Source organism: Streptomyces sp. TBY4, assembly GCF_024213195.1.
GTDB lineage: Bacteria > Actinomycetota > Actinomycetes > Streptomycetales > Streptomycetaceae > Streptomyces.
The window spans coordinates 284,624-340,751 of record NZ_JANAVF010000002.1; the positions used below are offsets into that span (position 1 = coordinate 284,624).

A 56,128-nucleotide genomic window follows, 5' to 3' on the forward strand; every position below is an offset into this window, starting at 1 on the left:
GAGTGGCAGATGCTGGGGATCGCCCGCGCCCTGTACAGGCGCCCCGGCATCCTCGTGGTCGACGAGCCCACGAGCGCCCTCGACGCGGTGGCCGAGCAGCGGGTCTTCGACCAGATCCGCGCACTGGCCGCGGCGGGTCAGACGGTCGTGCTGATCACCCATCGCCTCCACTCGGTGCGGCACGCCGACGTCATCCACGTCATGAAGGACGGCCAGGTCGCCGAGTCCGGGACGTTCACCGAGCTGATGGACGAGAGCATCGGCACGGGGGAGTTCCGCGACGCCTATCTGGTCCAGGCCGCCGCCTTCGCGGACAGCGTGCCCGCCCAGCGGTCCCCGGCGGCGGGTCCCGCGGCAGGTCCAGCGGCGGAGGATCCGGCAGAGGGCGCGCGGCGGACGTGACGTGAACCGCGTGGTCCGGACCCGGCCGCGTGCAAGAGAGCCGGTGCCCCACCACCATGCCGGTGCCCACCTCCACGGCGCCCCGCCGGCACCACCCGTTCCCGATCTCGAGGAGCTCCACATGACCGTCCTGTCCACCGAGCCGCGCGGCACCGCAGCGCTCCTGGTCAACTCCGCCGGCCAGTACCTGCTGCACCTCAGGGACGCCAACAAGCCGCACATCTGCGACCCGGGCACCTGGTCCATCCCCGGCGGTGGCAGGGAGGACGCGGAAACCTGCCGCCAGGCCGTCGAGCGCGAACTGTTCGAGGAGACGGGCCTGAGGGTGCCGCTGGAGCCCCTCACCGTCGTCAGCTCGCACGGCCCCACCGGCGAGAAGGGCCGGATCCAGGTCTACGTCGGCACCTGGGACGGCGAGGACAGCACGCTGCCGTGCCCCGAAGGCATCATGTACCGGTGGTTCGCCGCCGAGACCACGGCCTGGCTGACGATGTGCCCGTGGACGGCCGAGGTCATCGCCCTGCACCAGAAGACCGCCCCCGTCCCGGCACCCCGTACGAGCGGGCCCGCGCGGGCCGGGGGAACCCGGGCCCGGCTGAACGCGGTCGGAGTCCACCTCTACCTCGAACGCGGAGACGGGCGGATCCTCCTGGGCCGGCGCCACCCCGGGGTCGCGTTCGCCGGCAACCGGTTCCACACCCTCGCGGGGCAGTTGGAGACCGAGGGCGCCGTGGCCGGGCTGATCCGGGAGGCCGAGGAGGAAGCCGGCCTCGTCATCGCGCCGGAAGACCTCGAGCTGGTCCATACCGTGCACATGCTCGACGCGGGCGACGACTCCGACGGGCAGCCGAGGATCGGGCTCTTCTTCCGCGCCCGCACCTGGTCGGGCACACCCGAGGTGCGTGAGCCGGACAAGTGCCTGGAATGGATCTGGGCCGCCCCGGCCAGGCTTCCCCAACCCATGGTCAGGTACACGCAGATCGCGATCGAGGCGATCGGCCGCGGCGAGACCTACACCGAACTCGGGTGGAGCTGACACCTGCATCGACCCGTGAGTCGGCTCCGGCGCTGTCCTCGCGGGCGCGGGCACCTGTCAGTGCCGACAGCTAACTTGGTTCGGAGCTGGGAATCAGGCAGTGCGCAGGAGCCAACAGAGATCACGAGGCGCGTGGACGACAAGACCGAGGCCCTGACCCGAGACGGCTGGAAGGCCCATCATGAGATGCGAGTTGGCGACGAAGTCCTGACCCTTGACCCCTGCACGAAGGACATCTCCTGGCAACCGACTCTTTCCGTCTACACAGTTCAGGTCGCTACCGAGGTCGTGCAGTGGAGCAACACCCACGGATTCAACGTGCTGACTGCACCCGAGCACGAGTGGGTCGCGGCCCACCGAGACAGGGATGGCAACAGCGGGCTTGCCGCCCCGGCACACTTCAGGCCGACGGGTGAACTCTCGGCCTCCAACAAGCAGCTCATCACCGGCGGAGGCATCCCGCGAGCCTTCGCGGCAAGATCACGCTTCGACGACGCCCTCGTCGAACTCGTCGGCTGGGTCATCACCGAAGGCCACTACCAGAAGCAGAGCGCCAAGACCGGAGTCCTCGTCGCCCAGTCCTCGACTGCGAACCCCGCGAAGGTGGAGAGGATCCGCCGCATCAAGAAGCACTTCGCGGACCGTGGTGCCACTGCGACCGAGAACCCGAACGCCGGCAACGGGATGATCAACTTCTATTTCGGAGCCGGCATCGGCAACGTCATACGAGAGATCGCTCCGGACAAGCAGATGCCCCCCTCGTTCCTGACGGCGCTGACACACTCCCAAGCCGAGCTCCTCTACCAGACGATCCTGGACGGCGACGGACACCGGACAACTCCCCGCTCACACGACGGTTTCAACCGCACAGTGCGCACGGAGAACTTCATCCAGAAGGACCAGGGAAGGATCGATGGCTACCAGATGCTTGCCGCCATGCTCGGCAAGCGCACCTGCGCCAAGCCGCACTCAGTCCATTCCGGGATCTTCAACACCGTCACCTACGTCAGCGCGCTGACCACTGCCCGGCATCTGAAAGACGACCGAGTGCCCTACCGCGGCCTTCTCTGGTGCCCCCGCACCGAGACACGTACCTGGCTGGCCCGCCGGAGCGGGGGGACCTTCTGGACCGGCGAACTCCCCCATCGCGATGACGTCAAGGGGAAGAGCGCCAGCAGATTGCAGGTCTCCGGTCAACCCGTCGCGGTTGCCCCACGACCCCGTTCCGACAATCCGGGTCCCTGCGCATCCGAGACCACCTCCGCCGAGCTGGCAGGCGTGGATGCCGAGACCGAGGCCCTCACCCCCGCCGGATGGCGGACCCACAGCCAGTTGGCGCCCGGCGACTACATACTGACGTTGGATCCCCAGCACAAACGCATCCGGTGGAGCAAGCTCCGGACGGTTTGGCGGCACGACTGGGATTCCAGCCTCCAGGGCCCGTTGACCCGGTGGAACCATCGCGCAGTCGATGCCCTGACGACGCCGGGTCACTGGTGGCTCGAGCTCAACGACCACGGCCGCAAAACAGGTGAGGACCGGCCGCACGCATTGCGGACGACCCGTGACCTCCAAGGGCGGAGCTGGGCCAGGATCGTCTTCGGCAGTGGGACCCCGGCCTGCTTTGCCGATGCCCCCCTCGATCTGGACCTGGCCACGACGGCCATCCAGGGCGACTGGGTGTCCCCGAAGCGGATCTGCGGTCTGACCATCACGCAGGCGCGTGATCTGTACGAAGCACTCATCTCAAGCGACGGTAAGCCGCACCCTGGCGGAGGCGACTACTGGCAGCAGAGGGATCAAGAACGAATCGACAGCTTCCAGATGCTCTGCGCCATGCTCGGTTGGCGAACCGCCGCGAAGACCTTCCAGAGCTTGGCCGGCAGACCCCGCGTGACCGTCTACACCCGCGACAACGGAACCTCGGGCTCCACACACCCGGCGCCCGATCACTACGACGGGCTCGTCTGGCGTCCTGATCTGGAGGCCGCCGAAGCTTGGTGCGCTCGCCGCAGGGGGACGACCTACTGGACCGGCAGTCCACCCAATTCCAGTACCGCCTAGCCGAACGCCGCCGCACCAGCTGCAGTCCGGGTGCCGCTGGAGGGCGCTCGTGGGGTGATCTTCTGGGTTCAAGCGGGCACCGCAGGTCACCAGTTCGGGGCCGGGTCCTCGGGGAGCAGGGGGCGCAGGGCTCCGACTGCCGCGCCGATGCAGGTGTCGCGCAGCTCGGTGCGGGTGCAGGTCTCGTGCGTGAGCCAGTCCACGCACAGGACCTGGACGAAGACGAGCCAGGCCTTCAGCGCGGCGGAGACCGCGGAGTGCGTGCGTTCGTCGGCGAGCGGGAGCACGCCGAGCAGGCGTGAGCGCAGGGCGTCGAGTTCGTTGGTCATGATCGTCTGGATGACGGGGTCGCCCGCCAGGACCCGGTTCGCGGCCAGGACGGCGTGGCGGTTCGGGATGAAGTAGTCGAGGTGGGCGTCCAGGCCCTGGGTGAGCTGCTCGACGAGCGTCGCGCCGGGGTCGAACGTCGTCGCCTCCAGCAGCCGGTCGCTGGCCTGCTGGTAGACCGCCGCGAAGAGGGCGTGCTTGCTCGGGAAGTGCTGGTAGAGCAGGGCGCGGGACACGCCGGCCTCCTGGGCGACCTCCTCCATCAGTACGTCGTCGTAGGGGGCGGCGGAGAAGAGGCGGGTGCCGACGGCGAGCAGCTGGGCGCGGCGGTCGGCAGGGGTCAGGCGTCGGCGGGGCGGCATGCACCCCAGACTACTACTTGACATGTGTCTACTTAAGGGGGCTACCCTGAGGCTAAGTAGACACATGTCAACTAAGTGGGGGTGGAGTCATGGTCAAGGCACTCCGGGTGTCCGCATGGGTGATGGGCCTCGCCTGCACGGCGATCGGGCTGTTCCACGTGGTGGGCGGCAACGCCGCGATTCCGGGCGAGGCCGATGCCGGCCCCACCTTGGACAGCCTGGGCCGGTTCTTCGGCGCGATCTTCGCCGGGTACGGGCTGGCCTGGCTGTGGGCCGCCCGCCAGGACCCCGTCCCGGCGAAGGTGGTGCGGTGGCTCGCGGCGGTGTTCCTGCTGGGCGGCGTGGGGAGGCTGCTGTCCCTCGCGGTGCACGGGTGGCCGCACCCGTTCCAGGTGGCGCTGACCGTGATCGAACTGGCCCTGCCGCCGGTCTGGTTCTGGCTGGCCGATGCCGACGAGCGGGCGTCCCGGGAGCGGCGGCCCGAGGCTCGGCAGGGGACCGGGCCGTCCCTTCCGAACCCTGCCTGACCTGCACCGTACGGCCAGCCGGCCCGGATGCTCGCGGTGGGCCTGCCCTCCCCGGCGCACTCGCGGGACTGCGACCGACCCGGCACGCAGCCCGGTCCGGTTCGCTGCGCTGCGGCCCATCACCCGGGAATCGGCCGAGTCCCCACCCTCCCTGCCCCTTGGCCCGATCCAACCTTTGGAGGTTGTTCGAGATGTCTGTTCAGTCCCCGCCCGCCAACCGTGCCGACGAGCGCGTGGTGAGGGCAGCGGCCCGGGAGTTAGGCGGCGTGGTGAGCATCGCCGTGTTCTTCCTCTTCTTCATCCTGGGCCTGATGTTCCACAGCGCCTTCGCCACGACGACCTATCCCGCACCGGACGAGGCGGCCGACCTGATCCTCGAGTGGCGGCGGGACAACGGTGACGTGTCGCGCCTGTCGGGTGCGGCGCTGAGCGTCTCCGCGCTCGTCTTCACCTGGTTCTGCTCCTGGTTCGCCTCGGTGATCCACCGGACCGGCCGGACGCAGGCGGCGTTCGTCGTCCTGGCGGGCGGGCTCTTCTCCGCGCTCGGGCTCTTCCTGTCCGGGGTGCTGCAATGGATCGCACAGCGGCCGGAGACCCTGGCCGAGATGCCGGTCCTGCGCGTGGTGCACCAGATCACCTTCGTTCTCGGCGGGCCCCTGGTGGTGACCAGCCTCGCCCCGATCGTCGCGGTCGGCGGCATCGCCCTCGTGCGCGCCGGGCTGCTGCCGAAGTGGCTCGGCTACGTGGGTGTCGCGCTGGGCGTGATCTGCCTGGGGTCGGTCGTCATGCTGATCCCCGAGGACGGCAGCCTCACCTTCCTCGTGCCCATCGGCCGGTTCCTTTCCTTGCTGTGGCTGACGGTGGTCGCCGTGGTACTGACCGGTCGCGTCGGCCGGGCGCGCTCCTGAGGGTCGGCCGCTAGCGGTGCTGGCGGGGGGCCTGGAAGCGGGCGATGAGGGCTGTGGCCTGCTTCGGGTGTTGCTCCAGCCATGCTGCGAGGTGTTCTTGGACGGCTTGTTGTACGCAGGTGCGTACGAGTGGGTTGCCCAGCGTGCCGCGGGTGGGGCCCTGGAGTTCGGGATGGTCCAGCTTCACCGATACGACGGCTGTCAGGCCCTCGGCGATGCGATTGGCGGAGAGGGCGGGGGCGGTTTCTGTCGGCAGCGGCAGCGGCAGCGGCACCGGTAGCCGTTTGCGCGTGTACGCGTTGATCGTGGCCGCCACTCCGTCGCGGAAGCCCAGCTCGTGCGTGCCACCGGACGTGGGGTGGCTGTTGGCGAAGGTGTGGAGCCGTTCGGCAGGGGAGTCGGACCAGCGGAAGGCGACCTCCAGGGTTCCCGCCATCCGGGGGGCCTCGAGCTCGAAGGAGAGGGTCTCCGTGAGGGCGGGCGCCGCTGTGCCGGTGTCGAGGAAGGTGACGAAGTCCCGGGCCCCGCCGGGGAAGTGGAACCGGGCCGACCGGGGCTCGCCCGGGTGGCGCCGGTCGGTGAGTGAGAGGTCCAACGCCCGGTTCAGGAAGGCCAGTTCCCTGAAGCGTTCCGCCAGGGTGTCGAAGGAGAACCGTGTGGTTCCGAAGATGTCGGGGTCGGGCCAGAAGGTGATGGTCGTCCCGCTGTCCGGCGCTGTGCCCGCCGTGGTCGGCGGGGTGACGGCCACGCCGCGCGCGTACTCCTGGATCCAGCGGATTCTCTCGTGCCGCACCTCGGCCGTCATCCGGCGCGACAGCGCGTTGACGACGAAGGGGCCTGTGCCGCAGAGGTCGAGCATCACGTCGTTGCGGCCGGCGGGTCGTGCTCCTGCTCGCAGGGTGGTCAGCAGGGCTTCGAGCCGGGGAGCGCCGGTGCCGCCCGTCCCGTCGAGGGGGCGGCCCGGCCCGTCGTCGGTGACGCGTACGCCGCCGTCGGACGTGAGGGTGACCTCGACGGTGCCGGCGCGGCCGGCCAGTACCTCGTTCACCGCCAGTTCGGCGACCGCGAGCACCATGGTGCGCAGCCCGCGTTCGTCCGTCGAGCCGATGTACATCCCGGGCCGCTTCCGGACGGCCTCCCACCCCTCCAGTACCTGGATCTGGCTGGCGTCGTATCCGGTGGATTCCTCACGCACGGTGTCCCCTCCCAGTGGTGCCCAGCAGAAGCTCCAAGCCTAGGAGAATTCGACGAAAACACCAGGTCAGAGCTGTTTTGGTGAAGGGCTGAGCGGGTGGGTGGGGGCCTGTCCGGAGGTCGTCGGCGCCGAGGGGTGCGGATGGGGTTCGGAGCCCCGCCCGCGGGTCGCCGGGGGCGCGTACGCCCCCTTCCCCGCCGGCCGCCGAGCCACCGATTTCGCTCCACCGTGCCCGGACTCGTCCGAACGCCTCCTCCGTCCGGGGGAGGTTCGGGGCGGAGGGCCGCCGCCGTGGGCGCCGGGGGGCAGGCTTGCCGACATGCGACAGCAGTACGACACGTCAACGCCACCGCCGGCCTTCTCGGTCGCCGATGCCTTCACCCTGAGCACGGCCCTCGACGCCCTCGGCGGTGTGCGCGGCCTGGACACCCTTGACATGGCCTGCGGACACGGCACCACCACCCGGCTGCTGGCCGGTGGCGGGGCGCGCAGAACGGTGGGCGTCGACAGTTGCCCCGAGCGCATCCGCCGGGCCCGGGAAACCGGCGCGGACCTCGCGCACGCCGTCGAGTACGTCGTCGCGGACGCGGCGGCCGGCCTGCCGGCGCTCGGGCCGTTCGACCTGGCCACCGCCGTGTACCTCTTCAACCAGGCCCACGACCGGACGGCCCTGCACGCCATGTTCCGCACCGTACGGGCCAACCTGCGCCCCGGCGGGCGGCTGCTCGCCATCGTGCCGAACCCGGGCGCCTTCCCCTACGCGGACTGGGAGCCGTACGGGATCAGCGTCGTCGGGCGCGAACCCGGCGGGGAGGCCCCGCTGCTGCGGGCCCGGCTGGAGACCGATCCGCCGGTGCCGTTCGAATGCCGCGAGTGGGCCCACGCCGACTTCGCGGAGGCCGCCGCCGACGCCGGCTTCGCCACCGTGACCTGGCAGCCGACCCGGACCCCGCCCGCGTGCGAGACCCGGGACGAGAGCTACTGGGCCCGCTACCGCTCGGCACCCGTCGGCTCCCTGATGAACTGTGTGGCCTGAGCCACCGCGATCCCGGCCGGTGGCGCGGCGCCGCCGCCCGGAGCGCAGCGGCGGCTCAGGGCTCCGCTCAGGACGCGGCTCAGGACTCCGACCGGGACGCGGCTCAGGACTCCGGCCGGGACGCGGCTCAGGACTCCGCCGCCGCCTCGCGGACCAGCTCCAGGATCCGGTCGCGGGCCGCCCTGCCCTCCGGGACCGGCAGCAGCGGGTAGACGTGCGGCAGCCCCGGCTCCTCGATGAACTCCACCTCGGCGCCGGCCGCCCGCGCCCGGTTCACCAGTTCGCGGCTGTCCGTCGTCAGGACGTCCCGGGTACCGGTGAACACCGTCAGCGGGGCCAGCCCCGCGAACGACCCGTGCAGCGGGCTGACCAGCGGATCGTCGGCGGCCAGATTGCCCGCGTACAGCCGCCCGGCCTCCCGCAGGCCCGGGCGGGCCAGCATCGGGTCGCCCGCCTCGATGGCCGCCTGGTCGGGGTGGCTCATGGAGATGTCCAGCCAGGGCGAGATCAGCACGATCCGGGACGGCTGCGCCCCGGTCCGGTCGCGCAGCCGCTGCGCCGCGGCCAGCGCCAGCCCGGCGCCCGCCGAATCCCCGAGGAGCACGGTGCCGCCCGCGCCCCCGCTCGCGATCAGGCCGCTGAGCAGGTCCGCGGCGACCGGGACCGTCCGGTCGGCGGTTCCGCGCGGGGCCAGTATGTACGCCGGTACGACCACCCGGGCCTGCGCCTGCGTGACCAGGGTCCGGATCAGCGACCAGTGCGGCCGGACCAGTTCGTTGATGTACCCGCCGCCGTGCACGTACAGCACCCGGGCGGCCGGTTCCGTGCCGAGCGGCGAGACCTCGTACACCGGCCAGGCCCCGACGAAGGTCCGCGATACCTCGGCCACCCGGCCCAGCGAACGCGGGGGAAGGTGTGACGCCGGGCGCCGCATCGATTCCGCCACCCGGGTACGGACCGCCTCGGCGCTCTCGAACCGTCTTCGCCGCCCCGCCGCGATCAGCGCGACCGAAAGCGCCCTGCTGCGCAGACTCGGCACGCCCCTCACCTCCCCAAACCCGGCCCGGAACGCTCCCCGGCCCCTGCCCGTCACCTGAGGAGCATAGGCGTGAAGCTGGGCTGTTGACCCGGTTAAGAAATCCTCGATGGACTGATCACCCGCAGGTCGGCAGATTGGTGCCGTCCGAACGCTGCCCGGCCCGCACGCCCCGTAGCGCTTCCTTCCGCATGCCTGGAGCCACCCCATGAAGGCACTCGTCAAGCACAAGGCCGAGCCCGGGCTGTGGCTCATGGACGTTCCCGAGCCCGAGTACGGCCCCGGCGACGTGCTGATCAAGGTGCTGCGGACCGGCATCTGCGGGACGGACCTGCACATCCGCTCCTGGGACGGCTGGGCGCAGGGCGCCGTCAAGACCCCCCTCGTGCTCGGTCACGAGTTCGTCGGCGAGGTGGCCGCGATCGGTGCGGACGTCCACGAGGACATCGAGGTCGGTGCTCTGGTCAGCGGCGAGGGCCACCTGGTCTGCGGGAAGTGCCGCAACTGCCTGGCCGGGCGCCGCCACCTGTGCCGCAGCACGATCGGGCTCGGGGTCGGCCGCGACGGCGCCTTCGCCGAGTACGTGGTCCTGCCCGCGCAGAACGTGTGGGTCCACCGGGCCAAGGTCGACCTCGACGTCGCGGCGATCTTCGACCCCTTCGGCAACGCCGTGCACACGGCGCTCTCCTTCCCGCTGGTCGGCGAGGACGTGCTGATCACCGGCGCGGGCCCGATCGGGATCATGGCGGCCGCCGTGGCCCGGCACGCGGGAGCGCGCAACGTGGTCATCACCGACGTCAGCCCCGACCGTCTGGAGATCGCCCGCAAGGCCGGCGCCACCCTCGCGCTCGACGTCTCGAAGGCGACCATCGCCGACGCGCAGGCCCAGCTCGGCCTGCGCGAGGGCTTCGACATCGGCCTGGAGATGTCCGGCCGCGGCGAGGCCATGCGCGACATGATCGACAACATGACGCACGGCGGCCGGATCGCCATGCTGGGCCTGCCGGCGCAGGAGTTCGCCGTCGACTGGGCCAAGGTCGTCACCTCGATGATCACGATCAAGGGCATCTACGGCCGCGAGATGTTCGAGACCTGGTACGCGATGACCGTGCTGCTGGAGGGCGGGCTCGACCTCAGCCCCGTCATCACCGGCCGGTACGCCTACGGGGACTTCGAGGCGGCCTTCGACGAGGCCGCGACCGCCCGCAGCGGCAAGATCATCCTGGACTGGACCCAGGCGTAGCGCCCCGGGGCGCAGCCGCCCGAGCGCAGGCACACCCGCCCGCTCAGGTGCAGCCGCCCCGACGTCCAGCTCCACCCCACAGACCATTTTCCTCCGGCCGGGCCCCGCACCACCCCCCTCCGCGGGGCCCGGCCCCCTCCTTACGCCGCACCAGGAGAAAGAGAGCACCGCACATGTTCGAGACCGTCCGCGCGGACCTCCGTACGACCCTCGACGAGATCCGCGCCGCGGGTCTGCACAAGCCCGAGCGCGTCATCGGCACCCCGCAGAACGCCGCCGTCGCCGTGACCTCGGGCGGGGCCGCAGGTGAGGTGCTCAACTTCTGCGCCAACAACTACCTCGGGCTCGCCGACCACCCCGAGGTGGTCACCGCGGCCAAGGAGGCCCTGGACCGCTGGGGCTACGGAATGGCCTCCGTGCGCTTCATCTGCGGTACGCAGGAGGTACACAAGGAGCTGGAGGCGCGGCTCTCCGCCTTCCTCGGCCAGGAGGACACGATCCTCTACTCCTCCTGCTTCGACGCCAACGGCGGAGTCTTCGAGACCCTCCTCGGCCCCGAGGACGCGGTGATCTCCGACGCCCTCAACCACGCCTCGATCATCGACGGCATCCGGCTGAGCAAGGCCAAGCGCTTCCGCTACGCCAACCGCGACATGGCCGAGCTCGAAGCCCGGCTGAAGGAGGCCACCGAGGGCGGTGCCCGCCGCAAGCTCATCGTCACCGACGGCGTGTTCTCCATGGACGGCTACGTCGCCCCGCTCGCCGAGATCTGCGACCTCGCGGAGCGCTACGACGCCATGGTCATGGTCGACGACTCGCACGCCGTCGGCTTCGTCGGCCCCGGCGGCCGCGGCACCCCCGAACTGCACGGGGTCATGGACCGCGTGGACATCATCACCGGCACCCTCGGCAAGGCGCTGGGCGGGGCCTCCGGCGGCTACGTCGCCGCGCGCACCGAGATCGTCGAGCTGCTGCGCCAGCGCTCGCGCCCGTACCTCTTCTCCAACTCCCTCGCCCCGGTCATCGCGGCTGCCTCCCTCAAGGTCCTCGACCTGCTGGAGTCGGCCGGTGACCTGCGCGAGCGGCTCGCCGCCAACACCGCGCTGTTCCGTACCAAGATGACCGAGGCGGGCTTCGAGATCCTGCCCGGCGACCACGCGATCGCCCCCGTGATGATCGGCGACGCGGCGGAGGCGGCCAGGATGGCGGAACTCCTGCTGGAGCGCGGGGTCTACGTGATCGGCTTCTCCTACCCGGTGGTTCCGATGGGCGCGGCGCGGATCCGCGTCCAGCTGTCGGCGGCGCACTCGACGGCCGACGTGGAGCGGGCGATCGCCGCCTTCATCGACGCGCGGGCGGCGCTGGCGGGCGTCTGACCCCCGCAGGCCGGGTGCGGCGCCGTTGCCGGGGGCCCGCCCCCGGCCCCCCGCTCCTCAAACGCCGGAGGGGCTGGACTCGGCTGACGCCGGGGTGCGGCCCGCACAGGGGCCGCGGCCTGCGAGAATGGCAGCGTGATCGACCCCCGGAGGCTGCGCATCCTGCGGGCCGTCGCGGACCACCGTACGGTGACCGCCGCGGCCGCGGCCCTGTACCTCACCCCTTCCGCCGTCTCCCAGCAACTCGCGGCGCTGGAACAGGAGACCGGGCACGCCCTGCTGACCCGCAGCGGCCGGGGCGTCCGGCTCACCGCGGCCGGGCAGATCCTGCTCGGGCACGCCCACGAGGTGCTCGCGCAGCTGGAGCGGGCGGAGGCCGAACTCGCCGCCTACGCGGGCGGTTCCGCGGGCGAGGTCACCGTGGCCGCCTTCGCCACCGGCATCGCCGAGGTGCTGGCCCCCGCCATCACCCGGCTCGCCGCGGACCACCCCGGGATCCGGCTGCGCGTACGCGACGCGGAGGGCGATCAGAGCCTGCTGCTCCTGCTCGACGGGGAGGCAGACCTGGCCCTGGCCGTCGAGTACCGGGGCGCACCCGGCGCCGACGACGGCCGGCTGTCCGTGCTCCCGCTCTACGCCGAGCCCTTCGACGCGGTCCTCCCGGCCGGGCATCCGCTCGGGGACCTGCCCGAGGTGTCCCTGGCCGACCTCTCGGGTGCGGACTGGGTGGGCCAGTACCCCGGCAACCCCTGCCACGACGTGATGCTCCTCGCCTGCGAACTGGCCGGGTTCCAGCCCCGGTTGGTGCACTCCTCCGACGACTTCCGGGCCGTGGTGGCCCTGGTCGGCGCCGGCGCCGGAGTGGCCCTCGTGCCGCGCTCGGCGCTGCGCGGCATGGACCTCAAGGAGGTCCAGGTCCGCCCGGTGTCCGGCCCGGCACCCACCCGGCGGGTCTTCGCCGCCACCCGGCGCGGCGCCGAGGCGCACCCGCTGATCGCCCCGGTCCTGGCCGCCCTGGCTCGTGAGGCGGACCGGCTCCCGGAGCACTGACCGGCGCGGCAGCCCTCCGAGGCCGAATGGCGTGACCCCGGACACAGGGCCCTTGGTCACTTACGAGGCCGCCTAGCGGAGGGGCGGGCCCCCCGGCAGGAAGGCGGGCCGGGAATTTCCGGCTCTGCCACCCGGCCCTGATCCACTAAGCGGAATCGTAGGTCGCGCCTTTGTCATGCGTCCTCGCCGCCCCTAAGAATCGTTACTCACCGCACGGCGCCGTGGATCCCGGATTTCCGATTCAGGATCCGGCCGGCGTCGCTTTCCCGTGAGTACCGCTATTCGAAGAGGTTGCCCCGCATGTCCCGCACGTCCGAGACCAGCACCCCCGGCCATAGTCGTCGTCTGCCGAAGGCGCACAGGCTCGCCCTCGCAGGAGCGGCCACCCTGGGGGCCGCCGCCCTCGCCTTCTCCCTCGCCCCGGCCGGGTTCGGTGACGGCGCGGCGCTCGCGGCCGCCGCCCCCGCCGCCTGGACGCAGGTCGTCGACGGTGCGCAGGCGACGGGCCTGCGGCAGCACCTCGGCGTGCAGGAGGCCGCGGCGGCGAAGCGGGCCGAGGCGCCCAAGCGGGCTGCCAAGCATCACCGTTCGTCCGGTCGTGCCCCGGTCTACGCCAACGACCTCAGCGGCTGGATCAAGGAGTCCCTCGCGATCATGAAGGAGCACGGCATCCCGGGGACCTACGGCGGGCTCTACAGGAACATCATGCGCGAGTCCAGCGGAAACCCGTCGGCGACCAACGGCTGGGACGTCAACGCCAGGAACGGCGATCCGTCGATCGGCCTGCTCCAGGTCATCCGCCCGACCTTCCTCGCCTACCACGTCCCCGGCACGGCGGATTCCCCGTACGACCCGGTGGCCAACATCGTGGCCGCCGCCCATTACGCCGCCGCCCGCTACGGCTCGATCAACAACGTCGACAGCGCTTACTGAAATCCCGAAACGGGCCCGGCGGGACGCGTTCGCTTTCGTTGACATCGGGCCGGGAAAAGAGAGGGCGGAAGCCTCGGGGGCTGACTCGGACAACGGTCCACAATGGAATCCGAAAGCCGTGCAGGCATGAATTCCGAGGGAAGGGGGCCGTCGAATGCCACCGGGTCAGGGCTGGATCCAGATCGGCGAATTCCGTGTCCGGACTCGGTTTCATCGGCGGGGGCACGGTCGCCGCGCGGGCGAGGCGGCAGCGCCCGGTCCGCTCAGGCGCGGATGACCTCCACGCCCGCCGCTTCGAAGGCCTCGGAGACGGCGGGGGACAGGCCGGTGTCCGTCACCAGTACGTCCACGGCGTCGGTCGGGACGATCCGGGCGAAGGCGCGGACGCCCAGCTTGCTGGAGTCGGCCGCGATCACCACCCGGCGGGCGCGCTCGCAGAGCAGCCGGTTCATGGCCGCCTCGTCCTCGTGCCGGGTGGCGGCGCCGTCGACCGGATCGAAGGCGTCCACGCCGACGACGGCGGTGTCCACGGAGAGCTGCCCGAGCACCTCCATGGCCAGCGGGCCGGTGAGCTCGTAGGACTGGGGCCGGGCCACGCCGCCGGTGAGCACGATCTTGAACTGCGGTCGGATGACCAGTTCTCCCGCGATGTTCAGCGCGTTGGTGACCACGGTGAGGGCGGGGGAGCCGGTGGCGAGGTCGGGGCGGGCGGCCAGTGCGCGCGCGACCTCGGTGGTCGTGGTGCCGCCGGTCAGGCCGATCACCTCGCCCGGGACGATCAGCGCCGCGACGGTCTCGCTGATGCGGCTCTTCTCGGCGGCGCGGCGCGAGGTGCGGTAGCGCAGCGGGAGTTCGTAGCTGACCCCGTGCAGGACCGCTCCGCCCCGCGTGCGGACCAGCAGCTGCTGCTCGGCGAGCTGGTCGAGGTCGCGCCGGATGGTGGCGGCGGACACGCCGAGGGCCTCGGCGGCGGGTTCCACTTCCAGTTCGCCCCGCTCCACCAGCAGGTCCAGCAGTGTCTGCCAGCGTTCCTTGCGGGTCATCGGCCGCCCTTCCGGTCTTGTTCTCGACAGTCTCCTCGACCGTCTCTTCGCCGTCCGCTTCGGTGTTCGCTCCGGCGCTCCCTCTTGGCCTACGCATCGAGATTAACGCAGGCGATCACCCCGGTGATGCTTGAAGTTGCGCGAAAGAGCCCAGTATCTTGCAGGAACACGCACTCAGGGGTGCACGCACTGCGCTAGGGAGCCGCCATGAGCCATGTCGCGTACGAGTTGGGCACACAGCCCGCATGCTGGGAACGGGCCGCAGAACTGGCCCCGGAACACCGGGCGGTGCTGCCGCGGCCGGGGGAGCGTACCGCGATCGTCGGATGCGGGACCTCGTACTACATGGCCCAGGCCGCCGCCGTGCTGCGCGAGGAGGCCGGGCAGGGCGAGACGGACGCCTTCCCGGCCTCGGAGTTCCCCCGCCACCGGCGCTACGACCGGGTCGTCGCGCTGACCAGGTCCGGAACCACCACCGAGGTGCTCGACCTGCTGGCCGGGCTGCGGGACGCGGGCATCCCCACCACCGCCGTCATCGGCGACCCCGCCACCCCCGTCATCACCCTCGCCGACGAGCTCGTCGTCCTGGACTTCGCCGACGAGCAGTCCGTCGTCCAGACCCGCTTCGCCACCACCGCCCTCACCCTGCTGCGCGCCCACGTCGGACTGCACAGCCCGTCCGTGGTCGCCGACGCGCGCGCCGCACTCACCGACCCGCTCCCCGCCGAGCTGGAGACCCGGGGCCAGTTCACCTTCCTCGGGCGGGGCTGGAGCGTCGGACTCGCCCATGAGGCCGCCCTGAAGATGCGCGAAGCCGCCCTGGCCTGGTCCGAGGCCTACCCGGCCATGGAGTACCGGCACGGCCCCATCAGCGTCTCGGCGCCCGGCACCGCCACCTGGTCGCTCGGCGACGCGCCCGAAGGGCTCGCCGAGCAGGTCCGGGGCACCGGCGCCCAGTGGGTGGCCGGCCACCTCGACCCGCTCGCCGAGCTGGTCCGCGTCCACCGCCTGGCCGTCGCGGTCGCCGCCCACCAGGGGCTCGACCCGGACGCGCCGCGCCACCTGACCCGGTCCGTCATCCTCACCGCGGGCGAGGAGGCCGTCCGATGAGCCTCGCCCCCGCCGGCGGGCTCGTCCTGGACGCCGCCGCCCAGGGCCGCGCCGTCGCCGCCTTCAACATCATCACCCTGGAGCACGCCGAAGCGGTCGTCGCCGGAGCCGAAGCCGCCGGACTGCCGGTGATCCTCCAACTCAGCGAGAACGCCGTCAAGTTCCGGGGCGGGGCTCTGCTCCCGATCAGCCGCGCGGCCGTGGCCGTGGCCGAGGCCGCCGGGGTTCCGGTCGGACTCCACCTGGACCACGTCAAGAGCTCCGAACTGCTGCGGCAGGCCGTGGACGCCGGATTCAGCTCGGTCATGTACGACGCCGCGCACCTCCCCTACGCCGAGAACCTGGAGGCCACCCGCTCCGCCGCCGACTGGGCGCACGTCAACGGGCTCTGGATCGAAGCCGAACTGGGCGAGGTCGGCGGCAAGAACGGGGCCGCGCCGCTGGATCCGCACGCACCCGGAGCCCGTACCGACCCCGACGAGGCGCGGCGGTTCGTCGCCGACTCGGGAGTGGACGCGCTGGCCGTGGCCATCGGCAGCAGCCACGCCATGACCAGCCGGACCGCAGCCCTGGACCACGTGCTGCTCGGCCGCCTCGCCAAGACGGTCGAGGTGCCGCTGGTGCTGCACGGTTCCTCCGGCCTGCCGGACGCGGAACTCGCCGCGGCCGTAGCCGGTGGCATCCGCAAGGTCAACATCGGCACCGCGCTCAACGTGGCGATGACCGAGGCGATTCGCACCCATTTGACCCCTGCGGATCCCCGCCCGTATTTGACCGCTGCACGGGAGGCGATGACGGCGACGGCCGCCGCTATGATCAGCGCCCTGAACTGACGGGAACGTTGACCGGGGGGACTGAATGGACGCACAGCGGGGCCTCAGCAGCAGACGGAGGCTTCTTCTGGGACTGGGGGCCCCGCTGCTGCTCGGCGCGGCGGGGCTCGGCTACGCGGTGTGGCCCGAAGACGGGGGCGGGGAGAAGGTCCGCACCGACCTGGGCCCCCTCAACCGGCGCTTCTGGACCGCGCTGGGCGACGTCTCCGACGCGCACTGGCTGGGCTACGACATCGATGAGACCGGCAATGACCGGTCGGTCCCGAAGCCGGACTCCCGGGTACGCCTCGTCGGGGTCGCCCGCCTCAAGCAGGGCACGGCGAACCGCATCATGCGCGATCCCGCCCACCGCTTCGAGGTCGGCTCCCTGTCCGGGCTGCCCGCCCCGCTGAAGCCGTACGTCCCCTCCAGTGCGGCCTGGAAGCAGAGCGCGACCTACGACAAGGTCGCCCTGGAGGAAGGCCTGGACGTGATCCCGTCGGGCACCTTCCGCTTCGACGGCATCCGCGACCTCGTCTACTTCGACTACGTCTTCCTCTACAGCTGAGCACACCCGGGCGGCGGCGCGCGGGAATCCTCCCACTCAGCGGGAGGACGGCCGCGGCGGCATTGAAGCCGCGCCCCGGGCGGTGTTTCGTCGGATGCCGGAGCAGAGCAGGCGCCGCCGAGGGAAGGCCACCGCACATGCCGCAGCCGTATCTTCCGCACCGCTTCGGGGTGTTCCTCGCCCCCTACCACCACCCCGACGGCGACCCGGCGCTCCAGCTGCGCCGGGACCTCGACCTCGCCGCCGACCTCGACCGGCTCGGCTACGAGGAGCTGTGGGCCGGGGAACACCACTCCGCCGGGTACGAGATCATCGCCTCGCCCGAGGTGTTCCTCGCCGCGGCCGCCGAACGCACCAGCCGGATCATGCTCGGAACCGGGGTCAACTCGCTGCCCTACCACCAGCCGCTGATCCTCGCCGACCGGATCTGCCAGCTCGACCAGCAGTCCCGGGGGCGCGCCATGCTCGGGGTCGGTCCGGGCCAACTGCTCTCCGACGCCTTCATGATGGGCGTCGACCCGCTCGACTCCCGCGCGATGACGGCCGACTCGCTCGACGCCATCGTGCGGCTGCTGCGCGGGGAGATGGTCACGGCCGCCACCGACTGGTTCGCCCTGGAGGAGGCCCGGCTCCAGCTCGGGCCCTACCGCGGCCGGGAACTGGAGGTCGCGGTCGCCTCCGCCGTATCGCCGACCGGGGCGGTGCTCGCCGGGCGCCACGGAGTGGGGATGCTCTCGCTCGCCGCCGCCGACCCCGCCGGATACGCGGTGCTCGACGCCAACTGGGCCGCCCACGAGCGGGCCTGCGCCGAGGCGGGCCGCCCCGCCGACCGCTCCTCCTGGCGGCTGGTCACCCCCGTGCACCTGGCCGAGACCCGCGAACAGGCCCTGCGCGAAGCCGAGTACGGCACGCCCGGCATCGTGGAGTACATCGAGACCCTCGGCGGCAGCCGCCTCGACGGCTGCGCCACCCCGGCCGGCGCCGTCGAACGCTGGACCACCGAAGGGCTGCCCACCTTCGGCCGGGCCGTCATCGGCACCCCCGAGGACGCCGTCCGGCGGATCGGGCAACTCGCCGACAAGACCGGCGGGTTCGGTACCTTCCTCATCCTCCGGCTCGACCTCGCCGAGCCCGCCGCCGCCCTGCGCAGCCTGGAGCTCTTCGCCGAACGGGTCGTACCCCGGCTCACCGGCCACACCGAGGCGCGCCGCGCCAGCCTGGACTGGGCCGGGCGCAACAGCGAACGGTTCGTCGGGGCCCTGCGCCGCTCCACGATGGAAGCCATCGCCCGCAAGGGGGAGGTCCGTTGAGGGCCGCGGTGCTCGAGGACGGCCGCTTCCGCGTACGGGAGCACCCGGATCCGGTGCCCGGCCCCGGGCAGGCGCTCGTGGAGACCGCCGCCTGCGGGATCTGCGGCTCCGACCTCAGCGCGGTCGCGCACACCGCGGACTTCCTCCGGGCCTCCCGGGACAGCGGAACCACCAGCTTCCTCTTCGACCCGGACCGGCCGCTGGTGATGGGCCACGAGTTCTCCGGCCGGGTCCTGTCCTACGGGCCCGGCGCGACCGGCCCCGAACCGGGCACCGGGGTCGTCGGCCTGCCCTGGGCGGTCGACCCGGGCGGGGTCGTGCGTACCGTCGGCTACAGCAACGCCTTCCCCGGCGGATTCGGCGAACGGATCGTCGTACAGGCGCAGGCGCTGCTGCCCGTCCCGCCGTCCCTGGACCTCGGGCTCGCCGCCCTCACCGAGCCGCTGGCCGTGGGGTTCGGCAACATCGCCCGCAGCACGGCCGGCCGGGACACCCCGGCCGTGGTCGTCGGCTGCGGCCCGGTGGGCCTCGGGGCCGTGGCCGCGCTGCTGGAGCGCGGCGCCGCACCCGTGGTGGCCTCCGACCCGTCGGCGCTGCGCAGGGCCGCCGCCCTGCGGCTGGGCGCGCACGCGGTGGTGGACCCGGCCGAGCGGGACCCCGTGGCGCTCTGCGCCGAACTCGCGGGGACCCGGCCGCGCCCCACCGTGGTCGTCAACTGCGTGGGCGTGCCCGGGATGCTGAACCGGCTCCTGCACACCGTCCCGCGCGGCACCGAGATCCTGCAGATCGGCGGGGTGATGACCGAGGACGTGATCCGGCCGGTGGTCGGCATCTACAAGGACGTCACGATCCGCATGTGCCTGACCTACCCGCCCGAGGAGTTCGGTGCCACCCTCGCCCGACTCGCCGACGGCCGCATCGACCCCGCCGCCCTGGTCACCGGAGAAGCGGGCTTCGGCGGGCTGGACGCGGCCTTCGCCTCCCTGCGGCGGCCGGAGGAGCACATCAAGGTCCTGATCCGTCCGGGCCGGAGCGGAAACGCCGTGGTGGCCCCCTGACCCTTCCGGATTCTTGGAACAGGTTCTAGTCTGCCCCCGCGGCGGCGGCGGACGGCCGCGCGACCTTGAGCCACGAGAGACCCGGAGGGGCCGTGCACCTCGAATACACGCCTGAGCAGCAGCAGTTGCGCACCGAGCTGCGCGCCTACTTCGCCGAGCTGGTCCCCGCGGACGTCTACGCCCGGTACGAGGACCCGGCCGCGCAGAAGCGCTTCTACCGGGAGACCATCCGCCGGCTCGGGGCCGACGGCTGGCTCGGCGTCGGCTGGCCCAAGGAGTACGGCGGGCGCGGGATGTCGCCGATGGACCAGTTCATCTTCTTCGACGAGGCCGCGCAGGCCGTCGTACCGCTGCCGCTGATGGCGCTCAACACGGTCGGGCCGACCATCATGCAGTTCGGCACCGACGAGCAGAAGGCGTACTTCCTGCCCAAGATCCTCGCCGGCGAGATCGACTTCGCCATCGGCTACAGCGAGCCCGACGCCGGCACCGACCTGGCCGCCCTCAAGTGCAAGGCCGTCCGCGAGGGCGACGAGGAGACCGGCACCTACGTGGTCGACGGGCAGAAGATCTGGACCACCAACGGCGACACCGCCGACTGGGTCTGGCTCGCCGTCCGCACCGACCCGGACGCCCCCGCCCACAAGGGCATCACCATGCTCCTGGTGCCGACCTCCGACCCCGGCTACTCCTGCACCCTCATCAACACCCTGGCCTCGCACGACACCACCGCCAGCTACTACGAGAACATCCGGGTGCCGGCGAGCCGCCGCGTCGGCCAGGAGAACAAGGGCTGGCGGCTGATCACCAACCAGCTCAACCACGAGCGCGTCACCCTCGCCGCCCACGGCACCATGGCCATCCGCGCCCTGCACGACGTCCAGCGCTGGGCCGCCGAGACCAAGCTCGCCGACGGCCGCCGGGTCATCGACCTCGCCTGGGTCCGCGGCCGACTCGCCCGCACCCACGCCCGGCTCGACGCCATGAAGCTGCTGAACTGGCAGATGGTGGGCGCCGTCCAGGACGGCAACCTCACCCCGCAGGACGCCTCCGCCGTCAAGGTCTACGGCTCCGAGGCGCGCAGGGACGCGTACGCCTGGCTGATGGAGGTGGTCGGCGCGGCCGGCTCCCTCAAGGACGGCTCCGCGGGCGCGGTCCTGCACGGGGAGCTGGAGCGCGGCTACCGCAGCGCGGTCATCTTCACCTTCGGCGGCGGCAACAACGAGATCCAGCGGGAGATCATCTCCTGGATCGGCCTCGGCATGCCGAGGGTGCGCCGCTGACTGCGGGAAGCAGGGGTTCGGCGCCCGGCCGGGTGCGTCACGGCCGGGCGCCCTCCGATGCGCGTCACCGGTGGTCGGGGTGGACCCAGCCGGGTTTGCGGAACTTGAGGAAGCAGACGGGCGCCACGATCCCCAGGAGCAGCAGGCCGCCGCCGACGATCAGCAGATAGCGCCACAGGGGCTGCCCGCCGAACTGGTCCGGCGGTACGAAGCCGATGAACAGGGCGGCCACCGAGGCCGCGGCACCGGTGCCCGCCACCCAGGTCACGGCGGGCACCCGGAAGCCGCGTTCTACCTCGGGCCGGGTCCTGCGGAGCCTGATCACCGCCGCGAACATCAGCAGGTAGGCGATCAGATAGATCTGCACGGTGATCACCGAGAACATCCAGTACGCACTGGAGACGTCGTCGCTGAACGCGTACAGCACACCGATCAGCGTGGTGATCACCCCCTGCGCGACCATGATGTTCTGCGGGGTGCCGTACTTGTTGAACCGCTGGAAGGCCGGGGGCAGGTAGCCCTCCTGCCGGGAGAGCAGGACCAGGCCCCTGGCCGGGCCGGACAGCCAGGTCAGCATGCCGCCGAGTGCGGCCGCCACCAGCATCACCCCGACCACCCGCGTCATCCATCCGATGTGGAAGTGGTCGAAGAAGGCCTGGAAGGCCTGCATCAGCCCGGCGGTGAGGCTCAGTTCCGAGGACGGCATCACCCAGGAGATGGCCAGGGCCGGAAGGATGAAGATCAGCAGGACCAGGCCGGTCGCCAGGAACATCGACTTCGGGTACTCGCGCTTCGGGTGCCGCAGCGAGGAGACGTGGACGCCGTTCATCTCCATGCCCGCGTAGGACAGGAAGTTGTTGACGATCAGGACCAGGCTGGCGAGCCCCGTCCACGGCGGCAGCCAGTGGGAGGCGCCCATGGGCTGGGCGGAGGGGTTGCCCTGGCCGAGGAAGACGAGGCCGAGGGCCACCAGCAGCACGCCGGGGACCAGGGTGCCGATGACGAGCCCGGCGGAGGAGAGTCCCGCGACCGTCTTCGTGCCCCGGGAGGAGATCCAGACCCCGGTCCAGTAGACGACGACGATGACGATCGCGACGTAGAGCCCGTTCTCCGCGAGCCCGGGGTCGATGACGTACGCGAAGGTGCTCGCCACGTACGCCAGCAGGCTCGGGTAGTACGCGATGGTCATGGCGAACTGGCACCACACCGCGACGAACCCGAGCGGTTTGCCGAGCGCCTCGCTGACCCACCGGTAGATGCCCCCGGACCACCCCGAGGCCAGCTCGGCCCCGACCAGGGCGGTCGGCAGGAGGAACACGACGGCGGGCAGCAGGTAGAGGAAGACCGCGGCGAGACCGTAGATCGCCATGGAGGGCGAGGGGCGGAGGCTGGCGACCGAGGCGGTCGTCATCAGGGCGAGCGTCACCCAGGAGATGAACTGCCTCTTCGTCCCGCGACCGGCCCCGGCCCCGGCCCCGGCCCCGTCCCCCGCCTCGGCCTCGTCAGGTGTCTCTTCCGTGGTGACCATGGCCCCATGCTCGGCGCCCGCCCCGCCGCCCGCACATCGAAGGCGCGCACCCCGGCGCCGGATCCGCGGCCCCGACCCCGCTTCAGACCTGGCCCGCTCCGCCGTCCACGGAGAGTTCGATTCCGGTGATGAAGCTGCTCTCCCGCGAGGCGAGGAACAGGGCCGCCGCGGCCACCTCCTCCGGGCGTCCGGCCCGGCCGAGGGGGACTCCGGCCGTCGCCCGTTCGCGCACCTGCGCCGGGGCGCCGGCCAGCGCCGGGGTGTCGATCGGGCCCGGGCTGAGGGTGTTGACCCGGATGGCGCGCCCCGCGAGCTCCAGTGCGAGGCTGCGCGCGAGGGACCGTACGGCCGCCTTCGTGGCGGCGTAGACCCCGTACCGCGTGGACGCCGAGGAGCCGGCGGCCGAACCCAGGAGGATGACCGAGGCGCCGTCGCGCAGCAGCGGCAGGGCCCGTTGGACGGTGAAGAAGGCGCCCCGGAAGTTGAGGTCCGAGGTGACGTCGAACTGCTCCTCGGTGAACTCGGCGAAACCGCCGGGCGGCCCGCCGCCCGCGTTCACCACCAGCACGTCGATCGCCTCGCACCCCGCGGCGGCGACCGCCGCGTAGAGCCGGTCCAGGTCCGCGACGCGGGAGGCGTCGCCGGGGACGGCCACGGCGCCGGGCCCCAGGGTGCGGACCGCCGCGTCGAGTTCCTCCGGCCGCCTGCCGGTGACGAAGACCCGGGCGCCCTCCTCCACGAAGCGCCGTGCCGTCGCCAGGCCGATGCCGGACGAGCCGCCCGTGACCACGGCGACCTGCCCCGCCAGCTGTTCCGTACGCATGACCGTGCCTCCGCTTCCCGAGGGGAGGCGGGTGCGGTCCGCCGGCGGGAAAGCCTAGCGGCGCGCGCGGGCGTGCGTGCGGCCGTTCGGTGGAATGCTGGAAGGGCCGGAGGCAGCGAAGGCAGCGAAGGAATCGAAGGCACGGACGGCGCCGACGGCACCGACGGGGGAGGAGCCGGACATGGACGAGAGCACGGGACCCGATCCGGGGCTGTACGGCCCCGGCTCCGTGACCTGGCAGTGCCACGGCGACCCGGTCATGTGGATCGCCGGGGTCCGCGCGCTCTACCTCCAGGCCCTGCACCCGCGCGCGGTCCGCGGGGTCATGGAGAACAGCTCCGCCTTCAGCGGGGAGAACGGCGGGGGCGACGCCTGGGGACGCCTGCTGCGCACCGCCGACTTCGTCGGCACCATCACCTACGGCACCACCGGGGCCGCCGAGCGGGCCGGCGCCCGCGTCCGCAAGATCCACACCATGCTGTCGGCGACCGATCCGGCCACCGGCGCACGGTTCCGCGTGGACGAGCCCGAGCTGCTGCTCTGGATCCACTGCGCCCAGATCGACAGCTTCCTGCACGTCCTGCGCCGCTCCGGGATCCCGCTCACCCCCGAGCAGGCCGATCGCTACGTGGCGGAGAACCGCGTCAACGCACGCCTCGTGGGCCTTGACCCGTCCGAGGTACCGGGGGACACTGCGGCCCTCGCCGCCTACTTCGAGCGGATCCGCCCCGAACTCGCCGCCGGGCCCGACGCGCACGCCGTCGACGCCTTCCTGAGCGCCCCGCCCATCCACCCCCTCCTCGTCCCTGGCCGAAACCTGGTGTGGCGCCCGTTCGCCGGCCTCGCCTACGCGACCCTCCCGGGCTGGGCGCACCAGCTGTACGGCCGCCCCGCACCCGCCCCGCGCACCGTTACCCGGCGCCTGCGTCTCACCGGTACCCTGCTGCGCAGCATTCCCGCAGGTCTGCGCTGGAAGCTCCCTCCAGGTCACATCTTGAAAGCGATGCGCCGCATGGGCCCCGGGAGCCGCCCCGCGCCGTACACACTGCGTACATCAGCGGCCATACTGGACCGGCCGGGGAGGGCGTAGCACGACACACGGGGGCGACTTCAAGACATGGCGGAGTCCAGACTGATCCACGGCCGGTACCGGTCGCTCGACCTGATCGGCCGCGGCGGCATGGGCGAGGTGTGGCGGGCCCGCGACGAATCGCTGGGCCGGCAGGTCGCCGTCAAATGCCTCAAGCCCCTCGGGCCCGAGCAGGACACCCACTTCACCCAGGTGCTGCGCGAGCGCTTCCGCCGCGAGGCACGCGTCGCCGCCTCCCTCCAGCACCGCGGCGTCACCGTCGTCCACGACTTCGGCGACGACAGCGCGGCCGGCGGTCCCCTCTACCTCGTCATGGAGCTCCTCGAAGGCCGCAATCTCAGCCAGCTCCTGGAGGACAACGACGCGCGCCCGCTCCCCGTGGACGTGGTCGTCGACATCGCCGAGCAGATGGCGGCGGCCCTCGGCTACACCCACGAGCAGGGCGTCGTCCACCGCGACCTGAAGCCCGCCAACATCATGCGGCTCACCGACGGCACGGTGAAGATCTGCGACTTCGGCATCGCCCGGCTGGCCGCCGACATCGGCTTCACCGCGAAGCTCACCGGCGGCGGCATGGCCATGGGCACCCCGCACTACATGTCGCCCGAGCAGATCGCGGGCGGCGAGGTGGACCACCGCAGCGACCTCTACTCCCTCGGCTGCGTCCTGTACGAGATCGCCACCGGAGCCCCGCCCTTCGACCTCGGCGACTCCTGGTCCGTGCTGGTCGGCCACCGGGACACCGCGCCCGTGCCGCCGCGCGAGCACCGCCCCGAACTGCCGGCCTCCTTCGAGCGGCTGGTGCTCGACCTGCTGGCCAAATGCCCCGAGGACCGGCCGGGCGACGCCCGCCACCTGCACCGGCAGCTCGTCGAGGCCCGGCTCGGCCCGGGAGCTGCGACCGGAGCGCACCCGCCGCTGCCCGCCTGGGCCGGCGGGATGACCGCCGGACGCCGGGCGGGGATCGAGGCCCGCCCCGCGAGCGGGGAGTGGGCCGTCCTCACCGGCTCCTGGACCGCCCCGCGCCGCACGGGCGGGGAGCACCGGACCTCCGCGGAGGCCGCCGCTGCGGCCGCGCCGGCTTCCCCGGTCCCGATTCCGGCCCAGGGCCCGGCCCCGGCCGCGCGGACCGTCGTACGCCCGCGGCTGGCCGAGGACCCCCGGCTCACCGCCGCCTACGGGCTCCCGCACGGGCCCGGCCCGGCCCCCTCCGGTGCGGCCGCGCTCGACGCCGGCCACACCCGGGCCTTCGCCCTCAGCCGGGCCGGCCGCACCGAGGAGGCCCTCGCGGGGTACGCGGCCGTCGCCGAAGGACGCGCCCAGGTGCTCGGCGCCGACCACCCGGACACCCTGGCCGCGCGGCAGGAGGCGGCGTACGAGACGGGCCTGCTCGGCCGCCACCAGGAGGCGTACGAGGGCTACCGCGCGGTGCTCGCGGCCCGGGAGCGGACCGTGGGTCGCATCCACCCCGACACCCTGCGCTGCCGGCACAACCTGGCCTGCGCGCTGGGCGCGCTGGGCCGCTTCTCCGAGGCGCACGCCGCCGCCGCCGAGGTGGCCGCCGACCGGGCGGCCGTCCTGGGGGCGGAGCACGCGGACACGCTCCTGACCCGGTATGAGGTGGCGTACGCGCTGGGCCGCCTGGACCGCTGGGAGGAGGCTCTGGAGGCCTTCCGGCACATCGCGGCCGTACGGGAACGGGTGCTCGGCCGCGACCACCCCGACACGCTGGCCGCCCGCTACGAGGCCGGGATCGCGCTGGGCCGGACCGGCCGCTCCGCCGAGGCCCTGGAGCTGTTCCGGGACCTGGTCCGCGACCGCACCCGCGCCTACGGCGCCGCCGACCCGGAGACGCTGCGGGCCCGGCACGTCCTCGGGGTGAACCTCGGGCGCCTGGAGCGCTGGGAGGAGGCGGTGGCGGAATCCCGGGAGGTGGGCGAGGCGCGGGCCCGCACGCTCGGCCCCGAACACCCCGACACCCTGGTCAGCCGCCGCGAACTCGCCGTGGGGCTGGGCCGGCTGGGCCGCTGGGACCAGGCGCTGCCGGTCTACCGGGAACTCTCCGGCATCCGCGAGCGCTCGCTCGGCGACGGCCATCCCGACACGGTCGCCGCCCACGCCGACGAGGCGCACTGTCTGGAGCGGCTCGGCCAGGTGTGTTACCAAGAGCCATGACGACCTCGCGGGGCTTCGGGCACGACGTGTACGACGCGGTGATCGTGGGAGGGGGCCACAACGGCCTCGTCGCCGCCGCCTACCTGGCCAGGGCCGGCCGCTCGGTCCTGGTCCTGGAGCGGCTCGGCCGCACCGGCGGGGCCGCCGTGTCCACCCGGCCGTTCCCGGGCGTCGACGCCCGCCTGTCCCGCTACTCCTACCTCGTCTCGCTGCTCCCCGCGAAGATCGTGCGCGAGCTGGGGCTGAGCTTCGAGGTCCGCAAGCGCTCGGTCTCCTCGTACACCCCCGTCGAGCGCGCCGGACGCCCCGGCGGACTGCTGGTCGGCGGCGGCGAGGCGCGCACCCGGGAGTCCTTCGCACGGCTGACCGGCTCGGACCGGGAGTACGAGAGCTGGCGCGCCTTCTACGGGACCACCGGGCGGGCCGCCGAACGGCTCTTCCCGACGCTGACCGAGCCGCTGCCCACCCGCGCGGAGCTGCGCGCCCGGCTCGACGACGACGCGGCCTGGCGGATGCTGTTCGAGGAGCCGATCGGCCGGGCCGTCGAGCGGGAGTTCAGCGACGACCTGGTGCGCGGGGTGGTCCTCACCGACGCGCTGATCGGCACCTTCGCCGACGCCCACGACCCGGGCCTGGCCCAGAACCGCTGCTTCCTCTACCACGTCATCGGCGGCGGCACCGGCGACTGGGACGTACCCGTCGGCGGCATGGGCGCCCTCACCGACGCCCTCGCCGCGTCCGCGCTGGCGGCCGGGGCGGAGATCGCCACCGGCCACGAGGCACTGCGCATCGACACGGACGGGACGACCGCCCCGGCCGAGGTGACCTTCCGTACGGCGACGGGCGAGGGACGGGTCGCCGGCCGGGTGGTGCTCGTGAACGCCTCGCCGCAGGCGCTGGCCGAACTCCTGGGGGAGGAACCGGCGCAGCCGGCCCCCGAGGGCGCCCAGCTGAAGGTCAACATGCTGCTGCGCCGCCTGCCCCGGCTGCGCGACACCACCGTCGACCCGCGCGAGGCCTTCGGCGGCACCTTCCACATCGCCGAGGGGTACGAACAGCTCGCCCGGGCCCACGCGGAGGCCGCCGCCGGTGAACTGCCCTCCGTGCCGCCCTCGGAGATCTACTGCCACTCGCTCACGGACCCGACGATCCTGGGGCCCGAGCTGGCGGAGCAGGGCTACCAGACCCTGACCCTCTTCGGACTGCACGCCCCGGCGCGGCTGTTCGAAAAGGACAACCAGGGGGCGCGGGAGGTACTGCTCGCCTCCACCCTCGCCCAGCTCGACACGCACCTGGCCGAACCGCTCACCGACTGCCTGGCCTTCGACGCCGACGGCCGCCCGTGCATCGAGGCCAAGACCCCGCTCGACCTGGAGCGCGAACTGCGCCTGCCCGGCGGGCACATCTTCCACCGCGACCTGTCCTGGCCGTACTCCGACTCGGGGGAGGGCGGCGGCCGCTGGGGCGTGGAGACCGCCCACCGCAACGTACTGCTGTGCGGGGCGGGGGCGGTCCGGGGCGGCGGCGTCAGCGGGGTTCCCGGCCACAACGCGGCGATGGCGGTACTGGGGCACTGACGCCGGACCCGCCTCAGCTCTAGCCGACCGGGTCGATCACGACGATCGGGATCTCCCGGCTGGTCTTGGCCTGGTACTCGTCGTACGAGGGCCAGTGCTTCACCATCAGCGGCCAGAACGCGGCGCGCTCCTCGGAGGTCGCGGTCCGCGCGATGCCCTGCCGGACCTCGGGCCCGACCTGCACCCGCACCTCCGGGTGCTCGGTGAGGTTCCGGTACCAGAGCGGGTCCGCGGGGTCGCCGCCCTTGGAGGCGACGATGAGGTAGCGGCCGTCGTCCTCGCCGTAGATGAGCGGGGTCCGCACGGGCTTCCCGGACTTGCGGCCGATGGTGGTGAGCAGCAGGGTCTGGGTGTTGTTCCAGTACTGCCCCTCGGTCCCGCCCGAACCGACGTACAGCTTGACGTGATCCAGGGTCCAGCCCGGCTTGGGGTCGATCGGGTTGTCCCAGTCGATCGCGGTCATATCGCTTCGCCTGCCTTCGTGTTGAACGGTCAACGAACCACAACAACGAGTGTCGGGGCCACAGGGTACGGCCGCCCTCCGACCTAATCCGGACGCGTGCACCCGTCGACGCCGAACCCGTCGAAAGCGAGCAGGTCGAAGGCGAACAGGTCGTCCAGGGCGCGCCGCGCGGCGCGGGCCGGGGCGGCGCGGACGGCGAGGTCGCGGGCGGCCACCGCGAGGGGGTGCCTGAGGGCCGCGACGCGGCCGGCGCGGCGGGAGCGGATGCGCAGGGCGTCGGTGCGGGCGCAGCGGGCCGCGCTGTAGGCGGCCAGGGCGGCCGGCACGTCGGCTCCGTCCAGCAGGTGGGCGAGGACGGCGGCGTCCTCGACGGCCTGGCAGCCGCCCTGGCCGAGGTTGGGGGTCATGGCGTGCGCCGCGTCGCCGAGCCATGCCAGCCGGCCCTGGTGGAAGCGGGGGAGCGGGGCGGCCAGGTCGTACAGGTCGTGCTGGAGCACGGCTGCCGGGTCGATCCGCTCCAGCAGGGCGGGGATGGGGTCGTGCCAGGAGCCGTAGCGGCGCAGGAGTTCGGCGCGGACGTCGGCGGGCCGGTAGCCCTCGGGGACGACCGCGGTGGCGTACAGGTACACGCGGCCGTCGGCGAGCGGGACGACGCCGAAGCGCTCCCCGCGGCCCCAGGTTTCGGCGGCGGCGCGCACGGGCGGGCCGCCGGCGGGAAGGACGGTCCGCCACGCGGTCTCCCCGCTGTGGTGCAGGCCGGGATGGGCCGGAAAGTGCTGGCGGCGGACCGGGCTGTGGATGCCGTCGGCGGCGATGACCACCTCGGCGGTGAGAGCGCCGGCCGAGGTGTGGGCGACCGGACGGCCGTCCGCGTCCTCGACGGAGCCCACTGCCGTGCCGTACCGGAGGGTCCCGTCGGGGAGAGCGGCGGTCAGGGCGGCGGAGAGGGCCGGGCGGTGCACGGCGAGCGGGGGCCGGCCGTACCGGGCGGCCAGCGCGGCGCCGTCGGCGCGGCTCAGCAGTGGCCGCCGGGGCGGCGCAGGTCCATCGCGGCGGGGGTGGCGTGCCCCGTCGCGCGGGCGGCGTCGAAGCCGATGGCGTCGAAGGCGCGCAGGGCGTTGGGGGCGAGGACGATTCCCGCGCCGACGGCGGACGGCCCCGTCGCGCGTTCGCAGACGGTGACGTCCCAACCGCGCCGGTGCAGGGCCACCGCCACGGAGAGTCCACCGATCCCGGCACCCGCCACCAGCGCTCGACGTCGCGTCACGGCCGTTCCCTCCCCGCTCGCCATGTCCTCTACAGGTGTAGAGGACATGGTGGTCACTCTACACTTGTAGAGTGGCCGTATGCACTCCCCCGAGCGCGGCGGTGACCGCAGAACCCTGATCGCGGACAGCGCGATCGGCCTCGTGGCGGCCGCCGGGCTGCGCGGCCTGACCCACCGGGCGGTCGACGGCGCGGCCGGGCTTCCGGCGGGCAGTACCTCGTACTACTTCCGTACGAGGACGGCGCTGATCGGCGCCTGCTACGCGCGACTGGCCGAGCTGGACCTCGGAGACTTCGACGGGGGCGCAGCCCCTTCGGATTCGCCTCCGCCTCCTGCTTCGTCCTCGGCTCCGGCTTCGCCGGCGGACCGGGACGTCGTGGCCGCGGCGCTCGCCGCGCTGCTGTACCGGTGGCTGACCTCGGGGCGCTCCCGGCAGCTGGCGCGCTTCGAGCTGAGCCTGGAGGCCGCCCGCAATCCGGAGCTTGCGACGGAACTCCACCGGGCCGGCTCGGGCTCGCGGGACCGGGCCGCCGTGATCCTCGCGGCACTCGGCGCCGCCCGGCCGGCCGAGTCCGCCGAACTTCTGGTCGCGTGGGCCGACGGGCTCCTCTACGACCGCCTCGCGGGCGCGCTCGCCCGCACCCGCCCCGCGCCGCAGCTCGCCGAACTGACCTCCGTGGCCCGCAAGATGATCGACGCGGCCCTGGCGTAGGCCGGGCCGGTTCGGGCCGGGCCCGCGCCTCCGGGGCCGTGCCGCCCTCAGTCCGACGAGCGGGACCAGCCCGCGGCCTCGATGCGGGCGGCGTCCGCGGGGCGGTCCTCGGCGAAGAGGAGGCGGGCCGGCTCCGACACGCGCAGGACGTCCACGTACACCCCCCGGCCCACGTAGCGGCCCTCGGCGGTGTGGCGGAAGCGGAGGCGGACCTCGCGGCCGGCCCAGGCGTCGAGCGGGGCTTCGAGGCGGTGCCAGATGCGCCCCGACCAGCCGGAGACGGACCCCCGCTGCCAGTACTCGGCGGCGCCCCCGGTGGTGCGGACGGTGGTGAAGGGGAGCGGCTCCCAGCTCTGCCCGTCGGCCGAGGCCTCCACGTGCAGGGAGCCCGCGCCGGGCACGGTGTCCCACCACAGCGCGCAGCGCAGCCGGGCGGCGCCGGTGGCGGGGGTGAGGGGCGGGAGGGTGAGGGTGCCGGAGCCGCCGGTCTCCATGCCGGAGTACCAGGCCGGGCCGCCGTGCTTGGTGCGGACGGGGACGGCGCGGGCGAAGCGGTTGCCGACGGCGACGCGGGGGGCGCTGCCGGCGCGCCAGGTGCGCACGGGGTGGACGGAGTTGCCCAGGAGGATCAGGAAGGAGTCGGTGGAGGGGTCCAGGACGAGGGAGGTGCCGGTGAAGCCGGTGTGGCCGGCGGAGTGCGGGGTGGCCATGGCGCCCATGTACCAGTGCTGGTAGAGCTCGAAGCCCAGGCCGTGGTCGTCGCCGGGGAAGGCGGTGTTGTAGTCGGTGAAGAGGAGCTCGACGGAGGCGGGGCGCAGGATGCGCTTTCCCGCGTAGACCCCGCCGTCGAGGAGGGTGCGGGCGAGGATCGCCAGGTCCCAGGCGGTGCCGAAGACCCCGGCGTGGCCGGCGACCCCGCCCAGTGCGTACGCGTTCTCGTCGTGGACCTCGCCCCAGACGAGCCCGCGGTCCAGCCCGGACCAGGGCGGGCGCTGGACCTCGGTGGCGGCCGTGACCCGGCGCCAGGAGAGCGGTGGGTTGAAACGAGTGCGGTGCATCCCGAGCGGAGCGGTGATCTCGTCCTGGAGTAGCAGGTCCAGTGTGTGACCGGTGATCCGTTCCAGGAGCAGCTGGAGGGCGATGAGATTGAGATCGGAGTAGCGGTAGACCGTCCCCGGGGTCTCCTGCGGCCTCACCGACCACAGCAGCCTCAACTGACCCGCCCGGGTCGGCTCCTGGTAGAAGGGCGCCCAGGACCGCAGCCCCGAGGTGTGCGTCAGGAGCTGGCGCACGGTGACCGACTCCTTGCCCCCGCCCGTGAACTCGGGCAGGTACCGGTTCACCGGCGCCTCCAGCTCCAGCCGCCCGCGCTCCATCTGCTGCACGGCCAGCAGGGAGGTGAAGAGCTTCGAGAGGGAGGCCAGGTCGAAGACCGTGTCCTCGGCCATCGCGATCCGCTGGGCGGCCGGGAACTCCCGGACCCGGTCGGTGCGTCCGTCGTAGTCGGCGTACCGGACGGCGTCGCCCATCGCCCGGTGCAGCGCCACGGTGCGGCCCCGGCCGGCGAGGACCACGGCCCCGGCGTAGTAAGGGTGTTCGGGGGAGGGGCCGAGGAAGCGCCGCGCCTCGTCCGCCACCCCTTCGAGATGCTTCTCCACCAGCCCCGCCTGGCGGGCGGACCCGTACCGCAGCCGCAGTCCCTGGAGCGCGCGCCGCTCCGCCGGCCTCGCCCCCCCTGAGGGCCCCGCGGCCCCCGCGGCCCCGGGCAGCGCCGCCTGGAGCACGAGCACACCGCCCAGCGCCAGCAGGCGCGCCCCGAGCCGCCGCCGGCTGAGCCCGCGCCCGGGCCCGGTGCCGCCCGCCGCCTCGGCCCGTGCACCACCCTCCGCCCCGAGCCCGCCGCCGTCCGCCCCCGGCCCGCTGCCGCCGCCGTCGTGCGCCGTCGGGCCGGTCGTGCCGGAGCCCTTCGTGTCACCGTCGTTCCCGGCTGCCCCTGGTGCCTTCATGACCGGTCCTCCCGTCCGCCGCCGTGCCCTTCCGAGTATCTGCCCGCTCACGGCACGGGCCCCGCGGTGACCGGCCGGCAAAGAATCTGACGCTGCATCAGAAAACCTCTTCCCTCGGCGGCCGGGCTGCGGCATCCTGCCGCCCATGGAGACGGAGCTGAGCAGAAAACTGGGAATAGAGCACGCCATCTTCGGCTTCACGCCCTTCCCGGCGGTGGCCGCTGCCATCACCCGCGCGGGCGGGTTCGGGGTGCTCGGAGCGGTCCGCTACACCGCCCCCGACGACCTGAAGCGCGACCTCGACTGGATGCAGGAGCACACCGACGGCAAGCCCTACGGGCTCGACGTGGTCATGCCCGCGAAGAAGGCCGTCGACGGCGTCAGCGAGGCCGACATCGAGGCGATGATCCCGGCCGCGCACCGGGAGTACGTCCGCGACACCCTCGCCAAACACCACGTACCCGAACTTCCGGAGGGCGAGGCCTCCGGCTGGCGCATCACCGGCTGGATGGAACAGGTCGCCCGCAACCAGCTCGACGTCGCCTTCGACTACCCCATCAAACTCCTGGCGAACGCCCTCGGTTCCCCGCCCGCCGACGTCATCGCGCGCGCCCACGAGCACGGGGTCCTCGTCGCCGCCCTCGCCGGCAGCGCCAAGCACGCCCGCCGGCACGCCGAGGCCGGCATCGACATCGTCGTCGCCCAGGGGTACGAGGCCGGCGGCCACACCGGCGACATCGCCAGCATGGTCCTGGTGCCCGAGGTGGTCGAGGCCGTCGCCCCGCTCCCGGTCCTCGCCGCCGGCGGCATCGGCAGCGGCGAGCAGATCGCCGCCGGGCTGGCCCTCGGCGCCCAGGGCGCCTGGCTCGGCTCCCTCTGGCTGACCACCACCGAGGCGGACATGCACTCCCGCGCCCTCACCGAGAAGCTGCTCGCGGCCGGCTCCGGCGACACCGTCCGCTCCCGCGCACTGACCGGCAAGCCCGCGCGCCAGCTGCGCACCGAGTGGACCGACGCGTGGGACGACCCGGAGGGCCCCGGCGCCCTGCCGATGCCCCTGCAGGGACTCCTCGTCGCGGAAGCCGTGTCCCGCATCCAGAAGTACGAGATCCAGCCGCTGCTGGGCACCCCCGTCGGCCAGATCGTCGGCCGGATGAACAGCGAGCGCAGCGTCCAGGCCGTCTTCGACGACCTCACCAGCGGCTTCGAGCGCGCCATCGACCGCATCAACCGCATCGCCGGCCGGGCCTGAGGAAAGAGGAGTGGACAAGATGACCGACACACCCCCCAACGGCTTCTGGGCCCAGGCCGTCGCCGACCCCGGGCGCACCGTCCTCGTCACCCCCGAGGGCGAGACCTGGACCGCCGCCCGGCTGCACGCCGACGTCAACCGCCTCGTCCACGGCCTGCGCGCCGCCGGACTGGAGCGGGGCGACGTCTTCGCCGTGGTCCTGCCCAACAGCGTCGAGTTCCTCACCGCCTACCTGGCGGCCTCCCAGGCCGGGTTCTACCTCGTCCCGGTCAACCACCACCTCGTCGGCCCCGAGATCGCCTGGATCGTCTCCGACTCCGGAGCCAAGGTCCTCGTCGCCCACGAACGGTTCGCCGACGCCGCCACCGCCGCGGCCGACGAGGCGGGCCTGCCCGCGAGCCACCGGTACGCGGTCGGAGCCGTCGCGGGCTTCCGCCCGTACGGCGAACTGCTCGACGGGCAGCCGGACACCGCCCCCGCCGACCGCACGCTCGGCTGGGTCATGAACTACACCTCCGGCACCACCGGCCGGCCGCGCGGAATCCGGCGCCCGCTGCCCGGCAAGCTCCCGGAGGAGACGTACCTCGGCGGCTTCCTCGGCATCTTCGGCATCCGGCCCTTCGACGACAACGTCCACCTCGTGTGCTCGCCGCTCTACCACACGGCCGTCCTGCAGTTCGCCGCCGCGGCCCTGCACATCGGGCACCCGCTGGTCCTGATGGACAAGTGGACCGCGGAGGAGATGCTGCGCCTGATCGACGGCCACGCCTGCACGCACACCCACATGGTGCCGACCCAGTTCCACCGGCTCCTCGCGCTCCCGCAGGAGACCAAGGACGCCTACGACGTCTCCTCCATGCGGCACGCCATCCACGGCGCCGCGCCCTGCCCCGACCACGTCAAGCGGGCGATGATCGAGTGGTGGGGCAGCTGCGTGGAGGAGTACTACGCGGCGAGCGAGGGCGGCGGCGCCTTCGCGACCGCCGAGGACTGGCTGAAGAGGCCCGGGACCGTCGGCAAGGCCTGGCCGATCAGCGAACTCGCCATCTTCGACGACGACGGCAACCGCTTGCCGCCCGGCGAACTGGGCACCGTCTACATGCAGATGAAGACCGGCGGCTTCAGCTACCACAAGGACGAGGGCAAGACGAAGAAGAACCGCATCGGCGACTTCTTCACCGTCGGAGACCTCGGCCTGATGGACGAGGAGGGCTACCTCTTCCTGCGCGACCGCAAGATCGACATGATCATCTCGGGCGGGGTGAACATCTACCCGGCCGAGATCGAATCGGCGCTGCTCACCCACCCGGCGGTCGCGGACGCCGCCGCCTTCGGCATCCCGCACCCCTCGTGGGGCGAGGAGGTCAAGGCGGTCATCGAGCCCGCCGAGGGCTTCGCGGCGAGCGACGCGCTGGCGGCGGAGATCCTGAACCACTGCGAGCGGCAACTGGCCGGGTACAAGCGTCCCAAGACCGTGGACTTCATCGAGACGATGCCGCGCGACCCCAACGGCAAGCTGTACAAGCGCCGGCTGCGCGAGCCGTACTGGGAGGGCCACGAGCGCGCGATGTGAGCCCTCGCCGCTGCCGGGGCCGGTCCTGCGGGGCCGGCCCCGGCGGCGGTCCGCCACGCCCGGAGATTCGTGAGAAAGGCCACGTCAGGGGCGTAGAGGCGACGGTTGGACCGCACAAGCGGAACAGTTCTGGCAAGTTGGCTGATATGAGTACGGCAACGCACAGAACTCCCCTGACCGACTGGACCGTCGTGGTCCCCCTGGTGGCGATCGTCGCGCTGGCCTTCAGCTGGGGACGCGATCTGCCCACGCTCGCGGTGGCCCTGGTGGCCCTCTGCCTGGCCGGTGCCGTGCTGGCGGCGGTCCACCACGCCGAGGTGGTCGCGCACCGGGTCGGCGAGCCCTTCGGCTCGCTGGTCCTCGCCGTCGCGGTCACCGTCATCGAGGTGGCCCTCATCGTCACCCTGCTGGCCGACGGCGGCGACAAGACCTCCTCGCTCGCCCGGGACACCGTCTTCGCCGCCGTCATGATCACGTGCAACGGCATCGTCGGCCTGTCCCTGCTCGTCGGGGCCCTGCGCAACCGCGTCGCCGTCTTCAACGCCGAGGGCTCGGGTGCGGCCCTGGCCACCGTCGCCACGCTCGCCGTACTCAGCCTCGTCCTGCCCACCTTCACCACCACCAAGCCCGGCCCCGAGTTCTCCACGGCCCAGCTCGCCTTCGCTGCCACCGCCTCGCTCGCCCTCTACGGCCTGTTCGTCGCCGTCCAGACGGTCCGCCACCGCGACTACTTCCTGCCCGTCGACACCAAGCGGATCCGCAAGGAGGCCGCGCAGGCAGCCGCCGCCGCGGCCGCCGGCGAGGAGGACGAGCACGCCGAACCGCCCACCGCCCGCGCCGCCCTGATCAGCCTCGGGCTGCTGCTCGTCGCACTCGTGGCCGTCGTCGGAAACGCCAAGGCCGTCTCCCCGACCATCGAACGGGGCGTCGCGGACCTCGGCCTGCCCTACGCCGTCGTCGGTGTGATCATCGCCCTGCTCGTGCTGGCACCCGAGACCCTGGCCGCCGTCCGCGCGGCCCGCCGCGACCGGGTGCAGACCAGCCTCAACCTCGCCTACGGCTCCGCCATCGCCAGCATCGGCCTGACCATCCCGGCCATCGCCCTCGCCTCGGTCTGGCTCTCCGGACCGCTGCTGCTCGGGCTCGAACCGCTCCACATGGTGCTGCTCGCGCTGACCATCGTCGTCAGCGCCCTCACCATCGTCCCCGGCCGCGCCACGCTGCTCCAGGGCGGCGTGCACCTCGTGCTGCTGGCCGCGTACCTCTTCCTCGCCGTCAGCCCCTGAGCGCACGACGACCCGTACGGCAGACCCCGGAGGCCTGGCGTACGGGTCGTGCGGGATGTGGCCGGCGCCGTGCCCGGGTCAGGCCGCGAACTGCTCGTTCACGGAATCGGCCAGGCCCGCGAGCAGGCCGTCGTCCGGGCGGCCGGGCACGGCCAGGGCGACAGCCAGCACCAGATCACCCTTGTGGGTGATCGAGACGCCGACCGAGCCCAGGCCCGCTGCGGCGGCCCGCTCGGCGGCCGCCCCGGAGAGCCGGACGAGGGGCGCCCCGTCGTCCCCCTTCAGGACGGCCACCTGGCAGGGGCGCACCCCGCCCGTCATTCCGGTGCCGATCGCCTTCAGCACCGCCTCCTTGGCTGCGAACCTGCCGGCGAGGAACTCCCGGGCGCGGTCGGGCCCGTACCCGGCCGCGACCGCCAGCTCGGCCTCCGTGTACGCGAAGGCGCGGAACCAGGGGCGGCGGAGCAGTCGGTCGAGCTCGTGCAGGCGCAGCAGGTCGGCACCGATCCCCATGGGCCGTCAGCACCCGTCCGACGCGGAGGCGGCTGCGGCCGTGGCGGTGAACACCGCGTGGTGGCTGCGGCCGGTCAGCGGATCGGTGTCGGTCAGGACGATCCTGCGGTACGAGCGCCGCCAGTGCCCGAGGTGGAGGGCGAGTTCGAGCCAGACACCGGTGCAGTACGAGTCCCCGGGCGCGAAGTGCACGTCGGCGCGGCCCGCCTCCGTGTCCGGCCGCGCCCCGGGTCCCAGCACCAGCAGTGTCCCGGAGTCCCACTCGCCGGCATCGGGGGGTCCGGACCCCACCCCGGCGAGCCGGAGGCCCGCCGACCCTTCGGTCCCGGCCCGCAGGACCAGCGCCGCCGCGGAATCGATCAGCGGAGTCTCCCGTACGAGCGGGTAGGGGGTCGGGAGGGTGGTCTGCTCGAGCACGGCCACGACGGTTTCGGCGGCCCGCCCGGACCGCTGGTAGGCGGCGGCGATCCGCAGCGCCGTGAACGGCGCGGCCAGCCCCTGCTGGGCGATGGCGAAGTTGGTCGCCGAGCCACCCAGCCGGCTCGTCAGGTGCGGGGCCACGGCGGTGAACGGCACGACGTCCGGGAGGGCGTGCGCGACGACGACCAGCTGGGGCCGCGCTTCGCGCACCCCGTCGGAGTCGGCGAGCAGGTCGGCGAGGTGCCGGTGCGGGACGTGTGCGCCGCGGGCCAGCAGTTCCTCATCGGCCTTGGCCCCGAACGGCCCGAGCAGGTCGTCGTGGAAGGCCCGTACGAGCGCGGCCCGCGGCGAGTCGGCCGGCGCGGGGCCGGGGCCCCCGGGCGAGCGGACGGCGGCGGCCGCTTCGAGCACGAGACCGGTCATGTCACTGCCTCCCCTTCGTGCAGCAGCCCCGCGACGTAGTCGGCGAAGGAACGGACCGTGCGCAGATGGTCGATGTCCAGGTTCTCGGGGTCGACGACGGCCCCCGTGCTCTCCTCGACGAGGAGCAGGAGTTCCAGTACGGAGGAGGAGTCGAGCCGCAGGTCGTCGAAGAGCCCGGTGTCCTCGGGCAGGTCGCGGACCTCCCGTTCCAGTACCTCCGCGAGCGCCTCCTCGATGGCACGGAGCACGACGTGTCGTTCGGTCATGCGAGGTCCGCCCCCTTCCGGTGGGTGATCACCATCGCTCCGAAGGTGGCGCCGAGCCCCACCGAGACCATCACGTAGTGGGCGCCGTCCAGGAGCCTGCCCTCGTCGCGCAGGGTCGTGTAGTTGACGAACACGTCCGAGGCGAAGGTGTGGCTGTAGCGCGGCACGTTGTCGAGGAAGACCTTCTCCTGCGGGACCTCCAGTGCCTTGACCGCCTGCCGCCACGCCAGCATGTTGACGTTGTGCGGGATGATCAACTCGATGTCTTCGAAGGTCAGCTGGGCCTCGGCCACCGCCAGTCGGATGACTTCGGCGATCCGCGGGCCGTACTGCTGCCCGAACTCGTTGTTCTGCTCCGGGGTCAGGTCCAGCCAGTCCGCGTACTCGCCGAGCGTGCGGGTGACGAAGGAGAGGACCGTGTCCCCGCGGCCGTCCAGGGTGACCAGGCAGGCCGCAGCCGCGTCGGCCATGATCGCCGTGTTCGGAATGTGCTGGACGATCGGGGAGAAGGCGCGTTCACCCGTGACCATCAGCGCGTACGCGTTCTCGTCGCCCTCGGCGCGGAGCAGTTCGCCGATGACGTCCAGTGCTCCCAGGCTGGAGACGCAGGCCTGGTGGCTGAGACCGAAGGCCTCGGCCCCGTCCAGGCCGAGCTCCCTGCGGAGCACCTGGGCCGGCTCCACGTCGGCGGGCGTGACGGCCTGCGTCGTGTGTGCGTACACCAGGTAGGCCAGCCGGCCGCCGGCCGGCAGCGCGTCCAGCGCGCTCCGGGCGGCGGGCCGCAGCAGGTCGAACAGGTCCAGGTCGGGGTCGAAGCGCAAGGTGTCGAGACCGTAGAACTTGCGGAACACGCCGAGTTCGGCGCGGCGCAGACCCAGGTGCTCGCCCAGCTCCTCGATGCGGACGCTGCGTTCGGGCAGGTACGACTCGACCCGTTCGAGCGTGGTGCGAGCCATCAGCCGGCCGCGATCTCGGCGCGGATGAGCCACAGGCGGTTGGCCCCGCGACGGGAGCGCGGCTGCACCGCGTACGGCCAGCGGCCCTCGCCCGCGCCCTCCTCGCCCGGCTCCTTGAGGTCGGTGACCTTCCATCCGTGGGCGGCGACGAACTCCTCGGGCTCGTCGGTGCCGAAGATCCACGGGGTGCCGTCGGCGGCGAGGGTGTCGAGGAAGGGCTTGGAGAAGGGGCTGCGGAGCAGGGCCCGGCCCAGGATGTCGAACGAGAGCCGGCTGCCGGGGGCGGAGGCGGAGGCCAGCAGCCGGAGCAGCCCGCCGGCCTGGTCGTCGGTCAGGAAGAAGGTGAGGGCCTCGGCGATCCAGAGGGTGGGGCGGCTCGGGTCGAAACCGGCCTTCTCCAGCTCGGGGAGCCATGCGCCGGTGAGATCGGCGGACACCTCGCGCCTGTCGGTGCGCGGGACGGCGCCCAGGGCGTCGAGGCGGCGGCGCTTCTCCTCGATGAGGGGGCCGTGGTCCACCTCGTAGACGGTGGTGCCGTCGGCCCAGTCGAGGCGGAAGGCACGGGTGTCCATGCCGGCGGCGATCAGGACGACCTGGGTGATCCCGCCCTCGGCGAGGACCGAACGGATGCTCTCGTCGAGGAAGGCGGTGCGGATGGAGATGAAGGGCAGCAGACCGCCGCCCGCGTAGCGCTCGATGAGCTCGAAGCCCTTGGGGGCGGCGAGGTCGCGGGCCAGCGGGTCGGTGTAGAGGGCGTCGTCCCGGTCGGACTCCAGGGCGCGGGCGGCGGCCATCCACTGGGCCGTGTAGGAGACTGCGTGCATGGTTCGGCCTCTTTCGGGGGGTCGGTTGTGGGGCGCGGTCGGTGGGAGCGGGGCGGGGCCGCTCAGGCGAAAAAGGCCTTCTCGATGGTCGCCAGCGACTGGAAGTCCTCGATGTCGATCGCGTCGAAGTCGATCTCGGTGCCGCTGGCGCCTTCGATCGCGTAGACCAGCTCGACGAAGGAGAGGGAGTCCACCAGCCGGTTCTCGATGATGTTGGTGTCGTGGGCCAGCTCGACGGGCCCCTCGTGGCGTCCGAGGATCCAGTCCCTGACCTGGTCGATTCCCGCGCGGGTGTTGCCGGCGGTCTCGATGGTGACGCTCATGGTGCTTCTCCTCTGTCTGGTGGTGGTGCGAGGGGTGGGGTGGGTACGGCCGTCAGGGCCGGTGGGGTGTGCGGCGTGGCCAGGGCGGCGGCGACCGCCACGGCCCAGCCGCCGTCGTGACTGATGCTGATGTCGACCGGGCCGAGTCCCGCCTCTTCGGCGAGGCGGGCTGCCCTGCCGGTGAGGCGCAGCAGCGGGCGGCCGCCCGGAGCCCGCAGGATCTCGATGGAGCGCCAGGGGAGCGGCGCCCCTGCAGAGCCGAACAGTTTGAAGACGGCTTCCTTGGCGGCCAGGCGGCCGGCGGTGCCCGCCGCGTCCCCGGCGCAGAGCTCGCGCTCCTCCTCGGTGAGCATCCGGTCTATGGCCGGTCCGGAAGCCGGGTCCAGCAGCTCGGCGATGCGGGAGAGCGGTACGAGGTCGACGCCGATCCGGGGTGCGGGGAGGTGGTGGCCGACGGGGTTCAGCGCCCGCCGCCCGCGTCCCCGGCCGCGCCCGCGGTGGCCGCGACGGCCGTGGCGGCGGTGCGGACGGCGTCGAGCGCCGAGTCCAGATCACCGTCGTAGCGCTCGGACAGGACGTGCAGCCAGTGCTCCAGCCCGAAGGCCACGCACGAGGTGAAGGCGTGTCCACCGGAGGCGAGGCGGATGTCGCAGCGTTCGCCGAAGAAGTTGCGGTGCGTGTTCACCGAGGCAATGGCGAGGTCGCCGTACTGGAACTCGTACTTGACCGGGCTGAGTTTGGCGAGCAGCGCCCGTGCGCCGTCGTTCTGGAAGAAGGGGTCGCTGGCCGCCTCGCGGTCGAGCCCGATGCCCAGTGCGGTGGAGAAGGTCTCGATGCGCCCGGTGAAGCGGGCGATGACCTGCTGGGTGTGCTCGTAGTCGCCCAGCGCGACGATCTCGCGCATCTGGAAGCTGGCCAGGCGGCGCAGGCCGTTGTAGTGGTCCTCGTTGCGGAAGCAGCGGTTGACAAGGGTCAGCAGGGTGTCGGCGGCGACGGTGCCGCCCTCGTGGTAGAGGTACGCGCCGTAGCAGGTGGCGTGCGGCAGCCCGTAGCGGGACTCCCGCAGCTGGTCGGGCGCGAACCGGCCGTTCAGCGGCTTGGCCTCCCCCTGCTCGAGGTCGAGGGAACCGGCCACCCAGGCGAGATGGGGGAAGTTGGTGTAGACGTCGAACTTCTCCAGGTCGCTCACCGGGAAGAGGGGCGGGGGGCTGATCTCCTCGGCGCCTTCGGCGAGACCCCACCCTGCGAAGATCCCGTCGAGCTCGCGCAGCAATCGGGTGGACGCCGGTCCCAATATGGCCAGGGCGGGGGATTGCCCGCTTCCCGTCAGCCGGTTCATCGAATGATTCCCGTCTTCTCCAGGAACTTGGCGGTCTTGCGGAAGGTCCGTTCCTCGGCCCTGGCCCGGGCCGGGGAGGCGAGGAGCGCGCGGCGCACCTCGTGGGGGTTCGCCAGCCCCGCGTCGCGGTAGACCTGGGGGTGGTAGAGGGACTCGAAGCTGTGGGTCATGTAGCGCCGCAAGTACGTGGAGATCTCCGAGAGTTCCTCCTCGGTCGCGGTGGCGCGCACGTCCTGGAAGAGGAGCTGGACGAGTTCACGGCCGAAGGCGATGTGCCGGGACTCGTCCTGGTGGTGGAGGCGGTTGATCCCCCTGATCGTCTCGTGGAGGCGCTCGTCGACCGCCATCGCGGAGTTGTAGTGGTCGACCAGCTCTTCGAAGATCATGATCCGCGCGAAGACCAGCAGGCTCTCGATCTTGGCGGAGTGCGTCCCGGATCCGCCGTCGGCGCCGGCGGGCTGCCGGTAGATCCTGCCGTTGCCGTAGCGCAGGCAGAATTCGGCGAAGAACCACATGTGCTCGTTCTCCTCACCGATGAAGTGGTGGAAGAACTCCGACGGGATCTCGAACCCCTTGGTGTGGATCCGGCTGACCACTTCGATGAGCAGTTCCCGAATCCCGTGCACGTTCAGGCTGTAGAAATTAATGCTCTCGTAGCGCGAGAGGGAATAAAGCTGCTGAGCGTCGAGTTGCCCGGCCAGTTCGGTGTCGTGCGTGGTGGTGAGTTCTGGACTCATCCACCACATGTCCTGAGGCAATTCCTCGGGCCATTCGAAGAGCCGGTAGGGGTTGTAGTAGTCGTCGATCGACTTCGCGGTGAGGCGGCCCAGGATCCCCTGGAACCGTTCGTTTCGCTCTAGGACCTCGCTGACCATGGAGTCAGTGGCCTCCGTTCGGCTGGGAGTTGGCCGGTCGTTCCGGACTCGAAACTAGGTGCGCCCCTGCGGCCGTTCAATGCCCGGAAGTGGCCTGGCCGGGTTCGGACACCACTGCGACTACGAGGCCGAAAACGTTCCGCCGGACTCTTGCGCCATATCCGGCAGCGATCATTCTCGGATACTGTCCCAAGGCAGGGCTGTTCGACGAAACCGCGATAGGTGGGCGATTTGCGCGACTGCTGCGGGATTCGAGCGGATCGCTCCGACCAATTTCCCCATGCCGTCCGCACCAGAAGGGGCCACGCCCGTGTCGCCGCATTCCGTCGTGAAGGATCCCGCTTCGTCCGGCAGCCCGGGAGACAGCTCCGGGCCCTGCGCCGGGGCCGCACAGGACAGTGGCGAGGACGTCGGATCGGCCGCCATGGGACGCCGGATCCGGACGCTCCGCCGGGAGGCCCAGCTGAGTCAGCGCGAGCTCGCCGACAAGGCCGGAATGAGCACGCGGGCCCTGCGCGACATCGAACGCGGCCGGGTGCTGCGCCCGCAGCTGCGCACGGTGCAGCGGCTGGCCGTCGCCCTGGAACTCCCGGACTTCGAGGCGGGAGAACTGCACGCGGCGGCCCGCGAGAAGCCTGCCCGGGACTCCGGCCGGCTGAGCTTCGCGGTGCTCGGCACGCTCGTGGTCCGGCGCGGTGACAGCCAGGTCCCGCTGACCCGCCCCATGATCCGCCGGCTGGTGGGCCTGCTCGCCCTGCGGCACCCCCACGCCGCCACTCACCAGGAGATCATCGACACGCTCTGGCCGAGCGGCCCCCCGCAGTCGTGGCGGAGTCTGATCCACACCTACATCAGCCAGGTCCGGCAGGCGCTGGAGCCCGAGCGGCCGCCCGGAGATCCGGCCCCCGCCGTCGAACTCCTCCCCAGCGGCTACCGGTTGCGCCCCGAGAGCACTCAGACCGACCTCGGACGTTTCCAGGAGCTGCTCGCACGGGCCAGGCGCACCCACGCCGTCGGCGAACTGGAGACGGCCCGGGAGGCACTGGCGCAGGCCCTGGGGTACTGGCGGGGGCCGGTGCTCAGCGACGTCGACGCCCTCTTCGACCAGCATCCGCAGGCCGTCCAGGCTGCCGAACGCCGCGTCGAGGCAGTGCTGCTGCACGCCGACCTCTGCCTCGCCCTGCACCGGCCCGGCCAGGCCCTGCCCGTTCTGTGGGAGACGGCGGGCACCGAGCCCCTCCACGAGGGTGTGCACGCCCGGCTGATCCTCGCCCTCGCGGGCTGCGGGGAGCAGGCCGCCGCCCTCGGCGTCTACTCCGGCCTGCGCGAGCGCCTCGACGAGCAACTCGGCATCGCGCCCGGGCCGGAGCTGCGCGAGATCCACCTGCGGGTGCTGCGCCAGCAGATCCCGCAACCGGAGCGGAGCCCGCACGCACCCACCGCCGGCCCCGTTTCCGTCGCGGCAGCCACCTCGGCCGGGGCGGCTGCGTTCGGTCCCGGTGCGTCCGTCGTCGCGGCGCCGGACGGCAGCGCCGGCCAGCGGCCCTTTCCCGGCGTCCGGTCCGCCGAGCCCAGCGTGCCCGCCGCGCCGATCCCGGTCCGGCCCTCCCAACTGCCCGCCGCGGCATCCTCGTACGTAGGGCGCACCTCGCAACTCCAGGAACTGGACTCCCTGCTGTCGCCGGAGCCCACCGCCCACTCCGGCGTCATGACGGTGGTGGGTCCGCCCGGTGTCGGCAAGACGGCGCTGGTCCTGCACTGGGCCCACGTCCACGGGGACGATTTCGCCGACGGCCGGCTCTTCGCGGACCTGCGCGGTCACTCGCCGCTCCCGGCCCTGAGCCCTGCCGACGTCCTCGCCCGCTTCCTGCGCGCCCTCGGCGCACCGCCGGACAGCATCCCCGCGGGCGAGGAGGAGGCCGCCGCCCTTTACCGGACGCTCCTCGCGGACCGGCGCATGCTGATCGTCCTCGACAATGCCCGCAGCGCCGACCAGGTCCGCCCGCTGCTGCCCGGCAGCGGGAGCTGCCGGGTGGTCATCACCAGCCGCAGCCAGCTCGCGGGACTCGTCGCCGCGCAGGGCGCCCGCCGGCTGGGCCTGGACGTGCTGAACCTCTCCGAGGCCCACACCTTGCTGGGCCGCATCCTCGGCGAGGAGAGGGTCGCCGCCGAACCGGACGCCGTGGTCAACCTGGCCCGACTGTGCGGCTGGCTGCCGCTGGCCATCCGCATCGCCGGAGCCAACCTGATCGCCAACCCCTCCCTCACCGTCGGCCAGTACTGCGCAGAACTGGCGGACGGCAGCCTGATCGGCGGGCTCCAGGTCGAGGGGGACGAACGCTCCACGGTCCGGGCCGCCTTCGACCTGTCCTACCTCGCCCTGCCCGAGGAGGCGCGGCGCGTGTTCCGGCTGCTGAGCATGATCCCCGGCACCGACATCACCCCGCTCGCGGCGGCCGCCCTCATCGGGCAGAGCGCCCCCGAAACCGGACGGCTGCTGCGCGGCCTGGCCCACTCCCACCTGGTCCTGGAGCCCGCCCCGGGGCGGTACGGCATGCACGACCTGCTGCGTTCCTACGCCCGCGAGCTGGCCGGGGAACAGGAGGCGGAAGAGTCCCTGCGGCGGCTGCTGGACTGGTACCTGACCCGGGCGGAGGCCGCCGCCGAGCTGCCCGACCGCAAGGGCGCGGAGTGGCTGGCCGCGGAGCGCGAGAATCTCGTGAGCGCCGTCCTGTACGCCGGGCAGACCGGGGCGCACCGGCTCGCACACCGGCTCGCGGAGGCCCTGAACGGCCATCTCTCACTCGGCATGCACACCGCCGACCGGCTCGCCGTGGCCCGTGCGGGCCTCGCGGCCGCCACCGCGGACGGCGACCTGCGGGCCCAGTCGGCCGCCCTGCTGCGGCTGGGCGACTGCGACTGGGCCGGCGGCCGCAACGCGGAGGCCGAGCAGCAGTACTCGCGCGCGCTGGAGCTGGCCGAGCAGGCCGCCTGGACCGAGGGCCAGGCCGCCCTGCTGCGACGGATCGGGGCCGCGCACCAGGAGAACGGGTCCATGCGGGAGGCCGTCCACTTCCTCTCCCGGGCCCGCGGTCTGACCGAGGCGGGCGCGTCCCCGGGGGCCGAGGGGGGAGCCGGTGCGGCGGACGACCTGATCAGCCAGGGCCTGATGTGCTGGAAGCTGGGGCGGCTCCACCAGGCCGTCGGCCACTACACCCGGGCGGCCCGGATCTTCGAGGCGCTGGGCTCGGCGGGAGGGGCGGCGATCGCGCACACGAACCTCGGCATCGTCTAACGGGCCATGGGGCGCCCCCTGGACGCGATCGAGGTGATGAGCGAAGCCCTCCCGGTGTTCACCGAGACGGGCAACAGGGCGAGCGAGACCGTGGCGTTGAGCTGTCTGTCCGCCGCCCACTCCGACCTGGGCGACCACGCCGGCGGGACGGCTCTGGCCCGCAGGGCCGTCGCCCTGGCGCAGGAGCTCGACAACACGCGGCTGGAGGCCAGCGCGTGGTTCTCGATGGGAGCCGCGCTCGAACGCGCCGCCGACCCGGCCGCCGCCGACTGCTACCGGCGGGCGCTGCGGCTGGCCGACACGGTCAACGACCGCTATCCGCAGGCCTACGCCCTCATCGGGCTCGCCACCACCACGCTGCGCGCGGGCGCTCCCGAGGAGGCCCTCGCCGCCATCGGCAAAGCCCTCGACCTCGCGCTCGAATCGCGGTTCCAGGTCCTCGAAGCCTCCGCGCTGGGCGTCCTGGCCCGGGTGCGGACCCGCCTGGGCGATCCGGCGGCCGCGCTCGCGGTGGCCGGACAGGCCCTGGAGCTGCACCGGCGGACCGGCCACCGTCCCGGTGAGGCGCGCAGCCACATGGCACTCGGTGAGGCGTACGCGGCCCTGGGAAATGCCACCCGCGCCTTCGGGCACCGGCGCAGGGCGCTGCTGCTGTTCCGGGACATGCGCATCCCCGGCTTCCGGGAGCAGGCGAGCGGTACGGGGAACGGTCCGGCAGTCCGGTACTGACCTGCCGGGGGAGCCGTTGCGGGTTCTGCCGCCACGCGTCGGCGCTTTCCAGTGACGGACAACTCTGCGCAGGTCAGGGCCGGTTCGGGGTCGAAGGTGCGGTCGCCCGAGGAGGCCGGGGCGTTATGGCCGCGCTGGAGCCGGACGGTGACCGGGCCTCCGTAGGCTCCCTTCAAAGGTACAGACCAGCGGGGAGGGAAGTAGCGTGGAGATCACCAGCGCCACACGGCACGGACGCGGCCTCGACGAGTCCGCGGAGCTCGTGCTCACGGGCGGACACTTCGCCGTACTCCTGGACGTGGGCGGCACGGCGCCGCACGAGGGCGAGGGGCGGTACGGGCACGCGCACCAGGATCCCGACGGCGACGGCGACGGCCGCGACGGTGGATCCCACGCCGAACACCGTGTCGGAGCCGGCAGGCTGGCCCGTGAGCTGGGCGGCCGGCTCGCCGACGGGCTGCTCCGGCAGGAGCCGACCCCGCTGTCCCTCCTGCTGCGCGAGGCACGCCGGAACCTTCCCGCGCAGTGGCGGACGCCGGCGCGCGTCCTGGTGCCGGAGAGGTCTCCGTCGCCGGGCCGCCCCACAGCCCTTCCCGGTGCGGCGGTCGCCATCGTCCGCGAGCGGGGCGACTTCCTGGACCTGCTGGTACGGGGGGACGCGGCCGTGGTGCTCCAGTTCCCCGACCGCACCGTCAACGTCGTACGGGGAGGCCCCCGGACGCCGCCGGCGGATCAGCGGGCGACCGACCGGACCGTCGTGGGCAGCCTGGCGGCCCGGGACGTCCACCGGGTCTGTCTCCTGACGGGTGCCGCGTACGAGCTGGCCGTGCTGTCGCAGGCGGGCTGGCCCCGGCTCCTGGACCGGCTGGCCGCGGCGGGCCCCGGTGCCCTGGTCGCGGGATCCCCGTACACCTCGGCCACGGTGGCCCTGTGCACCCCCGGTCCGGTCCGCCGCTGACCTGCCCGGACCACTGCCGGCTGACCCACTCGTCCGGCTGACCCACTCGCCCGGCTCACCGATTCGTCCGGCTCACCAACTCGCCCGGCTCACCGCGGATCCGCCGGGACCGTTGTCGCCGCCCCGCCCCGCCCCGCCCGGCCCTCCGCCGACCCGCGCCGTCCACCTCGCACCCACGGCGCCCGCACCCCCGCACCCCCGCATCCCCGTACACCGCACGCCTGCCCGGGCCTGCACCCACGCGCGCGCCCCGGGACTCCTCCACCTGCCCGATTCCCCCTACCGAGGTGACCACGTTGTCCCAGATCACGGTGTCCTTCTCCGGTCTGGCCGCCCATAGCGGCCCCCTCTCCTTCGGCCACGCCAACATCGTCCGCGCCATCACGGTCGACGAGGACCCGACCCGGCTCAGCCTGGCGATGGTGTTCGACGCGCCGGCCGCCCCGGACGCGGACAGCGGACTCGGCCGCATCACCGCACAGCTGCGCACCCTCGTGGAGCGGCACGAGGCGCTGCGCACCACCTACCCGCAGGCGACCCCGCCGGTCCAGCAGGTCGCGGGGGAAGGGCTGCTCACCGTCGAGCTCGTCGACACCGCGGGCGACCCGCTGGAGGCGGCCGAGCGCACTGCCCGGCGACTGCGCTCCCGGCCGTTCGCCCTGGACACAGAACTCCCCTTCCGCGCAGCGGTCGTCACCGTTGACGGCGTCCCCCGCCACCTGGTCTGGGTGGTCACCCACGCGGCCATGGACGTCGCCGCCTGCGAGACCCTCCACGCCGAGTGGGCCGCACTCTCCGCGGGCCGGGAACTGCCCGCGGCGGGCATGCAGCCCGTCGAGGTGGTCGCGCTGGAGCAGAGCCCCACCATCTCCCGACTCGGCGAGGGCGCCCTGCGCTACTGGCGGGCCCAGATGGAACGCGTGCCACAGGCGATGTTCACCACGCCGCACGACGCCCCGGCCAAGACCTCCTGGCTCCATGCCGGGCTCGCGATCCGCTCCAGCACCGTTCCCGACCACCTTCGGGCCGTCGCCGAGCGGACCGGGTCCAGCCCCTCCGCCGTGGCGCTGGCAGCGCTCGTCACCCTGATCGCGCACCGCACAGGCCACCGCACCGTGGTCACCACCTCCCTGTCCGGCAACCGGGTGGTACGGGCCCTGCGCGGCTTCTTCGGCTCGCTGGCGCAGGACGCACTGCTGCCGGTCGCCTTCGACGGAACACCGGACGGAGCCGCGGGCACGGGCGCGGGCCCGGCCCCTGCCGACACGGGCGCCGGCGCGCTGGAGAGCTTCGACGACGTGGTGCGCCGGGTCCGCTCCGCCGCCCTGCCCGCCTACCGCAGCAGCTGGTTCGACCCGACCGCCGTCTGGCAGGTGATCAACGGCGTCAGCGGTGAGCGCGGCATCTCCTTCGCCCGGGACCTCGTCTTCAACGACATGAGCGCGCTGGCCACGGCAGCGGGCTCCCCCGACCAGTCCGCCCTGGGCCGGCTCCCCGCCGTGTGGATCCCCGGACACCAGCCGCCGCCGGAGGAGGGCCCCGACCTGGGCGGCTCCCTCACCTGGCTGCCCGCCGAGGACATCCCCTGCCGCTTCTTCGCCTGTCTCTACCGGATGGACGAGGAGTTCGAACTCACCCTCTGGGTCGACCCGCAGACCCTCGACAAGGACGAGGCCGAGGCGTTCGGGCGCAGCCTGCTGCACCTGCTGCGGGCCGCCGCGGAGAAGGACGTACCCCTGGCCGACGTACCCGGCCTCGGCGGTCCCGCCCCCGTCGCCCGCGGTGAGGGCTGGCTGCTCAGCGACCGCTCCTGGATCGAGACCGCCGCCGTACGGGACCTGATGGCCGAGGTGATGGGCGACGCCCCGCACCTCGTCGTCGCCGAGCCCGACGAGCACCTGGGCCACCGCCTGGTGTGCCACCTCACCGTCCCGGCCAGCCCCGAGGCCGTCCACGAGCGCACCCTGCTCGCCCTGCCCGGCCGGGTGACCGCCATGGCCCCGCACCACTACATCGTTCACCCGACCGCCCCGGAGGCCGGCCCGGCCGGCATCGCCGCCTGGGCCGCCCTGCCCGTCACCGCCGCATCCTCCGGCCGCCCCCAAGGACGTGACCACGCGTGAGCACCGAGACCGACCTCCGCGCCGACGGCGCCCCCGCCCTTCCGCCCACCGGCCCGGCAGCCGGCCCCAAGGCCGGGGCCCCGCTGTGGACCACCAACTTCCGCCTCTACTTCGGGGCCCGCACCAGCTCCCTGCTCGGCGATGCGATGCTTCCCGTCGCCCTGTCCGTCGGACTGCTCGACGCCGGATACGGCACCGCGGGTGTGGGCTACGCCCTCGGCGCCTGGATGGGCGCACTGGCCCTGTGCATGCTCTTCGGCGGGGTCCTGGCCGACCGGTTCACACCCCGCCGCATGATGGTCCTCGCGGACCTGGCGAGGCTGGCCTTCCAGTCCGCCATGGCGCTCATGTTCCTGACGGGGCACACCTCGCTCTGGACGATCGTCCTGCTGCAGGCCCTCAGCGGCGCCGCGACCGCCCTCTTCCAGCCCGGCGTGGCCAGCATGGTCCCCCAGGTCTCGACCGACGTCCAGCGCGCCAACGGAGTGCTGCGCATCGCCGAATCCAGCGCGGGCGTCCTCGGCCCGGCCCTGGCCGGCGTGCTCGTCGGCCTTTCCGGCGCTGGCGTGGTCTTCGCGATCTACGCCGCCACCTACGCCGTGAGCGCGGGCTGCCTCTTCGGGCTCCGCCTGGCCACCGCCGAACCGGCCGGGGGAGACTCCTTCCTGCGCCAGCTCGCCACCGGCTGGCACGAGTTCCGCGCCCGCACCTGGCTGTGGGGGGTCATCACGACCTTCCTCCTCTACGGATGCTTCGTGGCCGGGCTCTCGCTGCCCGTCGGCGCGGACCTCGTCGTCGCCGAACTCGGCTCCACCGCAATGGGCATCGGCATGGCGGCCCTCGGCGCGGGCGGTGTGATCGGCGGCCTGGTGGCGATCAAGGTGCGGCCCTCCCGGCCCCTGGCCGTCGGCTCCGTCGGCTGGGCCCTGTTCGCCCTCTTCCCCGTCGTCACCGCGGTGCGCCCGGGCATCGTCCTGCTCTGCCTCGTCTGGGGCCTGGCCGGGGCCGGCCTCGCCCTGTGGTCCGTCATCTGGGCCACCACGGTGCAGACCCAGATCCCCGCCGACCTCCTCAACCGGGTCTACGCCTACGACGTGGCCGGGTCCCTCGTCTCGATGGCCCTGGGCCGCTCCCTGGCCGGCCCGCTCTCCGCCCTGACCGGCCAGCGCCCGCTGATGGTGTTCGCCACCCTGCTCGGCCTGCTCTGCAGCGGACTACTGCTCGCCGTACCCGCCATCCGGCGGCTGCGCGCCGTACCGACCGGCACGCCGGCCGCCGGGGACAGCACAAGGAGTTGATGAACATGGACACCACCGCCGCTCGGAGCCTGCTCGCCGAACCCGGACCGGACGGCCACGTCGACGAGTTCGCCGTCCAGGTCTACGAGCACGCGCTCGGCCGCGGGGCCGTCACCCCCGAGGCACTGGTCCGCGAACTGGACGCGCCCCGGCGCCGGGTGGACGAGGCCGTCGGCGTGCTGCGCGCGCTCAGACTGGTCAAGGACGCGGCCGGCAGCCGGGGCGAGCTCGTCGCCGTCGACACCGAGGCCGCCCAGTTCGAGCTGCTCGTCCCGCTGGAGCAGGCCATCCACGACAACCGTCGCCGGCTGGCGGGTGTCAAGGGCCAACTGCAGTCCTTCATGGAGGCGTTCAACAGCAACCGGCGCGACCGGCCGCGCGGCGAGAGCGTGGTGGTCACCGACGACCCGGAGGAGATCCGGCTGCGTCTGATGGACGCGGCACGCCAGTGCACCGGCGAGATCCTGCTGATGCAGCCCTGCGTGGCCCAGGAACCCACCGAACTGCGGCACGCCCACCCGGTGATCATGGAAGCCCTGCGCCGAGGGGTCCGTGCCCAGGCGCTCTACCCCCACACGGCGCGCGGGGACGCCGCCACCCGCGCCCGGGTGGCGGCCCTGACCGAGGCGGGCGGGCAGGTGCGCACCTCGCGGGAGATCCACGGGCGCTTCCTCGCCTTCGACCGCAAGGTGGCGTTCGTCCCCGCCGACAGCGAGGCCGGCGTCGCGATCGTGTACGAGCCCAGCGTCGCCACGTTCCTCGGCAGCATCCACGACCTGGTGTGGCAGTCAGCGTTCCCTCTGGAGCCCGGCACCGTCGGCTACGCCGAGACCCTCGACGACCTGAGGTCCACCATCCTGGAGCTACTGGCCTCGGGGATCAAGGACGAGGTCGTCGCCCGCCGGATCGGCATGTCCGACCGGTCCTTCCGCCGCCACGTCGCCGCCATCATGCAGGACCTCGCCGCGGACAGCCGCTTCCAGGCGGGGGTCAGGGCCGCGCACGCAGGACTGGTGGGCTCCGCCCCGGAGCGGCAGGAGGGGCGCCTGCACTCCCCGCTCACGATGGGGAAGTCTTCATGAGCCGCTACGCCCGCCTCGCCTACACGCCGGGGGTACGCGCGGTCCAGTACGAGATGGGCAGCGGCCACGCGGCGGGCCGCCGGCTCGCCGTCCCGGCGGAGAAGCCCGACCCGCTGACCGGGAACGAGGCCGCCTTCATCACCGGACTGGACGGTTTCCTCATCGCCACCGCGGGCGAAACGGGCTGGCCCTACGTCCAGTTCCGGGGCGGCCCGCCCGGCTTCGTCCACGTCCTCGACGCGACGACGATCGGGTTCGCCGACGTCGGCGGCAACCGCCAGTACATCACCACCGGCAACCTGCGCGGCAGCGCCAAGGCGGCCCTGTTCTTCATCGACCACGCACGGCGCACCCGGCTCAAGCTCTACGGGCACGCGTCCGCGGTCCCCGTCGACGACGCCCCCGAGGAACTCGTCCGGCGTCTCGTCTCGACCCGAACCGAGGGCCGGGTCGAGCGGCTGGTCACCGTAGAGGTCGAGGGGTGGGACTGGAACTGCCCGCGCCACATCACTCCGCGCTTCAGCGAGCCGGAGCTGGCCGAGGCCCTCTCCCCGGTCCGCTCCCGCATCGCGGACCTGGAGGAGGAGAACGCGGCCCTGCGGGCCGAACTCGCGCTGCTGCGCGGGGAGTGAGCACGTGCGAGGGCCCGCCGGGGAGAACATCCCGGCGGGCCCTCGCGTCGGTGCGGATGTGCCTGCGGCTGTGGCTCAGGGTGCCCGGCGCTGGGCCAGGAGCCAGTCGTAGACCTCGGGGTCGTCGTAGGTCCGCGTCCACGAGTCGTGGCCCACTCCCGGATAGCGGGTGTAGCGGACGTCGTTGCCGCGCTCGCGCAGCGCGGCGACGACCTTGTCGGTGTGGGCGACCGGGATGTTGAGGTCGTCCTCGCCGTGGAAGGCCCACACGGGCAGCGTGCCGATCCGGTCGGCGGCCTCGGGCATCCACGAACCGCAGATCGGGACGGCCGCCGCGAAGTGGCCGGGGTAGCGGGCGGTGATCGCCCAGGTCCCGGCCCCGCCCATGCTCAGCCCGGTGACGTAGGTGCGGTCCGGGTCCGTGCGGTAGCGCGAGGCCACCTCTCCGAGGAGCGCGTGGACGCCACTGATCTCGGGCGCCCAGGTGCTGTACGCCGGACACTGCGGCGCCACCACGATGAACGGCAGCTCGGCGCCCTCGGCCAGCTGCTTGACCGGCCCGTGCGCGACGAGGTCCATCGGATCGTCGCCGCGCTCGGAGGCCCCGTGCAGGAACAGCAGCACGGGCCACTTCGCCGGCTCGTCCTCGCGGTAGCCGGCCGGCAGGTGCAGCAGGTACGGGAGGCTGTTCCCGGTGTCGTCGACTTTGAATACGTGGGACTGCAGAACTGTGGTCACGCACACCTGCCTCGAATGGTGGGGCAAAATATCAGGCTTCAGCATCCTGCCCCGGCCCGGCCCTGTCAACGAAAACCGACGGGTCGTCGCCAACACCCTCCCAAATTCTTCCGGGGTGGCGTCCGTAAAACTTCCCCTCACCGGCAACCTCTCCTGTAGGAGCTTCCATCCATGCAGGTGAAAGCGGGTGTCCTGGCCGGTGGGGGAGCTCCTTGAGCTGTGGTCCGCCTATGGTCGACCCAATACGGGTCCCGACTAGAATTTCCACACGCATTACCGAACCACCGAATTCGATACGCCGCGATAATTGCGCTGCCCACATGGGCGGACGCGCGTACCGACCTACTGAGGGTGAACGAATTGGAAACGCGATCCGGAAGTCCTTTCGGAGTCGACGTCCGCGCCGGCCTGGACGTCGTCGTCTTCGACGGGGGTCTCGGCGACCGGTACGTGGTGGAGGCCGAGGCCCGCTACCAGGCCGCCTTCCCCGGGGCGGAGATCACCCACACCGCCGTCCCCGACATCCGTGCCGCACTCCAACCCCGCTTCGACCGGGGCACACCCCCTGATCTGCTCGACAACACGGGCCCCGATTCCCTGCCGACGGCCGCGCTCGCCGCGTCCGGGGCTCTGACGGACCTCCGGCCCCTGCTGGCCGCACCCTCCGCCGACGACCCGGCCCTCACGGTCGGGGAGACGCTGATCGACGGCGTCGCGCAGAAGGGCCGGTTCGGAGGCGAGGAGGTGTGGGCCCTGAACTACGCCTACTCCGCCTTCGGCCTCTGGTACTCCGAAGAGCTCCTGGAACGGCACGGCTGGAGCACCCCGAAGACCTGGGACGACATGCTGTCGCTGTGCGAGGCCGCCCGGCGGGAGGGCATCGCCGGCTGGACCTACCCGGGCAAGTACCCCTTCTACCTGCAGTGGACGCTGTACCCCTTCATCGCGAAGATCGGCGGCCCCGGCGTACTGAAGGCCATCGAGAACCTGGAGCCGCAGGCCTGGCGGCACCCGGCCGTCCAGCAGGCGTTCGAGGCCTACCACGAGCTCGCGGCGAAGGGCTACGTACTGCCCGGAACCCCCGAGCTCGACCACACCGCCTCCCAGACCGCGTGGACGGAGGGCAAGGCGCTCTTCATCCCCAACGGCACCTGGGTGGAGAAGGAGGCAGCCGCGACGACCCCGCCGGGCTTCCGGATGGCTGTGACCCCGCCCCCGGGCCTCGACTCCGGTGACGCGATGCCCTTCGGGACCATCTGGGCCCAGGTCGGCGAGGCCTACGTCGTCCCCCGGGACGCGGCCAGCCCGGAGGGCGGCATGGAACTCCTGCGCCTCATGCTGACGAAGGAGTCGGCCCGCAGCTTCTCCCGAACCTCGTCCTCCCTGACGACGGTCCGTGGAGCGGCCGAGGGCGTGGACCTCCCGCCGGGGCTCGCGTCGGCGAGCGCCATGGCCGCAGCGGCCGGCTCCCACACCGTCGCGCCGCGCACCGACTGGTACCAGACCCTCAACCGTGAGGTCATCGCAGGCCTGATCGGCGAGATGATGGCCGGCCGCCTCACCCCGGCCGATGCCCTCACCCGGATCCAGCGCGCCGCCGATGCCACCGCTCAGGACCCCACCATCCCCAAGTACCGCCACCCCTGAACCCCTGCGCGCCGCCGGGGTCATTGACCCCGGCCGCGCGTGCAGACGAAGATCGCGCCATGACCCCGGTGCGGAAGAACACGGTCGACGGACTGCTCCACGACAGCGCGCGGCGCGTCCCGGACCGGATCGCGGTCCGCTACCGCGAACGGACCTGGACCTACGCCGAACTCGACGCGGCCGTCTCCACGGGCGCCGCCGTGCTGCGCGGGCGCTACGGGCTGGCCGAGGGGGACCGGGTCGCAGCCTTCGGTCACAACTCCGACGCCTACCTCCTCGCCTTCCTCGCCTGCGCCCGGGCCGGGCTCACGCACGTCCCCGTCAACCAGAACCTCACCGGGGAGGACCTCGCCCACATCCTGGAGAACTCCGGCAGCACGCTCGTCCTCGCGGACCCGGACCTGGCCGGCCGGGTCCCCGCGGGGTTCTCCGTACGCCCGCTGCGCGACGCGCCCGGCTCCTTCCTGGCAGGGCTCGCCGAGCCCGGGGCCTTCGCCGTGTCCGGGGATCCGTCCCGGCTCGCGCAGCTGCTGTACACCTCCGGGACCACCGCCCTGCCGAAGGGGGCGATGATGACGCACGAGGCGCTCTGCCACGAGTACGAGAGCGCGATCGCGGCCCTGGACCTGGCGGAGGGCGATCTGCCGGTGCACTCCCTGCCGCTGTACCACTCGGCGCAGATGCACGTGTTCCTGCTGCCGTACCTGGCGGTGGGCGCGCGCAACACGATCGTGGACGCGCCGGTGGCGGAGGAGATCTTCGACCTGGTGGAGGCGGGGGAGGCGGACAGCCTGTTCGCGCCGCCGACGGTGTGGATCGGGCTGGCGAACCACCCCGATTTCGCGGACTTCGCCGTCCGCGACCTGTCGGCCCTGCGCAAGGCGTACTACGGGGCCTCGATCATGCCGGTGCCGGTCCTGGAACGGCTGCGCGCACGGCTGCCCGGACTCGGCTTCTACAACTGCTTCGGCCAGAGCGAGATCGGCCCGCTGGCCACGGTGCTGCGGCCGGAGGAGCACGAGGGCCGGATGGAGTCGTGCGGGCGTCCGGTCCACCACGTGGAGGCGCGCGTCGTGGACGAGGACGGGGCCGAGGTGCCGGACGGCACGGCGGGCGAGGTGGTCTACCGCTCCCCGCAGCTCTGCCTGGGCTACTGGAACGACGCGGAGGCGACGAAGAAGGCCTTCCGCGACGGCTGGTTCCGCTCGGGCGACCTGGCGGTCCGGGATCCGGAGGGGTACTTCACGGTCGTGGAC

At 72.7% G+C, this 56,128-nt stretch carries 52 protein-coding genes (2 of these 52 cut by a window edge); 32 read left to right on the forward strand and 20 right to left on the reverse strand.

Annotated features, from left to right (window positions below; genetic code table 11):
* The 3 genes from NLX94_RS05590 to NLX94_RS05600 all read left to right on the forward strand — a co-directional run.
* Window positions 1-402, forward strand: the 3' portion of a protein-coding gene (locus tag NLX94_RS05590; RefSeq protein ID WP_374683905.1) for an ATP-binding cassette domain-containing protein. The gene continues 1,635 nt to the left of window position 1, outside the view; the window shows 402 of its 2,037 coding nt (coding positions 1,636-2,037); its start codon lies beyond the left edge, outside the window; the stop codon is at window positions 400-402.
* A 121-nt stretch (window positions 403-523) separates the two neighbouring features.
* Window positions 524-1,438 (forward strand): NUDIX domain-containing protein, encoded by a 915-nt coding sequence (locus tag NLX94_RS05595; protein WP_254381460.1) that lies wholly within the window; start codon window positions 524-526, stop codon window positions 1,436-1,438.
* Between the two features lie 132 nt (window positions 1,439-1,570).
* Window positions 1,571-3,502, forward strand: coding sequence for a hypothetical protein (locus tag NLX94_RS05600; protein WP_254381461.1), 1,932 nt, complete (start codon window positions 1,571-1,573; stop codon window positions 3,500-3,502).
* An 86-nt stretch (window positions 3,503-3,588) separates the two neighbouring features.
* Here the strand turns inward: NLX94_RS05600 and NLX94_RS05605 are convergent, their stop codons facing one another.
* Complete coding sequence (locus NLX94_RS05605) at window positions 3,589-4,191, reverse strand: TetR/AcrR family transcriptional regulator (RefSeq protein WP_254381462.1); 603 nt, start codon at window positions 4,189-4,191, stop codon at window positions 3,589-3,591.
* An 89-nt stretch (window positions 4,192-4,280) separates the two neighbouring features.
* Between NLX94_RS05605 and NLX94_RS05610 the strand changes: the two genes are divergently transcribed.
* Together NLX94_RS05610 and NLX94_RS05615 are read left to right on the forward strand one after the other, a co-directional pair.
* Window positions 4,281-4,718 carry a DUF4345 domain-containing protein gene (locus NLX94_RS05610; RefSeq protein ID WP_254381463.1) on the forward strand — a complete coding sequence of 146 codons (438 nt, stop codon included), beginning with the start codon at window positions 4,281-4,283 and terminating at the stop codon, window positions 4,716-4,718.
* A 191-nt stretch (window positions 4,719-4,909) separates the two neighbouring features.
* Window positions 4,910-5,626: a hypothetical protein gene (locus NLX94_RS05615; protein ID WP_254381464.1), complete on the forward strand. Its 717-nt coding sequence runs from the start codon at window positions 4,910-4,912 to the stop codon at window positions 5,624-5,626.
* Window positions 5,627-5,636: 10 nt separating this feature from the next.
* Here NLX94_RS05615 and NLX94_RS05620 read toward each other — a convergent pair whose 3' ends face one another.
* Window positions 5,637-6,821 carry an ATP-binding protein gene (locus NLX94_RS05620; RefSeq protein ID WP_254381465.1) on the reverse strand — a complete coding sequence of 395 codons (1,185 nt, stop codon included), beginning with the start codon at window positions 6,819-6,821 and terminating at the stop codon, window positions 5,637-5,639.
* A 319-nt stretch (window positions 6,822-7,140) separates the two neighbouring features.
* Here NLX94_RS05620 and NLX94_RS05625 point away from each other — a divergent pair, with 319 nt between their 5' ends.
* Window positions 7,141-7,857 (forward strand): class I SAM-dependent methyltransferase, encoded by a 717-nt coding sequence (locus NLX94_RS05625; RefSeq protein ID WP_254381466.1) that lies wholly within the window; start codon window positions 7,141-7,143, stop codon window positions 7,855-7,857.
* A gap of 127 nt (window positions 7,858-7,984) precedes the next feature.
* On the opposite strand, the gene NLX94_RS05630 is transcribed toward NLX94_RS05625, so the two are convergent.
* Window positions 7,985-8,896: an alpha/beta hydrolase gene (locus tag NLX94_RS05630; RefSeq protein WP_254381467.1), complete on the reverse strand. Its 912-nt coding sequence runs from the start codon at window positions 8,894-8,896 to the stop codon at window positions 7,985-7,987.
* A gap of 205 nt (window positions 8,897-9,101) precedes the next feature.
* Here NLX94_RS05630 and tdh point away from each other — a divergent pair, with 205 nt between their 5' ends.
* From tdh to NLX94_RS05650, 4 genes are all read left to right on the forward strand, one after another.
* Window positions 9,102-10,136 carry an L-threonine 3-dehydrogenase gene (tdh, locus tag NLX94_RS05635; RefSeq protein WP_254381468.1) on the forward strand — a complete coding sequence of 345 codons (1,035 nt, stop codon included), beginning with the start codon at window positions 9,102-9,104 and terminating at the stop codon, window positions 10,134-10,136.
* Between the two features lie 173 nt (window positions 10,137-10,309).
* Window positions 10,310-11,512 carry a glycine C-acetyltransferase gene (locus NLX94_RS05640; RefSeq protein ID WP_254381469.1) on the forward strand — a complete coding sequence of 401 codons (1,203 nt, stop codon included), beginning with the start codon at window positions 10,310-10,312 and terminating at the stop codon, window positions 11,510-11,512.
* A 135-nt stretch (window positions 11,513-11,647) separates the two neighbouring features.
* A complete protein-coding gene (locus tag NLX94_RS05645; RefSeq protein ID WP_254381470.1) occupies window positions 11,648-12,562 on the forward strand; it encodes a LysR family transcriptional regulator in 915 nt (304 codons plus the stop codon).
* Between the two features lie 300 nt (window positions 12,563-12,862).
* On the forward strand, window positions 12,863-13,495 hold the full coding sequence (locus NLX94_RS05650) for a transglycosylase SLT domain-containing protein (RefSeq protein WP_254381471.1): 633 nt from the start codon (window positions 12,863-12,865) through the stop codon (window positions 13,493-13,495).
* 263 nt (window positions 13,496-13,758) lie between these two features.
* Here the strand turns inward: NLX94_RS05650 and NLX94_RS05655 are convergent, their stop codons facing one another.
* Entirely contained in the window at window positions 13,759-14,538 is a 780-nt protein-coding gene (locus tag NLX94_RS05655) for a DeoR/GlpR family DNA-binding transcription regulator (RefSeq protein WP_254381472.1), read from the reverse strand.
* Between the two features lie 207 nt (window positions 14,539-14,745).
* Here NLX94_RS05655 and NLX94_RS05660 point away from each other — a divergent pair, with 207 nt between their 5' ends.
* The 6 genes from NLX94_RS05660 (at window position 14,746) to NLX94_RS05685 (ending at window position 20,679) form a co-directional block, all read left to right on the forward strand.
* Window positions 14,746-15,648: an SIS domain-containing protein gene (locus NLX94_RS05660; RefSeq protein WP_254381473.1), complete on the forward strand. Its 903-nt coding sequence runs from the start codon at window positions 14,746-14,748 to the stop codon at window positions 15,646-15,648.
* Window positions 15,645-16,481 (forward strand): class II fructose-bisphosphate aldolase, encoded by an 837-nt coding sequence (locus NLX94_RS05665; protein WP_254381474.1) that lies wholly within the window; start codon window positions 15,645-15,647, stop codon window positions 16,479-16,481. Before NLX94_RS05660 ends, NLX94_RS05665 begins: the two co-directional genes overlap by 4 nt.
* Window positions 16,482-16,506: 25 nt before the next feature.
* Window positions 16,507-17,028 (forward strand): hypothetical protein, encoded by a 522-nt coding sequence (locus NLX94_RS05670; protein WP_254381475.1) that lies wholly within the window; start codon window positions 16,507-16,509, stop codon window positions 17,026-17,028.
* A 137-nt stretch (window positions 17,029-17,165) separates the two neighbouring features.
* Complete coding sequence (locus NLX94_RS05675) at window positions 17,166-18,338, forward strand: LLM class flavin-dependent oxidoreductase (RefSeq protein ID WP_254381476.1); 1,173 nt, start codon at window positions 17,166-17,168, stop codon at window positions 18,336-18,338.
* Window positions 18,335-19,396: a zinc-binding dehydrogenase gene (locus tag NLX94_RS05680; RefSeq protein ID WP_254381477.1), complete on the forward strand. Its 1,062-nt coding sequence runs from the start codon at window positions 18,335-18,337 to the stop codon at window positions 19,394-19,396. Before NLX94_RS05675 ends, NLX94_RS05680 begins: the two co-directional genes overlap by 4 nt.
* A gap of 92 nt (window positions 19,397-19,488) precedes the next feature.
* Window positions 19,489-20,679: an acyl-CoA dehydrogenase family protein gene (locus NLX94_RS05685; protein WP_254381478.1), complete on the forward strand. Its 1,191-nt coding sequence runs from the start codon at window positions 19,489-19,491 to the stop codon at window positions 20,677-20,679.
* A 64-nt stretch (window positions 20,680-20,743) separates the two neighbouring features.
* Here NLX94_RS05685 and NLX94_RS05690 read toward each other — a convergent pair whose 3' ends face one another.
* Together NLX94_RS05690 and NLX94_RS05695 are read right to left on the reverse strand one after the other, a co-directional pair.
* On the reverse strand, window positions 20,744-22,207 hold the full coding sequence (locus tag NLX94_RS05690; protein WP_254381479.1) for an APC family permease: 1,464 nt from the start codon (window positions 22,205-22,207) through the stop codon (window positions 20,744-20,746).
* A gap of 82 nt (window positions 22,208-22,289) precedes the next feature.
* The gene (locus NLX94_RS05695) at window positions 22,290-23,030 is read right to left on the reverse strand and encodes an SDR family NAD(P)-dependent oxidoreductase (protein WP_254381480.1); all 741 of its coding nucleotides are present in this window, start codon (window positions 23,028-23,030) and stop codon (window positions 22,290-22,292) included.
* 181 nt (window positions 23,031-23,211) lie between these two features.
* Between NLX94_RS05695 and NLX94_RS05700 the strand changes: the two genes are divergently transcribed.
* The 3 genes from NLX94_RS05700 to NLX94_RS05710 are packed head-to-tail and all read left to right on the forward strand — an operon-like array spanning window position 23,212 to window position 27,872.
* Complete coding sequence (locus NLX94_RS05700; RefSeq protein ID WP_254381481.1) at window positions 23,212-24,120, forward strand: oxygenase MpaB family protein; 909 nt, start codon at window positions 23,212-23,214, stop codon at window positions 24,118-24,120.
* A gap of 27 nt (window positions 24,121-24,147) precedes the next feature.
* Complete coding sequence (locus NLX94_RS05705; protein WP_254381482.1) at window positions 24,148-26,295, forward strand: serine/threonine-protein kinase; 2,148 nt, start codon at window positions 24,148-24,150, stop codon at window positions 26,293-26,295.
* A complete protein-coding gene (locus NLX94_RS05710; RefSeq protein ID WP_254381483.1) occupies window positions 26,292-27,872 on the forward strand; it encodes an NAD(P)/FAD-dependent oxidoreductase in 1,581 nt (526 codons plus the stop codon). Before NLX94_RS05705 ends, NLX94_RS05710 begins: the two co-directional genes overlap by 4 nt.
* A gap of 19 nt (window positions 27,873-27,891) precedes the next feature.
* On the opposite strand, the gene NLX94_RS05715 is transcribed toward NLX94_RS05710, so the two are convergent.
* From NLX94_RS05715 to NLX94_RS05725, 3 genes are all read right to left on the reverse strand, one after another.
* Window positions 27,892-28,335 carry a nitroreductase family deazaflavin-dependent oxidoreductase gene (locus NLX94_RS05715; RefSeq protein WP_254381484.1) on the reverse strand — a complete coding sequence of 148 codons (444 nt, stop codon included), beginning with the start codon at window positions 28,333-28,335 and terminating at the stop codon, window positions 27,892-27,894.
* An 83-nt stretch (window positions 28,336-28,418) separates the two neighbouring features.
* Entirely contained in the window at window positions 28,419-29,297 is an 879-nt protein-coding gene (locus tag NLX94_RS05720) for an FAD-dependent monooxygenase (protein ID WP_254381485.1), read from the reverse strand.
* A gap of 53 nt (window positions 29,298-29,350) precedes the next feature.
* A complete protein-coding gene (locus NLX94_RS05725) occupies window positions 29,351-29,602 on the reverse strand; it encodes an FAD-dependent oxidoreductase (protein WP_254381486.1) in 252 nt (83 codons plus the stop codon).
* A 79-nt stretch (window positions 29,603-29,681) separates the two neighbouring features.
* Here NLX94_RS05725 and NLX94_RS05730 point away from each other — a divergent pair, with 79 nt between their 5' ends.
* Entirely contained in the window at window positions 29,682-30,314 is a 633-nt protein-coding gene (locus NLX94_RS05730) for a TetR/AcrR family transcriptional regulator (RefSeq protein WP_254381487.1), read from the forward strand.
* A 47-nt stretch (window positions 30,315-30,361) separates the two neighbouring features.
* Here NLX94_RS05730 and NLX94_RS05735 read toward each other — a convergent pair whose 3' ends face one another.
* Window positions 30,362-32,320 carry a serine hydrolase gene (locus NLX94_RS05735; protein WP_254381488.1) on the reverse strand — a complete coding sequence of 653 codons (1,959 nt, stop codon included), beginning with the start codon at window positions 32,318-32,320 and terminating at the stop codon, window positions 30,362-30,364.
* 145 nt (window positions 32,321-32,465) lie between these two features.
* On the opposite strand from NLX94_RS05735, the gene NLX94_RS05740 reads away from it, so the two are divergent.
* The 3 genes from NLX94_RS05740 to NLX94_RS05750 all read left to right on the forward strand — a co-directional run bounded on the left by NLX94_RS05740 (window position 32,466) and on the right by NLX94_RS05750 (window position 36,431).
* A complete protein-coding gene (locus tag NLX94_RS05740; protein WP_254381489.1) occupies window positions 32,466-33,572 on the forward strand; it encodes a nitronate monooxygenase in 1,107 nt (368 codons plus the stop codon).
* A gap of 19 nt (window positions 33,573-33,591) precedes the next feature.
* Window positions 33,592-35,145, forward strand: a complete 1,554-nt coding sequence (locus tag NLX94_RS05745; RefSeq protein WP_254381490.1) for an acyl-CoA synthetase — start codon at window positions 33,592-33,594, stop codon at window positions 35,143-35,145.
* A gap of 146 nt (window positions 35,146-35,291) precedes the next feature.
* Entirely contained in the window at window positions 35,292-36,431 is a 1,140-nt protein-coding gene (locus NLX94_RS05750; protein WP_254381491.1) for a calcium:proton antiporter, read from the forward strand.
* Between the two features lie 78 nt (window positions 36,432-36,509).
* Here NLX94_RS05750 and NLX94_RS05755 read toward each other — a convergent pair whose 3' ends face one another.
* The 9 genes from NLX94_RS05755 to NLX94_RS05795 form a co-directional block, all read right to left on the reverse strand.
* Window positions 36,510-36,944: a holo-ACP synthase gene (locus tag NLX94_RS05755; protein ID WP_254381492.1), complete on the reverse strand. Its 435-nt coding sequence runs from the start codon at window positions 36,942-36,944 to the stop codon at window positions 36,510-36,512.
* A gap of 6 nt (window positions 36,945-36,950) precedes the next feature.
* Window positions 36,951-37,787, reverse strand: coding sequence for a hypothetical protein (locus NLX94_RS05760; RefSeq protein ID WP_254381493.1), 837 nt, complete (start codon window positions 37,785-37,787; stop codon window positions 36,951-36,953).
* On the reverse strand, window positions 37,784-38,053 hold the full coding sequence (locus NLX94_RS05765) for a phosphopantetheine-binding protein (protein WP_254381494.1): 270 nt from the start codon (window positions 38,051-38,053) through the stop codon (window positions 37,784-37,786). The genes NLX94_RS05760 and NLX94_RS05765 overlap by 4 nt, the downstream gene beginning before the upstream one ends.
* On the reverse strand, window positions 38,050-39,009 hold the full coding sequence (locus tag NLX94_RS05770) for a 3-oxoacyl-[acyl-carrier-protein] synthase III C-terminal domain-containing protein (protein WP_254381495.1): 960 nt from the start codon (window positions 39,007-39,009) through the stop codon (window positions 38,050-38,052). Before NLX94_RS05770 ends, NLX94_RS05765 begins: the two co-directional genes overlap by 4 nt.
* A complete protein-coding gene (locus NLX94_RS05775; RefSeq protein ID WP_254381496.1) occupies window positions 39,009-39,833 on the reverse strand; it encodes an SAM-dependent methyltransferase in 825 nt (274 codons plus the stop codon). The genes NLX94_RS05770 and NLX94_RS05775 overlap by 1 nt, the downstream gene beginning before the upstream one ends.
* 62 nt (window positions 39,834-39,895) lie before the next feature.
* Complete coding sequence (locus tag NLX94_RS05780) at window positions 39,896-40,156, reverse strand: acyl carrier protein (protein WP_254381497.1); 261 nt, start codon at window positions 40,154-40,156, stop codon at window positions 39,896-39,898.
* Window positions 40,153-40,620 (reverse strand): holo-ACP synthase, encoded by a 468-nt coding sequence (locus NLX94_RS05785; RefSeq protein ID WP_254381869.1) that lies wholly within the window; start codon window positions 40,618-40,620, stop codon window positions 40,153-40,155. Before NLX94_RS05785 ends, NLX94_RS05780 begins: the two co-directional genes overlap by 4 nt.
* Window positions 40,617-41,495: a hypothetical protein gene (locus NLX94_RS05790; RefSeq protein WP_254381498.1), complete on the reverse strand. Its 879-nt coding sequence runs from the start codon at window positions 41,493-41,495 to the stop codon at window positions 40,617-40,619. The genes NLX94_RS05785 and NLX94_RS05790 overlap by 4 nt, the downstream gene beginning before the upstream one ends.
* Entirely contained in the window at window positions 41,492-42,370 is an 879-nt protein-coding gene (locus tag NLX94_RS05795; RefSeq protein WP_254381499.1) for a diiron oxygenase, read from the reverse strand. Before NLX94_RS05795 ends, NLX94_RS05790 begins: the two co-directional genes overlap by 4 nt.
* A 310-nt stretch (window positions 42,371-42,680) precedes the next feature.
* On the opposite strand from NLX94_RS05795, the gene NLX94_RS05800 reads away from it, so the two are divergent.
* From NLX94_RS05800 to NLX94_RS05835, 7 genes are all read left to right on the forward strand, one after another.
* On the forward strand, window positions 42,681-45,665 hold the full coding sequence (locus NLX94_RS05800) for a BTAD domain-containing putative transcriptional regulator (RefSeq protein ID WP_254381500.1): 2,985 nt from the start codon (window positions 42,681-42,683) through the stop codon (window positions 45,663-45,665).
* A 6-nt stretch (window positions 45,666-45,671) separates the two neighbouring features.
* Entirely contained in the window at window positions 45,672-46,394 is a 723-nt protein-coding gene (locus NLX94_RS05805; protein ID WP_254381501.1) for a tetratricopeptide repeat protein, read from the forward strand.
* Between the two features lie 205 nt (window positions 46,395-46,599).
* Window positions 46,600-47,352: a hypothetical protein gene (locus NLX94_RS05810; RefSeq protein WP_254381502.1), complete on the forward strand. Its 753-nt coding sequence runs from the start codon at window positions 46,600-46,602 to the stop codon at window positions 47,350-47,352.
* A gap of 296 nt (window positions 47,353-47,648) precedes the next feature.
* Entirely contained in the window at window positions 47,649-49,475 is a 1,827-nt protein-coding gene (locus NLX94_RS38825) for a condensation domain-containing protein (protein ID WP_302168840.1), read from the forward strand.
* Window positions 49,472-50,773, forward strand: a complete 1,302-nt coding sequence (locus NLX94_RS05825; RefSeq protein WP_254381503.1) for an MFS transporter — start codon at window positions 49,472-49,474, stop codon at window positions 50,771-50,773. Before NLX94_RS38825 ends, NLX94_RS05825 begins: the two co-directional genes overlap by 4 nt.
* Before the next feature lie 5 nt (window positions 50,774-50,778).
* The gene (locus NLX94_RS05830; RefSeq protein WP_254381504.1) at window positions 50,779-51,855 is read left to right on the forward strand and encodes a LuxR family transcriptional regulator; all 1,077 of its coding nucleotides are present in this window, start codon (window positions 50,779-50,781) and stop codon (window positions 51,853-51,855) included.
* The gene (locus tag NLX94_RS05835; protein WP_254381505.1) at window positions 51,852-52,487 is read left to right on the forward strand and encodes a pyridoxamine 5'-phosphate oxidase family protein; all 636 of its coding nucleotides are present in this window, start codon (window positions 51,852-51,854) and stop codon (window positions 52,485-52,487) included. The genes NLX94_RS05830 and NLX94_RS05835 overlap by 4 nt, the downstream gene beginning before the upstream one ends.
* A 75-nt stretch (window positions 52,488-52,562) precedes the next feature.
* On the opposite strand, the gene NLX94_RS05840 is transcribed toward NLX94_RS05835, so the two are convergent.
* Window positions 52,563-53,225, reverse strand: a complete 663-nt coding sequence (locus tag NLX94_RS05840) for a prolyl oligopeptidase family serine peptidase (protein ID WP_254381506.1) — start codon at window positions 53,223-53,225, stop codon at window positions 52,563-52,565.
* Between the two features lie 351 nt (window positions 53,226-53,576).
* Between NLX94_RS05840 and ngcE the strand changes: the two genes are divergently transcribed.
* Window positions 53,577-54,872 (forward strand): N-acetylglucosamine/diacetylchitobiose ABC transporter substrate-binding protein, encoded by a 1,296-nt coding sequence (gene ngcE / locus NLX94_RS05845; RefSeq protein ID WP_254381507.1) that lies wholly within the window; start codon window positions 53,577-53,579, stop codon window positions 54,870-54,872.
* Window positions 54,873-54,931: 59 nt separating this feature from the next.
* A protein-coding gene (locus NLX94_RS05850; RefSeq protein ID WP_254381508.1) for a fatty acyl-CoA synthetase crosses the window boundary here: on the forward strand, window positions 54,932-56,128 show its 5' portion. It continues 315 nt past the right edge of the window; the window shows 1,197 of its 1,512 coding nt (coding positions 1-1,197); its start codon is at window positions 54,932-54,934; its stop codon lies off the right edge, out of view.

Bases quoted from the DNA above. Each gene is read 5' to 3' on its own strand.
- NLX94_RS05670 (WP_254381475.1), top strand. From the start codon at position 16,507: ATGGACGCACAGCGGGGCCTCAGCAGCAGACGGAGGCTTCTTCTGGGA.
- NLX94_RS05695 (WP_254381480.1), bottom strand. From the start codon at position 23,030: ATGCGTACGGAACAGCTGGCGGGGCAGGTCGCCGTGGTCACGGGCGGC.
- tdh (WP_254381468.1), top strand. From the start codon at position 9,102: ATGAAGGCACTCGTCAAGCACAAGGCCGAGCCCGGGCTGTGGCTCATG.
- NLX94_RS05790 (WP_254381498.1), bottom strand. From the start codon at position 41,495: ATGAACCGGCTGACGGGAAGCGGGCAATCCCCCGCCCTGGCCATATTG.
- NLX94_RS05805 (WP_254381501.1), top strand. From the start codon at position 45,672: ATGGGGCGCCCCCTGGACGCGATCGAGGTGATGAGCGAAGCCCTCCCG.
- NLX94_RS05690 (WP_254381479.1), bottom strand. From the start codon at position 22,207: ATGGTCACCACGGAAGAGACACCTGACGAGGCCGAGGCGGGGGACGGG.
- NLX94_RS05615 (WP_254381464.1), top strand. From the start codon at position 4,910: ATGTCTGTTCAGTCCCCGCCCGCCAACCGTGCCGACGAGCGCGTGGTG.
- NLX94_RS05610 (WP_254381463.1), top strand. From the start codon at position 4,281: ATGGTCAAGGCACTCCGGGTGTCCGCATGGGTGATGGGCCTCGCCTGC.
- NLX94_RS05830 (WP_254381504.1), top strand. From the start codon at position 50,779: ATGGACACCACCGCCGCTCGGAGCCTGCTCGCCGAACCCGGACCGGAC.
- NLX94_RS05775 (WP_254381496.1), bottom strand. From the start codon at position 39,833: ATGCACGCAGTCTCCTACACGGCCCAGTGGATGGCCGCCGCCCGCGCC.
- NLX94_RS05650 (WP_254381471.1), top strand. From the start codon at position 12,863: ATGTCCCGCACGTCCGAGACCAGCACCCCCGGCCATAGTCGTCGTCTG.
- NLX94_RS05705 (WP_254381482.1), top strand. From the start codon at position 24,148: ATGGCGGAGTCCAGACTGATCCACGGCCGGTACCGGTCGCTCGACCTG.
- NLX94_RS05675 (WP_254381476.1), top strand. From the start codon at position 17,166: ATGCCGCAGCCGTATCTTCCGCACCGCTTCGGGGTGTTCCTCGCCCCC.
- NLX94_RS05625 (WP_254381466.1), top strand. From the start codon at position 7,141: ATGCGACAGCAGTACGACACGTCAACGCCACCGCCGGCCTTCTCGGTC.
- NLX94_RS05655 (WP_254381472.1), bottom strand. From the start codon at position 14,538: ATGACCCGCAAGGAACGCTGGCAGACACTGCTGGACCTGCTGGTGGAG.
- NLX94_RS05760 (WP_254381493.1), bottom strand. From the start codon at position 37,787: ATGACCGGTCTCGTGCTCGAAGCGGCCGCCGCCGTCCGCTCGCCCGGG.
- NLX94_RS05660 (WP_254381473.1), top strand. From the start codon at position 14,746: ATGAGCCATGTCGCGTACGAGTTGGGCACACAGCCCGCATGCTGGGAA.
- NLX94_RS05755 (WP_254381492.1), bottom strand. From the start codon at position 36,944: ATGGGGATCGGTGCCGACCTGCTGCGCCTGCACGAGCTCGACCGACTG.
- NLX94_RS05745 (WP_254381490.1), top strand. From the start codon at position 33,592: ATGACCGACACACCCCCCAACGGCTTCTGGGCCCAGGCCGTCGCCGAC.
- NLX94_RS05605 (WP_254381462.1), bottom strand. From the start codon at position 4,191: ATGCCGCCCCGCCGACGCCTGACCCCTGCCGACCGCCGCGCCCAGCTG.
- NLX94_RS05715 (WP_254381484.1), bottom strand. From the start codon at position 28,335: ATGACCGCGATCGACTGGGACAACCCGATCGACCCCAAGCCGGGCTGG.
- NLX94_RS05700 (WP_254381481.1), top strand. From the start codon at position 23,212: ATGGACGAGAGCACGGGACCCGATCCGGGGCTGTACGGCCCCGGCTCC.
- NLX94_RS05595 (WP_254381460.1), top strand. From the start codon at position 524: ATGACCGTCCTGTCCACCGAGCCGCGCGGCACCGCAGCGCTCCTGGTC.
- NLX94_RS05795 (WP_254381499.1), bottom strand. From the start codon at position 42,370: ATGGTCAGCGAGGTCCTAGAGCGAAACGAACGGTTCCAGGGGATCCTG.
- NLX94_RS05710 (WP_254381483.1), top strand. From the start codon at position 26,292: ATGACGACCTCGCGGGGCTTCGGGCACGACGTGTACGACGCGGTGATC.
- NLX94_RS05640 (WP_254381469.1), top strand. From the start codon at position 10,310: ATGTTCGAGACCGTCCGCGCGGACCTCCGTACGACCCTCGACGAGATC.
- NLX94_RS05730 (WP_254381487.1), top strand. From the start codon at position 29,682: ATGCACTCCCCCGAGCGCGGCGGTGACCGCAGAACCCTGATCGCGGAC.
- NLX94_RS05750 (WP_254381491.1), top strand. From the start codon at position 35,292: ATGAGTACGGCAACGCACAGAACTCCCCTGACCGACTGGACCGTCGTG.
- NLX94_RS05780 (WP_254381497.1), bottom strand. From the start codon at position 40,156: ATGAGCGTCACCATCGAGACCGCCGGCAACACCCGCGCGGGAATCGAC.
- NLX94_RS05770 (WP_254381495.1), bottom strand. From the start codon at position 39,009: ATGGCTCGCACCACGCTCGAACGGGTCGAGTCGTACCTGCCCGAACGC.
- NLX94_RS05665 (WP_254381474.1), top strand. From the start codon at position 15,645: ATGAGCCTCGCCCCCGCCGGCGGGCTCGTCCTGGACGCCGCCGCCCAG.
- NLX94_RS05765 (WP_254381494.1), bottom strand. From the start codon at position 38,053: ATGACCGAACGACACGTCGTGCTCCGTGCCATCGAGGAGGCGCTCGCG.
- NLX94_RS05740 (WP_254381489.1), top strand. From the start codon at position 32,466: ATGGAGACGGAGCTGAGCAGAAAACTGGGAATAGAGCACGCCATCTTC.
- NLX94_RS05735 (WP_254381488.1), bottom strand. From the start codon at position 32,320: ATGAAGGCACCAGGGGCAGCCGGGAACGACGGTGACACGAAGGGCTCC.
- NLX94_RS05835 (WP_254381505.1), top strand. From the start codon at position 51,852: ATGAGCCGCTACGCCCGCCTCGCCTACACGCCGGGGGTACGCGCGGTC.